42 protein-coding genes and 2 pseudogenes are annotated in these 48,638 nt (G+C 64.6%); 17 read left to right on the forward strand and 27 right to left on the reverse strand.

Annotated elements, in window-relative coordinates:
* Nucleotides 1-234 (forward strand): annotated as a pseudogene (locus ACTJKQ_RS23450) (cytidyltransferase); the annotation flags it as partial.
* A 79-nt stretch (nt 235-313) separates the two neighbouring features.
* On the opposite strand, the gene ACTJKQ_RS23455 reads toward ACTJKQ_RS23450, so the two are convergent.
* The 6 genes from ACTJKQ_RS23455 to ACTJKQ_RS23480 all read right to left on the reverse strand — a co-directional run bounded on the left by ACTJKQ_RS23455 (nt 314) and on the right by ACTJKQ_RS23480 (nt 7,652).
* Nucleotides 314-1,570: a Zn-dependent hydrolase gene (locus ACTJKQ_RS23455; protein ID WP_440598248.1), complete on the reverse strand. Its 1,257-nt coding sequence runs from the start codon at nt 1,568-1,570 to the stop codon at nt 314-316.
* Between the two features lie 26 nt (nt 1,571-1,596).
* Nucleotides 1,597-3,048, reverse strand: coding sequence for a dihydropyrimidinase (hydA, locus tag ACTJKQ_RS23460; RefSeq protein WP_440598249.1), 1,452 nt, complete (start codon nt 3,046-3,048; stop codon nt 1,597-1,599).
* A 79-nt stretch (nt 3,049-3,127) separates the two neighbouring features.
* Nucleotides 3,128-4,585 (reverse strand): NCS1 family nucleobase:cation symporter-1, encoded by a 1,458-nt coding sequence (locus tag ACTJKQ_RS23465; protein WP_015012633.1) that lies wholly within the window; start codon nt 4,583-4,585, stop codon nt 3,128-3,130.
* A 221-nt stretch (nt 4,586-4,806) separates the two neighbouring features.
* The gene (preA, locus tag ACTJKQ_RS23470; protein WP_099731138.1) at nt 4,807-6,120 is read right to left on the reverse strand and encodes an NAD-dependent dihydropyrimidine dehydrogenase subunit PreA; all 1,314 of its coding nucleotides are present in this window, start codon (nt 6,118-6,120) and stop codon (nt 4,807-4,809) included.
* Between the two features lie 33 nt (nt 6,121-6,153).
* On the reverse strand, nt 6,154-7,503 hold the full coding sequence (locus tag ACTJKQ_RS23475) for an NAD(P)-dependent oxidoreductase (protein WP_440598250.1): 1,350 nt from the start codon (nt 7,501-7,503) through the stop codon (nt 6,154-6,156).
* Nucleotides 7,503-7,652, reverse strand: coding sequence for a hypothetical protein (locus ACTJKQ_RS23480; RefSeq protein ID WP_156400955.1), 150 nt, complete (start codon nt 7,650-7,652; stop codon nt 7,503-7,505). The genes ACTJKQ_RS23475 and ACTJKQ_RS23480 overlap by 1 nt, the downstream gene beginning before the upstream one ends.
* 182 nt (nt 7,653-7,834) lie before the next feature.
* Here ACTJKQ_RS23480 and ACTJKQ_RS23485 point away from each other — a divergent pair, with 182 nt between their 5' ends.
* Nucleotides 7,835-8,536 carry a TetR/AcrR family transcriptional regulator gene (locus tag ACTJKQ_RS23485; RefSeq protein ID WP_440598251.1) on the forward strand — a complete coding sequence of 234 codons (702 nt, stop codon included), beginning with the start codon at nt 7,835-7,837 and terminating at the stop codon, nt 8,534-8,536.
* An 89-nt stretch (nt 8,537-8,625) separates the two neighbouring features.
* On the opposite strand, the gene ACTJKQ_RS23490 is transcribed toward ACTJKQ_RS23485, so the two are convergent.
* The gene (locus tag ACTJKQ_RS23490; RefSeq protein WP_440598252.1) at nt 8,626-10,005 is read right to left on the reverse strand and encodes a sigma-54 interaction domain-containing protein; all 1,380 of its coding nucleotides are present in this window, start codon (nt 10,003-10,005) and stop codon (nt 8,626-8,628) included.
* A 360-nt stretch (nt 10,006-10,365) separates the two neighbouring features.
* Between ACTJKQ_RS23490 and petA the strand changes: the two genes are divergently transcribed.
* Nucleotides 10,366-10,992, forward strand: a complete 627-nt coding sequence (gene petA, locus ACTJKQ_RS23495) for a ubiquinol-cytochrome c reductase iron-sulfur subunit (RefSeq protein ID WP_440598253.1) — start codon at nt 10,366-10,368, stop codon at nt 10,990-10,992.
* Between the two features lie 47 nt (nt 10,993-11,039).
* Here petA and ACTJKQ_RS23500 read toward each other — a convergent pair whose 3' ends face one another.
* Nucleotides 11,040-11,927, reverse strand: a complete 888-nt coding sequence (locus ACTJKQ_RS23500; protein WP_440598254.1) for a LysR family transcriptional regulator — start codon at nt 11,925-11,927, stop codon at nt 11,040-11,042.
* Between the two features lie 101 nt (nt 11,928-12,028).
* Here ACTJKQ_RS23500 and argC point away from each other — a divergent pair, with 101 nt between their 5' ends.
* Nucleotides 12,029-12,988 (forward strand): N-acetyl-gamma-glutamyl-phosphate reductase, encoded by a 960-nt coding sequence (gene argC, locus ACTJKQ_RS23505; RefSeq protein ID WP_440598255.1) that lies wholly within the window; start codon nt 12,029-12,031, stop codon nt 12,986-12,988.
* A gap of 214 nt (nt 12,989-13,202) precedes the next feature.
* On the opposite strand, the gene ACTJKQ_RS23510 is transcribed toward argC, so the two are convergent.
* From ACTJKQ_RS23510 to ACTJKQ_RS23520, 3 genes are all read right to left on the reverse strand, one after another.
* Complete coding sequence (locus tag ACTJKQ_RS23510; RefSeq protein WP_440598256.1) at nt 13,203-15,605, reverse strand: DNA polymerase II; 2,403 nt, start codon at nt 15,603-15,605, stop codon at nt 13,203-13,205.
* Between the two features lie 500 nt (nt 15,606-16,105).
* A complete protein-coding gene (locus ACTJKQ_RS23515) occupies nt 16,106-16,888 on the reverse strand; it encodes an SDR family oxidoreductase (RefSeq protein ID WP_440598257.1) in 783 nt (260 codons plus the stop codon).
* Entirely contained in the window at nt 16,885-17,211 is a 327-nt protein-coding gene (locus ACTJKQ_RS23520) for a nuclear transport factor 2 family protein (RefSeq protein ID WP_440598258.1), read from the reverse strand. Before ACTJKQ_RS23520 ends, ACTJKQ_RS23515 begins: the two co-directional genes overlap by 4 nt.
* A 100-nt stretch (nt 17,212-17,311) precedes the next feature.
* Between ACTJKQ_RS23520 and ACTJKQ_RS23525 the strand changes: the two genes are divergently transcribed.
* On the forward strand, nt 17,312-18,232 hold the full coding sequence (locus ACTJKQ_RS23525; protein WP_440598259.1) for a LysR family transcriptional regulator: 921 nt from the start codon (nt 17,312-17,314) through the stop codon (nt 18,230-18,232).
* Nucleotides 18,233-18,483: 251 nt separating this feature from the next.
* On the opposite strand, the gene ACTJKQ_RS23530 is transcribed toward ACTJKQ_RS23525, so the two are convergent.
* Together ACTJKQ_RS23530 and fusA are read right to left on the reverse strand one after the other, a co-directional pair.
* Nucleotides 18,484-19,104: a hypothetical protein gene (locus ACTJKQ_RS23530; protein ID WP_440598260.1), complete on the reverse strand. Its 621-nt coding sequence runs from the start codon at nt 19,102-19,104 to the stop codon at nt 18,484-18,486.
* 232 nt (nt 19,105-19,336) lie between these two features.
* Nucleotides 19,337-19,711: pseudogene (fusA, locus tag ACTJKQ_RS23535) on the reverse strand (elongation factor G); the annotation flags it as partial.
* A gap of 619 nt (nt 19,712-20,330) precedes the next feature.
* Between fusA and ACTJKQ_RS23540 the strand changes: the two are divergent.
* Together ACTJKQ_RS23540 and groL are read left to right on the forward strand one after the other, a co-directional pair.
* On the forward strand, nt 20,331-20,621 hold the full coding sequence (locus tag ACTJKQ_RS23540) for a co-chaperone GroES (RefSeq protein WP_056058492.1): 291 nt from the start codon (nt 20,331-20,333) through the stop codon (nt 20,619-20,621).
* A gap of 98 nt (nt 20,622-20,719) precedes the next feature.
* Nucleotides 20,720-22,372, forward strand: coding sequence for a chaperonin GroEL (groL, locus tag ACTJKQ_RS23545; RefSeq protein ID WP_108498884.1), 1,653 nt, complete (start codon nt 20,720-20,722; stop codon nt 22,370-22,372).
* Between the two features lie 129 nt (nt 22,373-22,501).
* On the opposite strand, the gene ACTJKQ_RS23550 is transcribed toward groL, so the two are convergent.
* From ACTJKQ_RS23550 to edd, 3 genes are all read right to left on the reverse strand, one after another.
* Entirely contained in the window at nt 22,502-22,801 is a 300-nt protein-coding gene (locus ACTJKQ_RS23550; RefSeq protein ID WP_015012623.1) for a DUF805 domain-containing protein, read from the reverse strand.
* Between the two features lie 229 nt (nt 22,802-23,030).
* Nucleotides 23,031-23,687: a bifunctional 4-hydroxy-2-oxoglutarate aldolase/2-dehydro-3-deoxy-phosphogluconate aldolase gene (gene eda / locus ACTJKQ_RS23555; RefSeq protein ID WP_056058486.1), complete on the reverse strand. Its 657-nt coding sequence runs from the start codon at nt 23,685-23,687 to the stop codon at nt 23,031-23,033.
* On the reverse strand, nt 23,678-25,447 hold the full coding sequence (edd, locus tag ACTJKQ_RS23560) for a phosphogluconate dehydratase (protein ID WP_440598261.1): 1,770 nt from the start codon (nt 25,445-25,447) through the stop codon (nt 23,678-23,680). The genes eda and edd overlap by 10 nt, the downstream gene beginning before the upstream one ends.
* Nucleotides 25,448-25,545: 98 nt before the next feature.
* On the opposite strand from edd, the gene ACTJKQ_RS23565 reads away from it, so the two are divergent.
* Nucleotides 25,546-26,475, forward strand: coding sequence for an SMP-30/gluconolactonase/LRE family protein (locus tag ACTJKQ_RS23565; RefSeq protein WP_440598262.1), 930 nt, complete (start codon nt 25,546-25,548; stop codon nt 26,473-26,475).
* A 48-nt stretch (nt 26,476-26,523) separates the two neighbouring features.
* On the opposite strand, the gene ACTJKQ_RS23570 is transcribed toward ACTJKQ_RS23565, so the two are convergent.
* The 3 genes from ACTJKQ_RS23570 to pgi form a co-directional block, all read right to left on the reverse strand.
* Nucleotides 26,524-27,015, reverse strand: a complete 492-nt coding sequence (locus ACTJKQ_RS23570) for an N-acetyltransferase family protein (RefSeq protein ID WP_440598263.1) — start codon at nt 27,013-27,015, stop codon at nt 26,524-26,526.
* A 70-nt stretch (nt 27,016-27,085) separates the two neighbouring features.
* Complete coding sequence (locus tag ACTJKQ_RS23575; protein WP_440598264.1) at nt 27,086-28,327, reverse strand: AGE family epimerase/isomerase; 1,242 nt, start codon at nt 28,325-28,327, stop codon at nt 27,086-27,088.
* Between the two features lie 113 nt (nt 28,328-28,440).
* A complete protein-coding gene (pgi, locus tag ACTJKQ_RS23580) occupies nt 28,441-30,009 on the reverse strand; it encodes a glucose-6-phosphate isomerase (protein ID WP_440598265.1) in 1,569 nt (522 codons plus the stop codon).
* A 176-nt stretch (nt 30,010-30,185) separates the two neighbouring features.
* Here pgi and zwf point away from each other — a divergent pair, with 176 nt between their 5' ends.
* The gene (zwf, locus tag ACTJKQ_RS23585; RefSeq protein ID WP_440598266.1) at nt 30,186-31,640 is read left to right on the forward strand and encodes a glucose-6-phosphate dehydrogenase; all 1,455 of its coding nucleotides are present in this window, start codon (nt 30,186-30,188) and stop codon (nt 31,638-31,640) included.
* Nucleotides 31,641-31,698: 58 nt separating this feature from the next.
* Here the strand turns inward: zwf and ACTJKQ_RS23590 are convergent, their stop codons facing one another.
* The gene (locus ACTJKQ_RS23590) at nt 31,699-32,583 is read right to left on the reverse strand and encodes a LysR substrate-binding domain-containing protein (protein WP_440598267.1); all 885 of its coding nucleotides are present in this window, start codon (nt 32,581-32,583) and stop codon (nt 31,699-31,701) included.
* A 177-nt stretch (nt 32,584-32,760) separates the two neighbouring features.
* On the opposite strand from ACTJKQ_RS23590, the gene ACTJKQ_RS23595 reads away from it, so the two are divergent.
* The 6 genes from ACTJKQ_RS23595 to ACTJKQ_RS23620 all read left to right on the forward strand — a co-directional run bounded on the left by ACTJKQ_RS23595 (nt 32,761) and on the right by ACTJKQ_RS23620 (nt 38,321).
* Entirely contained in the window at nt 32,761-33,510 is a 750-nt protein-coding gene (locus tag ACTJKQ_RS23595; protein WP_099731177.1) for an SDR family NAD(P)-dependent oxidoreductase, read from the forward strand.
* Between the two features lie 44 nt (nt 33,511-33,554).
* Nucleotides 33,555-34,541, forward strand: coding sequence for a TRAP transporter substrate-binding protein (locus ACTJKQ_RS23600; protein ID WP_099731178.1), 987 nt, complete (start codon nt 33,555-33,557; stop codon nt 34,539-34,541).
* An 83-nt stretch (nt 34,542-34,624) separates the two neighbouring features.
* Nucleotides 34,625-35,140 carry a TRAP transporter small permease gene (locus tag ACTJKQ_RS23605; RefSeq protein ID WP_440598268.1) on the forward strand — a complete coding sequence of 172 codons (516 nt, stop codon included), beginning with the start codon at nt 34,625-34,627 and terminating at the stop codon, nt 35,138-35,140.
* Nucleotides 35,141-35,169: 29 nt separating this feature from the next.
* The gene (locus tag ACTJKQ_RS23610; RefSeq protein ID WP_440598269.1) at nt 35,170-36,429 is read left to right on the forward strand and encodes a TRAP transporter large permease; all 1,260 of its coding nucleotides are present in this window, start codon (nt 35,170-35,172) and stop codon (nt 36,427-36,429) included.
* Nucleotides 36,430-36,465: 36 nt separating this feature from the next.
* On the forward strand, nt 36,466-37,320 hold the full coding sequence (locus tag ACTJKQ_RS23615; RefSeq protein WP_260666331.1) for a transketolase: 855 nt from the start codon (nt 36,466-36,468) through the stop codon (nt 37,318-37,320).
* Complete coding sequence (locus ACTJKQ_RS23620; protein ID WP_440598270.1) at nt 37,317-38,321, forward strand: transketolase family protein; 1,005 nt, start codon at nt 37,317-37,319, stop codon at nt 38,319-38,321. Before ACTJKQ_RS23615 ends, ACTJKQ_RS23620 begins: the two co-directional genes overlap by 4 nt.
* Nucleotides 38,322-38,407: 86 nt before the next feature.
* Here the strand turns inward: ACTJKQ_RS23620 and gloA2 are convergent, their stop codons facing one another.
* From gloA2 to ACTJKQ_RS23655, 7 genes are all read right to left on the reverse strand, one after another.
* Nucleotides 38,408-38,836, reverse strand: coding sequence for an SMU1112c/YaeR family gloxylase I-like metalloprotein (gloA2, locus tag ACTJKQ_RS23625; protein WP_440598271.1), 429 nt, complete (start codon nt 38,834-38,836; stop codon nt 38,408-38,410).
* The gene (gene glk, locus ACTJKQ_RS23630) at nt 38,833-39,810 is read right to left on the reverse strand and encodes a glucokinase (protein WP_056744054.1); all 978 of its coding nucleotides are present in this window, start codon (nt 39,808-39,810) and stop codon (nt 38,833-38,835) included. Before glk ends, gloA2 begins: the two co-directional genes overlap by 4 nt.
* A gap of 273 nt (nt 39,811-40,083) precedes the next feature.
* Complete coding sequence (locus ACTJKQ_RS23635) at nt 40,084-41,145, reverse strand: ABC transporter ATP-binding protein (protein WP_056744052.1); 1,062 nt, start codon at nt 41,143-41,145, stop codon at nt 40,084-40,086.
* A gap of 3 nt (nt 41,146-41,148) precedes the next feature.
* Nucleotides 41,149-42,018, reverse strand: coding sequence for a carbohydrate ABC transporter permease (locus ACTJKQ_RS23640; RefSeq protein ID WP_440598272.1), 870 nt, complete (start codon nt 42,016-42,018; stop codon nt 41,149-41,151).
* A complete protein-coding gene (locus ACTJKQ_RS23645; protein ID WP_015012611.1) occupies nt 42,008-42,886 on the reverse strand; it encodes a carbohydrate ABC transporter permease in 879 nt (292 codons plus the stop codon). The genes ACTJKQ_RS23640 and ACTJKQ_RS23645 overlap by 11 nt, the downstream gene beginning before the upstream one ends.
* 466 nt (nt 42,887-43,352) lie before the next feature.
* Nucleotides 43,353-44,471, reverse strand: a complete 1,119-nt coding sequence (locus ACTJKQ_RS23650; RefSeq protein WP_056058431.1) for a carbohydrate porin — start codon at nt 44,469-44,471, stop codon at nt 43,353-43,355.
* Nucleotides 44,472-44,594: 123 nt separating this feature from the next.
* Complete coding sequence (locus ACTJKQ_RS23655; RefSeq protein ID WP_440598273.1) at nt 44,595-45,845, reverse strand: ABC transporter substrate-binding protein; 1,251 nt, start codon at nt 45,843-45,845, stop codon at nt 44,595-44,597.
* A gap of 174 nt (nt 45,846-46,019) precedes the next feature.
* On the opposite strand from ACTJKQ_RS23655, the gene ACTJKQ_RS23660 reads away from it, so the two are divergent.
* The gene (locus ACTJKQ_RS23660) at nt 46,020-46,736 is read left to right on the forward strand and encodes a response regulator transcription factor (protein WP_440598274.1); all 717 of its coding nucleotides are present in this window, start codon (nt 46,020-46,022) and stop codon (nt 46,734-46,736) included.
* A gap of 156 nt (nt 46,737-46,892) precedes the next feature.
* Nucleotides 46,893-48,290, forward strand: coding sequence for a sensor histidine kinase (locus tag ACTJKQ_RS23665; RefSeq protein ID WP_056744047.1), 1,398 nt, complete (start codon nt 46,893-46,895; stop codon nt 48,288-48,290).
* Nucleotides 48,291-48,638 lie beyond the last annotated feature (348 nt).

Here is a 48,638-nt window from a genome sequence, read left to right on the forward strand (position 1 = left end):
CTGCAGTCAGTGGCCGTGTTCGACCACCCCGACCGCAGCCAGCGCGGTCGCACCATCACGCATGCACACTACTTTGACCTGGGCGATGCGCCCTTCCCGGTGGTGCAGGCCGATGACGATGCAGCGCTGGTGCAGTGGATCCCCATCGACCAGCTGGCAGGCCTGGAAGAGGAATTCTTCGAAGACCACTTCCACATGCTGGACCACTTTCTGGGGCTGACGAAGCTGGACTGATCCGTTCCACCCGCTTTTTGCATCCAAACGGGTGCAAGCGCTACGGAATCATGTATCTGCCGCTATATTTTGTATAGCATTAGGTACCAGCCCGCTCCAGCATGGCGTGCAGCAGCACGTTGCATCCCGCCTCGATGTGCTCGGGTTTCGCATCCTCGATCTCGTTGTGGCTGATGCCGTCCTTGCAGGGGATGAAGATCATGCCGCTGGGTGCGAGCTTGGCCATGTACACGGCATCGTGCCCCGCGCCGGAGACGGCAGGCATGTGGCTGTAGCCCAGCTTGGCGGCGGCGCGGCCCACGGCCTGCACGCATTCGGGCTGGAAGAGCTGTGCGGGGTAGCTGGACACCATTTCGATGTGGACTTGCACGCCATGCTCCTTGGCCACTTGGTCGGCAAAGGCCTTGACCTCGGCGGCCATGGCGTCCACCAGCGCGTCGGTGCTGTTGCGCAGGTCGATGCTGAATTTGACCCGGCCCGGAATCACGTTGCGGCTGTTGGGGAACACCTGCACCATGCCCACGGTGCCGCGCCCGTGCGGCGGGTGGCGGTGGGCGGCGGCGACTACGTCTTGCATGATGCGTGTGGCGGCCAGCATCGCGTCCTTGCGCAGGGCCATGGGGGTGGGGCCTGCGTGGGCTTCCATGCCGGTGACGGTGCAGTCAAACCAGCGGATGCCCAGCACGCCGCTGACCACGCCGATGGTCTTGTCGTTGTCTTCCAGCACCGGGCCTTGTTCGATGTGGGTTTCGAAGTAGGCGCCAATGGGGTGGTCTCCCGGTTCCTGGTCTCCGATGTAACCGATGCGCTCCAGCTCGCCTTTCACGGTCTTGCCTTCGGTGTCGGTAGCTGCGTAGGCGTGATCCAGCGTGAAGGCTTTGGCGAACACGCCGGAGCCCATCATCACGGGCACGAAACGCGATCCTTCTTCGTTGGTCCAGAAGGCCACTTCGATGGGGGCCTCGGTTTCGATGCCATGGTCGTTGAGCGTGCGCACCACCTCGATGCCGGCGAGCACGCCGTAGTTGCCGTCGAACTTGCCGCCGGTGGGCTGGGTGTCAATGTGGCTGCCGGTCATGATGGGTGGCAGGCTGTTGTTGCGGCCGGGGCGGCGCATGAAGCCGTTGCCGATCTTGTCGATGGTGACGGTCATGCCCGCTTCACGCGCCCAGCGGGTCACCAAGTCACGACCCTGTTTGTCCAGGTCGGTGAGGGTCAAGCGGCACACGCCGCCCTTGGGGGTGGCGCCGATCTGCGCCAGCTCCATCAACGATGCCCACAGGCGCTGGCCGTTGATGCGCAGGTTCTCGATGTCGGGTTTGACTTTCGTGTCCATGGGGTTCTCCAGATGCATTGCAGCGCTTAGCGCGCCACAGCCGAGGGGGCCAGGTCCTGCGCACGCTTTTGCACGGCCTGGAAGTTGGCGCCAAACGCGGGGCGCTTGATGTAGCGGCCCTTGCCCTGCTCGGCCCGCAGGTCGCCGTTGGCAAACACCACGCGGCCCTGGCTCACGGTGTGGCTGGGGATGCCGCGCACGGTGCGGCCTTCAAAGATGTTGAAGTCGCCCTTGCTGAACTGCGTCTTGGCCGAGAAGGTCTTGGTGCCTTGCGGGTCCCACAGCACCAAGTCGGCATCGGCACCTTCGCCAATGAAACCCTTGCGCGGATAGATGTTGAACAGCTTGGCCGCGTTGGCCGAGGTGATGGCCACAAACTCGCTGGGCGTGAGGCGCCCGGTGTTCACGCCGCCATCCCACAGCGCGGCCATGCGCTCTTCCACGCCACCCGTGCCGTTGGGGATCTTGGCAAAGTTCTCCTTGCCCATGGCCTTTTGCGCGGCGCAGAAGGTGCAGTGGTCCGTCGCCGTGGTGTGCAGCTGGCCCGACTGCAGGCCGCGCCACAGCGCCTCCTGGTGGCCCTTGGGGCGGAAGGGCGGGCTCATCACATAGGCGGCGGCCTTGGCGAAATCGGGGTCGCGGTAAACGCTGTCGTCCACCAGCAGGTGGCCCGCCAGCACCTCGCCGTACACGCGCTGACCGCGCGCACGGGCGCGGGCAATGGCGTCGGCCGACTCCATGCAGCTCACATGCACCACGTAGATGGGAACGCCCAGCACGTCGGCAATGGCGATGGCGCGGTTGGCGGCTTCGGCCTCCACCATCGGTGGGCGTGACAGCGGGTGGCCCTCAGGCCCAGTGATGCCCATCTTGGCGACCTCTTGCTGCAGCAGGTAGACCAGCTCGCCGTTTTCGGCGTGCACCGTGGGCATGGCCCCGAGTTCGAGCGCGCGCTTGAAGCTGTTCACCAGGGTTTCGTCGTCGCACATGATGGCGTTCTTATAGGCCATGAAGTGCTTGAAGCTGTTCACGCCCTCCTGCTGCACCAGCGTGCCCATGTCGGCGCGCACCTGCTCGCTCCACCAGGTGATAGCGACGTGGAAGGAATAGTCGGCCGCCGACTTCTCCGCCCAGCCGCGCCACTTGCGATAAGCATCCAGGATGGGTTCTTGCGGATCGGGGATCACGAAGTCGATGATGCTCGTGGTGCCGCCCGCCAGCGCAGCGGCCGTGCCGGTGAAGAAGTCGTCCATGGTGACGGTGCCCATGAACGGCAGCTGCATGTGGGTGTGCGGGTCAATGCCGCCGGGCAGCACGTACTGGCCGCTGGCGTCCAGCGTCTGCGCGCCTGCGGGGGCCTGCGCCGCAGCCCCGTCCCCCACGGCCACGATGCGGCCATCGACGCACAACACATCGGCGCGCTGTTCACGGTCGGCGTTGACCACGGTGCCACCGCGGATCACAAGGGCTTGGCTCATGGGGGTCTCCTTCAGGGATACGGATCAATTCAAAAAATGGACCCTGCACTGGCAACAGGCCCAGGCAGGGTCCGGGGCATCACTTCTTCTTGGCCGTCAGGTAGTAGTAGGTGCCGGCCACCGCCAGGCTGAAGAACCAGCCCGAGTCGAACAGCGACAGCCAGATGGCAGGCATGCCCGCCTTGTCCACCACACCCGACACCGCCAGGTAGCCCGGCAGGCAGGGCAGCACGCCCAGTGCAAAGGCAATCAGGGCCTGCAGGTTCCAGCCGTTGCTGTACTCGTATTCACCGCCACGGCGGTACAGGTCGTCCACCTTCAGCTCGCTCTTGCGCACCAGGTAGTAGTCCACCAGCAGGATGCCCGCGATGGCGCCCAGCAGCGTGCCGTAGCCGCCCAGCCAGGTGAACAGGTAGCCGCCCGAGGTGGCCAGCAGCTTCCAGGGCATGAACAGCAGACCGATGCCTGCAGCAATCAGGCCGCCCATGCGGAAGCTGATCTTGGACGGCGCGCACTGGCTGAAGTCATACGACGGCGAAACCAGGTTGGCGGCCACGTTGGTGGTGAGGTTGGCGAGCAAGATCACCAGCAGGCCCAGGCCTGCGGCCACGCTGCCCATCTGCGTGAGCAGACCATCAGGGAACAGCTGGGCCTTGCCGTACAGGATGGCCGAGGCCGAGAAGCCGATCACGCCCACCATGGAGAACAGCGCCATGGGAATGGGCAGGCCGATGGCCTGGCCCACCACCTGGTCCTTCTGCGATTTGGCAAAGCGGGTGAAGTCCGGAATGTTGAGTGCCAGCGTGGCCCAGAAGCCGACCAGGCCCGTGAGCGCCGCCCAGGTCTTGGGGCCGCCTTCGACCACCTTGGCGGGCAGGTTGAAGAGCTGGCCCGAGGGCACCTTCATCATTAGCACCACAACCAGTGCGATGGACGCAATGATCATCAGCGGCGCCGCAATCACCTCCAGCATGCGGATGGACTCCGGGCCCTTCCAGATGAACCAGATGTGCACCGCCCAGAACGCCAGAAAGCACATGAACTGCGAGGTGCTGATGGTCTGCCCATCGGCCGGTCCCGCGAGCCCCATGCCCAGGATGTTGAGGAACCCGTGCAGCGCCAGCGCGCCAAAGTAGCAGTTGATGGAGAACCAGCCACACGCCACCAGCCCGCGCAGCACGGCGGGCAGGTTGGCGCCTTTCACGCCAAACGATGCACGAGCCAGCACCGGGAACGGCACGCCGTACCGGGGCCCCACGCGCCCAATGAGCACCATGGGCACCAGCACGATGCAGTTGGCCAGGAACACCAGCCACACCGCCATCTGCCAGGTGAAGCCTTGGTCCAGCATGGAGCTGGCCATGGTGTAGGTGGGCACACACACGACCATGCCCACCCAGAGTGCGGCAAAGTCCTTCCACGTCCAGTGTCGCTGCGCGGCGGTGGTGGGGAGCAGATCTTCATTGGCGAGCGTGTTGGATGCGTCGCCGGGCATCAGCCCCGCCACATGGGCCGCGCTGCCGGTACTGTTGGTCATGCCTGTACTCCTGTCAAAGACGTCGTTGGGGTTGCACACAACCCGCTGTCTGTTCCAGCGCCCTCACGCTGGCAGATGGCGGGCAAAGGGAAGCGAGCGATGCTAGAGATCACGCAAGAACTGCACCAGATGCAGTGCAGCATGCGTTGCAAATCGGCACCACAAAGGGTGCTGTCACAACGCCTTGCACGGTCTGTGGCAAACGCACGCAGGGGCGCATATCAAGCGGCTGCAGACACGCGCTGCGGGTTGTTGGGGTGCGTGGTCCAGTTGGCGTATTCGCCCGTCACCGTCTTGCCCGTGCGCACATCGACTTCACCCGGCTCCAGCGCGCGCATCGTGATGCACTCGGGCACGGGGCAGATCGACACGCACAGGTTGCAGCCCACGCATTCGGCCTCGTTGATCTCGAACTTGCGCACGCCACCCTCCTTGGTGAAGGTGATGGCCTGGTGCGAGGTGTCTTCGCACACCACATGGCAGCGGCCGCACTGGATGCAGGCATCCTGGTTGATAACGGCTTTTTCGATGTGGTTGAGGTTGAGGTTCTTCCAGTCCTTGACCGTGGGCACGGCCTGGCCTTTGAAGTCGTCGAGCGTGGCGTAACCGTGCTCGTCCATGAAGTTGGACAGCCCGTCGCACATGTCCTGCACGATCTTGAAGCCGTAGACCATGGCGGCAGTGCACACCTGCACCGTGCCACAGCCGAGCGCAATGTATTCGGCCGCATCGCGCCAAGTGGTGATGCCGCCGATTCCGCTGATGGGCAGGCCTGCGGTCTGGGCGTCGCGTGCGATCTCGGCCACCATGTTCAGCGCAATGGGCTTGACAGCCGGGCCGCAGTAGCCGCCGTGCGAGCCCCAGCCGTCCGTGCTCGGGCTCATCACCATGCGGTCCAGGTCCACGCCCATGATGGAGTTGATGGTGTTGATGAGCGACACGGCATCGGCCCCGCCCGCCTTGGCCGCACGCGCGGGGTGGCGCACATCGGTGATGTTGGGCGTGAGCTTCACGATCACGGGCAGCTTGCTGTAGTGCTTGCACCAGGCCGTTACCATCTGGATGTATTCAGGCACCTGGCCCACGGCCGCGCCCATGCCGCGCTCGCTCATGCCGTGCGGGCAGCCGAAGTTGAGTTCGATGCCGTCGGCGCCGGTGTCTTCCACCAGCGGCAGGATGTTCTTCCAGCTCTCTTCCACGCAGGGCACCATGAGCGATACGATCATGGCCCGGTCCGGCCAGTTGCGTTTGACGCGTTTGATCTCTTCGAGGTTGGTCTGCAGAGGCCGGTCGGTGATCAGCTCGATGTTGTTCAGTCCGATCACGCGGCGGTCTTGCGACATCAGCGTGGAGTAGCGCGGGCCGTTGACGTTGACCACGGCCGGGTCTTCGCCCAGCGTCTTCCACACCACGCCGCCCCAGCCCGCCTCGAAGGCGCGGGTGACGTTGATCTCTTTGTCAGTGGGTGGTGCGGAGGCCAGCCAGAAGGGGTTGGGGCTTTGGATGCCCAGAAAATTGCTGCGAATGTCTGCCATGGGGTGCTCCCGTGAAAACTGGGGTGAAGGGGTTCAAGCCATCAGTGCGGCGTGGATGGACACAGCGGCGACCTTGCCGTGCTCCACCGCCTCCACCGTGAGGTCGCGGCCGCCCACACGGCAGTCGCCACCCGCCCACACGCGCGGCAGGCTGGTCTGGCCTTCGGCATCGGTGGCGATGCGCCCGCCCTCCAGTGCAATGCGGTTGCCCACGGGTTCGGCCACAAAGGTCTGACCAATGGCCTTGAGCACCATGTCGGCGTCCAGCGTGAAGGTTTCGCCCGTTTCCACCAGCTTGCCGCCGCTCACCGCCGTGGCGGCGAACCGCACGCCCTTAACGGCGCCGCCTTCGCTCAGCACCTCCTTCGGTGCCGCCCAGTGGCGGATCGTCACACCATTCGTCTGCGCCCACTGCTGCTCCACAGCGGACGCCGACATGGCCTCGGCGCCCCGGCGGTAGACGATGGTCACCTCTTCGGCGCCCAGCTTGCGCGACTGCACGGCGGCATCCACCGCGGTCATGCCGCCACCAATCACCACCACGCGGCGGCCCACGGGCAGGGTCGAGAGGTCGGTACTCTGGCGCAGCTCGGCAATGAAATCCACGGCATTGCGCAGGCCGGTGACCGTGGGCTCAGCCACGCCCAGCGCGTTCACGCCCTGCAGGCCCAGTCCCAGGAACACAGCGTCGTAAGCGCCCAGCAGGCTGTCGAGCATGATGTCACGGCCCAGTTGCTGGCCGGTGCGCACCTCAATGCCACCGATGGACAGCAGCCACTCCACTTCCTTCTGCGCGAAGTTGTTGGCGGTCTTGTAGCTGGCCAGGCCATATTCGTTGAGGCCACCGAGCTTGGGGCGCGCCTCGAACAGCACCACGTCATGCCCGCGCACAGCCAGGCCATGCGCGCAGGCCAGGCCCGCCGGCCCGGCGCCCACCACTGCCACGCGCTTGCCGGTGGCGGCTGCACGCTGGAACAGCGGTGCACCGGGCTGGGCAAAGAAGGCGTCGGTGGCGTAGCGCTGCAACGAGCCGATCTCCACCGGCTTGTCCTCGTTGGTGTTGCGCACGCAGGCCTGTTCGCACAGCACCTCGGTGGGGCACACGCGGGCGCACATGCCACCGAGCGGGTTGGCCTCCAGGATGGCGCGGGCAGCGCCCCGGTTGTTGTCCTGCGCAATGCGGTGGATGAACGAGGGGATGTCGATGCCCGTGGGACATGCCGTGGCGCAGGGCGCGTCGTGGCAGTAGTAGCAACGCTCGGCCTCGATCAGCGCCTGCGCCCGGGTGAGCGGCGGGTGCGCGTCGCTGAAGTTGACGGCGTAGTCGGCCAGGTTCAGGCGTGCGGCATGAATGCCGCAGGCACGGCTTGCGGGTGTGTCCATCAGGTTTCCTCCGAGAGGGTGAGGGTGGGGGTCTGGGCGCCCAGGGGGCGTGCAAGTGCACGCCGCGCAGCGGTGGAACGCCAGCCAGTGGCGCCAACCAATGCGGCACCAGCGTGAATGCTGGTGCCCGCAAACTTCGGAGGTTTCATCGTGGTCCTCGCTGTGGGGTGCAGGTGCCCGCTGCTTTGGTGCAGCGGTGCCCTGCGTTGTGGTTCAATTTACCAACCCGTAAAAATTTACCAATTGGTAAAATCCCTACAGCAAACCGCGTGCCAGCCTCCAGCCAGCCAATTGCCAGTTTTCAGGCCCCGGCTTGTTCCACAATGGTGCAATGACTGCAGCCCGCCCGTCCCCTGCCCCCCCGCGCCCCCGCAAGGCGGCCCTCCCGCCCGCCCACGACGAGTCCGCCCCCCGCGCCCCCACGGCCTCGCGGTTGCTCAAGGAGCAGGGCATCCTTGCCGAGGCAGAGAATCAGTTTGCGCAATTCGGCTTTGAGGGCGCATCGCTGGAGAGCATTGCCGCCGCCATCGGCATCAGCCGCCACAACCTGCTGTACTACTTCCCAAGCAAGGAGGCGCTGTACCAGCGGGTGCTGGACGATGTGCTCACCCAGTGGCTGGCCGGCATGGAAGACCTGTCGCACAGCGACGACCCGCAGCAAGCGCTGCGGCGTTACATCCGCGCCAAGCTGCACTATTCGCGCACCCGCCCCCAGGGCGCCAAGGTGTTCACCAAAGAGGTGATTGCGGGCGCACCACGGTATGGCACGGCCATCACCGAACGCGTGGCGCCGCTGCTCAAGACCGAGGTGCGCACCTTCGAGCGCTGGGCGCGCGAGGGCCGCATTGCCAAGGTCAACTTCACGCACCTGATGTTCATCATTTGGTCGGTCACGCAGGCGTATGCGGAGCAGGAAGCCCAGTTCGCCCTGTTGCTGGGCAAACCCGCCCTGACCGAGCGCGACTACGAAAAGGCCGAGGAACTGATCGTGCGCATGGTGCTGAGCGCGCTGGCGCCCGATGCGGTGGTCTAAGCCAGCAAGGTGCACCAAACGCTATATAAAATATAGCTGCCAGCACAATCAATACATGCGCTTGAGGCCAATTTCTTCACTTATTGGCGTCAAGCACCCAATGTTTTCAGCCGCCGGTACAGCGATCGCTCGCTAATGCCCAGACGCCGCGCCAGGGCTAAACGGCTGCCCTGGTGGGCAGCCACGGCCTGGCGCAGGGCCTCGTCGTCGGGCAAGTGGCGGCGGCGTGGCAGCCCCGCTAACGCAACCGATACAGGCAGCACCCCTGCGGCCTGAGCCACCGCACCCGCGAGCGGGGGCAGACCACAGGCAAGCGCTTGCTGCACATGCTCCGCGCCGATGCTGTCGCCATCGCACAGCAAGGCGGTGCGCTCCAGCAGGTTGCGCAGTTCCCGCACATTGCCGGGGTACGGCTGCGCCTCCAGCAAGGCCAGCGCAGCGCCAGACAACTGCAGCGCACGGGGCGGGGGCGCCACGCGCTCCAGCAGCGCGCGTGCCAGCAAAGCGGTGTCCCCCTGGCGTTCGCGCAGCGGTGGCAGGTGGATGGGGAAGGTGCTCAGGCGGTAATACAGGTCTTCGCGAAAGTGCCCTGCGGCCACCATGTGCTGCAGGTTGCGGTGCGTGGCTGACACCACGCGCAGGTCGGCATGCCGCAGCTCGGTGCTGCCCACGCGGCGGTAGGTGCCGGTCTCCAGCAGGCGCAGCAGCTTGACCTGCAGCGGCAGCGGGATGTCGCCCACTTCGTCCAGAAACAGCGTGCCACCGTTTGCCGCCTCTACCAGCCCCGGCCGGGCCTGGGCCGCACCGGTGAACGCCCCTTTCTCATGCCCGAACAGCTCGGACTCGAACAGCGCCTCGGGCATGCTGGAGCAGTCCACGGGCACCAGCGCACGCCGCGCGCGCAGGCTGCCCTGGTGCACGGCATGGGCCACCAGCTCCTTGCCCGTGCCCGACTCGCCCAGCAGCAACACCGCAGCCCGCGAAGGCGCCACCCGCGCCACCAGCCCTAGCATCTTCTGGAACGCGGGCGAACGCCCAATGAGCCCCTGCGCGGACGGCACCGGCTGCGCCGCCACCGGCAAAGGCACCATCTTTTCGACAAAGAACCCCGCGGTGCCGTCCGCACCCGCCACAGGCGCCAGCTCGATCTGCACATATTCCTCGCCCTGGGCGGTGTGGTGCACATGCAGCACCCGTTCGCGTTGCCCCGAGGCGCGCGCCTGCGCCAGCGGGCAGGACTCGCCCGCCTGGTCACAGGGCACGCTGGCATGGTGGGACACGGCATGGCAGGTGCGCCCCACCACGCTGCCCTCCGCACCGCCTTCCGTACCGCCCGATGCACCGAACTGGCGGCGATAAGCCCCATTGGCCGCCAGGATGCGATAGCGGTCGTCCAGCAGGATGTGCGGATCAGTCAGGCCCTCCAGAAAGGACACCAGTTCGGCGGGTGGCGCGGGGAGACGGGGCATGGCAACACCTCGGTGCAGGCAAAGGCCCTGACGGTGCACCGGTTTCGCCGACAGGCCTTTGATCTATGCCATGCGGACTGCAATGGATGGCAGTTGGCAGTTAATTTGACAGACGGAATGGCAGTCCATCCGGCTGGGGCCGGGCCTGCGACGCGCCCGCTCACCCGATATCGCGCGCGCAACCTGTTGAATTCACAGGCTTTTCATGCGGGACGCGTCATGGCAGGCCGGTCTTGCGGGTGATGGCACGTCGTTTGCGGTAGAGCATTGCCGCCCGCTACGTTGCGGGCGGTGGTTGTCACCCCGCCGAGCCCCCCTCTCGACGCCACGGCCAGTCCTACCTCTCTCTGAAAGCACCCCATGTCTCTCCACACCGCTACTCCCAATGGCTGCCTTCCAGGCACCGACGGCGATCCCTCCGCAGAGCGTCGGCAGCTGGTGCTGCTGACAGCGGCCACGGGCTGCGTGGCGGCGGCAGGGGTTGCCGTGCCCCTGGTGTCCAGCCTGGCCCCCAGCGAGCGCGCGCGGGCCATGGGCGCCGGCGTGGAGGTGGACATCAGCGACCTGCAGCCCGGCGGCGTGAAGACGGTGGAATGGCGCGGCAAGCCCGTGTGGATCATGCGGCGTACGCCCGAGATGCTGGCCGCCCTGCCCCAGCAAGACGCCGCACTGGCCGACCCCGCCTCGCGCAAGGACCAGCAACCCGAGTACGCCCGCAACCCGCAACGCTCCATCCGCCCGGAGGTGTTTGTCACCGTGGGCATCTGCACCCACCTTGGCTGCTCGCCCACCGCCGTGCCTGCAGGCACCAGCAACCCCAGCGTGGGCGACCAGTGGCAGGGCGGCTTCTTTTGTCCCTGCCACGGCTCCACCTTCGACCTGGCGGGCCGAGTCTTCAGGAACAAGCCCGCGCCCACCAACCTGGAGGTACCGCCGCACCGCTACGTGTCCGACACCCGGCTGCTCATCGGGGACGACGCTGCCTGAGCGACAGGCGGCGGCCTGGGGCGGCACATTCCCGGTTCAGCTTCGCGTCACACCTGCTTCTGTTGCCACAGCACATCCAGCACATGCTGGGTGGCGCGCTCCACCGGGCCCGCGCGGTGGGCGATGCCCAGGGGGCGCCACAGCCGGGGCTGCACCGGCAGCATGCGGATGCGCGGGTCCAGCGGCGTGGCGGTGGATGCCTCGTGCGGCAGCAGCGTGGCCCCGTAGCCGGCGGCCACCAGGCTCTTGATGGCATCGTTGTAGTTGAGCTGGATGCGCGCCTTGGGCAGCTCGCCCGCCAGGGCCAGCCAATCGTTCGTCAGGCGTGACAGGCTGGTGCCGTCATCGTTCAGGATCAACGGCTGACCCGCCAGCCACTGGGGCGTGACCCTGCGGGGCGCCGCCCAGGCCGAGGGGACGAACGCCATCACCGGGTCGCGCCGCCACGGCATCACCGTCACCCCGCGCACCGAGGCCATGGGCAAGGCCACCAGGCCCACATCCAATGCCCCCAGCGCCAGCCGCGACACAGTCTCCTGCGACGTGAGCACCAGCACCTGCACATCGATGCCGGGGTGGTACTGGCCCAGCACTTCCAGCGCCTGGGGCAGCAGGTGCGCGATGGCGCCGGTGGACGCGCCCAGCCGCACCCGCCCCTCCAGCCCTTGCACCTGGCGCCGCACCAGGTCCATGGCCTCGTCGGCATCGGCCAGCAGACGCCGCGCCCGCTCCACCAGCACCTCCCCCGCGCCGGACGGCCGCACCTCGCCCCGCTTGCGCACCAGCAACGGCGCACCGATCAACGCCTCCAGGTCGGCAATGTGCAGGCTGACCGTGGGCGGCGCCAGATGCAGCGTGCGGGCAGCTTCAGCGAAAGACCCGAGGTCAGCGATGGTGACCAGGGTACGCAGCCGGTCGAGATTGAGTTCGCGCATGACGTTCAGCAGAACTGATCTTGATGTTTGTGAAATTCAACTTTTCAAAGTTTAGACCGGCGCCGAAGATTCCACATCTCCCCATGCCAGGAATCCGCACCATGACCACCCAGCCCCTTGTTTTTATTGACGGCGACCAAGGCACCACCGGCCTGCAAATCCACCAGCGCCTGCACGGCCGCACAGATCTGCAGCTGCTGACACTGCCCGAAGCCGACCGCAAGAACCCCACCCGCCGCGCCGAAGCCATCAACAGCTGCGACATCGCCATCCTGTGCCTGCCCGACGCCGCCGCCCGCGAAGCCGTGGCAGCCATCCACAACCCCTCGGTGCGCGTGATCGACGCCAGCTCGGCCCACCGCACGGACGCGCAATGGGTTTATGGGTTCCCTGAGATGGATGCGGCGCAGGCCGCGCGCATCGCCAACGCGCAACGCGTCAGCAACCCCGGCTGCTACCCCACAGGCGCCATCGCCCTGCTGCGGCCCCTGGTGCAGGCCGGCTTGTTGCCTGCCGACCATGCGCTCACCATCCATGCGGTGTCGGGGTATTCCGGCGGCGGGCGTGCCCGGGTGCAAGCACACGAAGGCCCCGAAGCAGCCAGTGCGCCCGCCTTCCAGGTCTATGGGCTGCAGCTGGAGCACAAACACACGCCCGAGATCGCGCAGCACGCGGGGCTGTCGCAGCGCCCGTTTTTTCTGCCCTCGTACGGCGCCTTCCGCCAGGGCATCGTGCTGACCATCGGGCTGCATCTGCGGCAGCTCGCGCCCGGAGCGCAAGGCGAACACCTGCACGCCTGCCTGCAGCAGCACTATGCCGGCGCCACCTTTGTCGAGGTGATGCCCCCCGCCACCACCGAAGCGGCCGAGCATCTGGACCCGCAAGCCCTGAACGGCACCAACCGGCTGCAGCTGGGGGTGTTCAGCAACGCCCGCCACGGTCAGGTGTTGCTGACCGCCGTGTTTGACAACCTTGGCAAGGGCGCCTCGGGGGCGGCGGTGCAGAACCTGGATCTGATGCTGGGTGCTGCTGCGGAACGCCAGTTAACCTTAGAAACCTAGCAGGCGTAAGTCTTTGATTTACTTCAGTTTCCTCCAAACTGCGCCATTGGTGTTTAGAGGCCCGCGCCACTCTACATTCGTCGGTGCGGTTTTTGCGCCACTAGACTTTCGTGGGTGCGAAGCTCGCTATCGGACGCAAATAGACGGTCTCGTCTGCTCGCCCTCGTCAACAAGTCCGCATCAGGGGGCGCACCAGTTCGACCGCCGGTATCGCCTAGAACAACACCTTCTGCGCACTCGTCAATGCTGCAAAGCTGTCCCCCAGCGGCTGAAGAATCGCATCAGCAATGGGTTGCAGTTGTTTGACGAGGTAGTGCTCATAGTCAATGCGCGAATGCCGGGCCTCCAGAGGTTCGGGGCCGCTCTGTGTCATCACGTACTCGATCCAGCCGCCACGCTGGTACTGCTGGGGACGGTTCAACTTCGCGTTGTGAGCATCAGCGATGCGTGCCGCGCGCACCTGGGGCGGCACATTGACTTCATAAGCATCAAGCCGGTGACGCAGCCGTTTTCGGTAGACGAGCAGCGTATCCATCTGGCCTTCCAGCATCGACCGCGCATAGTCGGCCACGAACGCCCGGTAGGGCTCACCATGGAAGATGCGTGACAGCAAGCCTTCCTGGAACTGGCGTGCCAACAGGGTCCAGTCGCTGCGGGCCATCTCCAGCCCGCGATAGACCATCTCCTCCCGCCCCTCTTCATCTATGCTCAGGCCGGCGTAGCGCTTCTTGCTGCCGACATCCGATCCCCGGATGGTGGGCATGAAGAACTTGGCGTAGTGGGTGTCGAACTCGATTTCGAGGAAGTTCTCCAGCTGCTGCTCTTCATGCAGCTTGCGGGTCCACCACGCGTTAATTTCCTGCACCAAGCCCGCCGCAATGGCGTGCGCCTCCGTATTGGGATAGGTACGTTTTAGCCAGATGAAGATGGAGTCCGTATCTCCGTAGATGACCTGGTATCCGCGCTCCTCCACGAACGTCCGAGTGAGCTTCATCACCTCGTGGCCGCGCAAGGTCACAGCGGACACCAGCTTCGGATTGAAGAAGCGGCACTCGGACGCACCCAACACTCCAGCGAAGGAGTTCATGAGCAGCTTCAGGGCCTGCGACAGCGGCTGATTGCGCGCACGCTTGGCCTCGTCCCGGGCATTCGACAGGGCGGTCACGATGTCCGGCAGACAGTGCTTCTCGCGCGAGAACAGCGTGCCTTGCGGCCCCTGCACCAATCCGGTCTGGACGTTGGTGCTCTCTCCCTCGGCCAGACCCACGGGGTCCACCAGGAAGGTCCGGATGATGGAGGGGTACAGGCTTTTGTAGTCCAGGACCACGACGGAGTCGTAGAAGCCCGGCGTGGAGTCCATCACATAGCCGCCAGGAAAGGCCTTGGCCGCGATGTCACCCACGTTCGGCGCTACGTAGCCCAGGCGGTGCATGCGCGGCAGGTAATGGTGGCTGAACGCAGCGATGGAGCCACCAAAGTGATCTATCTGCAATCCCGTCGTCTGCGCTCGCTCGAGCACGAACGGCAGCAGCTCCAGTTTGTCGAAGATGCGCAGGACGAGCGCGCAGTCGCGGATGTTGTAGCTGGCCAGCGCGGGCTTGTCTTCCTGATAGCGCCGCTCGATCTCGGCCATCTTGTCGTAGGCATCGCCGATCTCCTTGCCCTCACCGAGCAGTTTCCGTGAGACCGCTTCGAGGCTGAAAGACGGGAAGCTCCACATGCCCGCCCGCAGTGCTTCGATGCCATCGACAACCACGCGTCCGGGCATGGGTGCGAAAAGGTAGCCCTGGCGCCCCGGGTGCGTGCGCCAAGCGATGGGGCGGCGCTCGCGTCCGAGCAGCAGTTGCACGGAGTTCGCGTCGGCGGTCTTTTGTAGCACCCGCAGGTCGAACTGGATCACGCTCCAGCCGACGATGACATCCGGGTCATGGTCCGCAAACCAGGCATTGAGCTGCTCGATCATCCCTCGGCGAGTTGAGCAATACACAAGCCTGAAGTCCATCGGTGGCACAGTTGGTTCCGACACCGAAGCTCGCGCTGGCGTCTCCCCCAGCATGAAGACCACTCGGTCGCCCGCACCATCCAGTGCGATCGAGTAAAGCTCCTCGGTCGCGCTCGTCTCGATATCCAGCGACACCACCTTCAACACCGGGCGCCAAACAGACGCGGGCTTCAACTTGCCGTCGAGGATGGTCGAACCTTCGCGCTGGCCGCCCTCGACCAGAACACCGGCTGTGATGAACCGCTCCATCAGGTAGCGGTCGTGCGGGCGAACATCGGCTTCGTAGAGCGGGATCCCCAGCGGCTGGAGCGCGCGTGCCAGCTTGCCGAGATCGCGGAACCTGCGGGCATAGACGCCGAGGACGGGCTTCTGGTCGAATGTCTTCAAACCCAGCTCTCTCACCTCCAGGCCCTGCAGGTTTGCCAAGTACGCCTGTGCCGCAGCCCGATGGAGGGCCGGCAGGAAGGCGACTGAGGTCTGCCGGGTCAGGAGCACCTTCTTCAGCCCCTCGTCGGTGGCCAGCCAGTATTCAATCTCGGTGCCGTCAGGGAGGTCGCGCCAGTGGCGGGTGAGGATGAAGCCCCGGAGTTCGGTGGGTGCGAGGGCTAAAGACATCAGGTGGAGCGGAAGACGGTGGCACGCTAATTCTGATGCCTCGGGCGAGAGGCCAGATGTTCAATAGGTGCGTTTGCACTCTTGTGCATAATACTGATGTTTTGTACAGTATTGCAAAAACCGATACCGCTAAGGCCATGCACAAACCAACCCGTTATGTATTCCGTCCCGCTCGACCGGCGCCCGCATTGCTGCGCCGGATCTGGGCATGGCTATAAGGCGACACCGCAGCCCTACACCTGACGATTTTCACCATCCAGCGTGATGCTCCGCTGCATCCAAGATCATGTGTTACCGGGCAGATCTCTGGATAGACAACGTCAAGAGCGCGAATTGTTTGTACCGGCAGCATAAGTTGACAGTGATACCTGGAGTTGGCGTGTCGCACATCCGCTGCCTTGTGCAACCCTACGCAAAGTTTCCGGAGCCCAACCTACAGAAATCAGATAATCGTCCAAGCTCATGACCTGTGGGAGTATCTGTAGAGCCTTGTGAAGGTTCTACACGGTTGGTACTGTCCCTCCATCGATCACGTGCTCCGAGCCCGACACCGATGCTGCGCGAGGAGACACCAGGAAGGTGATCAGGTCGGCAACTTCCTTTGGCGTGGCAGGCCGCCCGACCGGAATTCCGCCGAGCCAGTCCATGACCATCTTCTTCCCGCCCTCATAGTCCGTGCCTGCTTCGGCGCCCATTCGCTCGGCGAATACCACCGAAGCCTCTGTTTCAATCCAGCCGGGAGAGACGCGCAGAACGCGCACTCCTTTCGGTGTGACCTCCTTTGACAAGGATTTGCTGTAGGTCGAGAGGGCACCCTTGGCGGCGGCGTACGCGGTCGTTGACTCCGGAAGTGGAAGCACACGCTGTATTGACGTCACATGCAGGACAACCCCTGTACCCTTGGCCAACATGGAGGGCAACAGCGCGCGGTCAAGACGCACTGCTGACATCAGGTTCAGGTTCAGCTCACTGAGCCACACAGCGTCATCCAGTGCCGCAAAACCACCTGCCGGAGCGATCGAGCCTCCGACGGAGTTGATCAGGATATCGACACCGCCCCACTGCTCCTTCACCATGCGCGCCAGTTCGCTCACGCCTTCCGCCGTCGTGAGGTCAGTCTGGACGTAAGTCACACCTTCGAGCGGCCTGTCGGGTGCCGAGCGCGCAGTTGTCATGACCTGCACTCCGACTTCTTGGAGGCTCTTGACGACAGCAGCTCCCAAACCCTTGGTGCCGCCGGTAACCAGGGCACGCTGGCCTTTCAATTGAAGATCGAAGTTCATGCTGTGACCTCCAGCAATGAAATCAGGCCGCGTTCCAGGCGAAAGCGATAGGACAGATTGATAGGGCTGCCAGGGAAGTTGCCTGTGACCTTGGCGTGGACGATCTGGAGGCCCCCCTCACTTGCCAGCGCAAACGGCACCGTCGTTGCGCTGTACTTGGCGGATGCCTCGGCCATAAAGGCCGTGATGGCTTCGACGCCGGTGTAGGTGTGGCCATCGTCCTTCATGACCGCTTGCGGTGTGAAACAACACCCCAAGGCCTCAGGGTTGTGCTCAGCCGCGAAGTACGCGGCAATGGGTTCAGGAAGAGTCGAGGGGTGCATGCTGGTGCTCCGTGTGTTGAATGAAGCCTAAGGATGCGTGCCGTAGTGAAATAAGTGAATCATCTAGAATTCGAATGAGCTATGTAGCAAGGAATACATAATGCGCGGGTTCGAATTTGCTGAGCTAAAAGCTTTTGCTGCCGTGGTCGAACGCAAGAGCTTTGCCCGCGCGGCTGAACATCTGGGCCTTTCGCCGTCTGCGCTCAGCCAGACCATTCGACAGCTCGAAGCCCGGATCGGCACGCGCCTTCTGAATAGGACGACACGAAGCGTCGCGCCCTCTGCAAGTGGCGAACTGCTTTATGGGCGCATAGCCCCACTGTTTCGGGAAATGGATGCAGCAGTCGCTGAAGCCACCGAGGCTGCAGGACGTGCGACAGGCACGCTTCGCATCAACACGCTGGGGGTCGCAGCGAGAACCATCATTGCCCCAAGGCTTTCACGCTTCCATCGTGCCTACCCTGACGTGCTGCTCGACATCGTGGTCGACGACGCTCTGGCCGACATTGTTGTGGGCCGCTTCGACGCGGGCATCCGCGTGGGTGGACGGCTTGAGAAGGACATGATTGCCGTGCGCCTCAGCCCAGACCTGAACATGGTTGCAGTGGCCTCTCCAGGCTATCTGGCTGAGCGAGGGGTCCCTAAGACACCCGCAGATTTGCACAGCCATGCGTGCATTAACTGGCGGCTCCAGATGGACGGCAGACAGTACCGCTGGGAGTTCGAAAAGAAGGGCCAAAAAATGGAAGTCGCGGTGGATGGGCCTGTCGTCACCAATCACGCTGACATTGGCATTGCTGCTGCGCTGAACGGGCTCGGTATTGCCTATCACTTCGAACGAGATGGTGTGGCCGAGCACTTGGCCCATGGCAGGTTGGTCCAGGTCTTGGCGGACTGGTCGATCTCACGCCCTGGGCTGTTCCTCTACTACCCGAACAGGCAGCATCGACCAGCGCTCTTGGGTGCATTTATCGACTGTCTCTTGGACAGAGATTTGGACATAGGACGCAAAGCTGGGTAGTCCAAGTTGTAGCCCGAGGGGCCCATGCGCCTAACTGTGCAGTTGATTGCGCACTGAATTTGGTCGGCTACTTCGAGGTTGGTCGTTCAAGGTAGTGGATTGACTGAACGGACAAGCAACTCCGTTCAAATGTGCACGCGATCGCGCAGATCTATGCCTGGTTGATGCCATTGCTGAGCCTCGTTGGGGGGATATGGCGATGAGATGATGCACAAGGTAGAAGGTGCAATAGATAAAGCGGGGCCGTTCGGTCAACCGTTGTAGGAGTAGATGAGCAATCCCAACTCGGGAACAACCACCAGATCCTGCTCGTGGCCGGTAGTGAAGAACGCCCCTTCTTTGCCAACTGCGCGCTGAGCCTGCTCCAGCAATTCAGGCGGTTCACCTGCGCAGCTCTGCCCGCGGAACAGCTGGTCATGCGCATCGGTCAGCGTGGCTTGCCACGGCTGGTATTGGTGGTAGGGCTTGCCATCCCGCCCAAGCTGGGCCGCGTCGAAGTAAGCCAGGCCCTGGCGACGAATGCGCGCCAGGTTGTCTTCTGAAAGCCGGAAGATTGCGTATCCACACCCCTCTCGGAAACCAACGATCTCATCGTGGTGCAGAGCTTCCACCAGCTCGAATTGAGGAGGAATCGCCTGGCGATACAGCTCCACCTGCATATGGCTGCATCCTTTCATCGGCAGGAGTATCAGCACAAGCAGGGCGCAGGCCCAGGAGGTCAACCGCAGCGCGACAGTGGGCGGTTGATATCCGAGTAACTGGTGGAAGACATAGCCGTAACTTCTAGCCATGCCCCTTGCCAGAAAGAAGGTCGCCAACCCAAAGATGGCCAGGCACAGCAGGGCCATGCCCAGCGCGATTGCAATAAACATGGAACCCTTTCCAACCAAGAACCATTGAGCGTTGGGGCCAGTATTGGGTGCCTGCGTGAGGTCAACATGAAGTCTGTGAGGCGTATGTGATCTTCTGGCTGCATCCCCCGGCTGAGCCTTGATGACCGGAGCCGTCCCGCAGCAAACATCTCGCAAAGCCAAAAAAAGGGGGCAGACTCTCGTCCACGCCCCCTCAACGGCTGTACCGGGCAACTGGCCCGGCGCTCTCAGCTCAACCCACCAGCTCTGCGGCTTGGACCTCTGGCGCCACCCCGTAGTGGTCCAGCTGCATCGAATACTGTGCACGACCTGAGGACAGGGCCCGCAGGCTGCCGATGTAGCCGAACATCTCTTTCAGCGGTACCTCGGCCTCGACCGTGGCGGCGTTGCCACGCAGGCCTTGGGTACGCACCAGCCCGCGGCGGCGGTTCAGGTCGCCGATGGCATCGCCCAGGTAGTCGACCGGGGTGATGACCTCCACAGCCATCATGGGCTCCAGCACCTGGGGTGACGCTTTCGCAAACCCTTCGCGGAAGGCGGCCATCGCCGCCAATTCAAAGGCCAGCGTGGACGAGTCATGCTCGTGGAAGCTACCGTCCAGCAGGGTGCGAGTGACTGCTCATGGCCGATAGTACTCATTCGATGACGCATCCCGTATGTCTGCAACCAGCCTGAAGCAGCCCACCCAACTCCCCGTAGCTTTTGCCAGTCAGCGCTTCAACCGAGGCGCTTGAAAACATGTACATCGGTGCACGGCTGTTTAGGGATCACCCTAAGGTGAAGATAAAACATGCACTGACCCTGACACTCATCCGTCTGCGGCACCCCTATGACTGCAACCAGCCGGGAGCTGCCATGGAAGCAACTCGGTTTCGACCAATCACAAAATAGTGTGCACCCACTTCTACTTTCTCGCTGCTGTTCAAAACGTTCCAAAGAACGACAGGCTGACGGCATACGCGGCAACTCCGCGCTAGCGAGTCACCAAAATCTAAAGTTGAATGGCGAAAAAACGAAAGTAGAGTGGCGTTCCGCAAGAACAGGGAGACAAAGCCTTCGCCCCCATGTTCTGAGGGGGTGTCTTGAAATGGCCACAAATGCCCGTATCATTAGCACTCACCGCAGACGAGTGCTAACACCGCACTCCCTGCTGGCAGTTTGGTGGCCCCGGATGGCCGGGGCTGATTGAGTCCCTCAGCTTTTTTACTGAAAACAGGAGCATTGCAATGAACCTTCGCCCTCTGCACGATCGCGTGATCGTCAAGCGTATTGAAAGCGAAACCACGACAGCCTCCGGCATCGTGATCCCTGACAACGCCGCTGAAAAGCCCGATCAAGGTGAAGTGTTGGCCGTTGGCCCCGGCAAGCGCAACGACAAGGGCGAAGTGCTCGCCCTGAACGTGAAGGTCGGTGACCGCGTTCTGTTCGGCAAGTACTCGGGCCAGACCGTCAAGGTCAAGGGCGACGAGCTGCTGGTCATGAAGGAAGACGACCTGTTTGCAGTGGTTGAGAAGTAATTTCTCTCCCCTCTGAATCACTCATCTTTTCATAGCTGCTGGTGCTTTTTGAATAAGCACCAGCAGCCAATTTGAATCAAATTTTCAGGAGCTCCAAAATGGCAGCAAAAGACGTAGTTTTCGGCGGCGAAGCCCGCGCTCGCATGGTTGAAGGCGTGAACATCCTGGCCAACGCGGTCAAGGTCACGCTGGGCCCCAAGGGCCGCAATGTGGTGCTGGAGCGCTCGTTCGGCGCCCCTACCGTGACCAAGGACGGTGTGTCCGTGGCCAAGGAAATCGAACTCAAGGACAAGCTGCAGAACATGGGCGCCCAGCTCGTGAAGGAAGTGGCCTCCAAGACCAGCGACAACGCTGGTGACGGCACCACCACCGCTACGGTGCTGGCACAAGCCATCGTGCGCGAAGGCTTCAAGTACGTGGCCGCCGGCATCAACCCGATGGACCTGAAGCGCGGTATTGACAAGGCTGTGACGGCCCTGGTCGCCGAGCTGAAGAAGGCTTCCAAGCCCACCACCACCTCCAAGGAAATCGCCCAGGTGGGTTCGATCTCCGCCAACTCCGACGAAACCATCGGCAAGCTGATCGCTGACGCCATGGACAAGGTTGGCAAGGAAGGCGTGATCACCGTGGAAGACGGCAAGTCGCTGGACAGCGAACTGGACGTCGTGGAAGGCATGCAGTTTGACCGCGGCTACCTGTCGCCCTACTTCATCAACAACCCCGAAAAGCAATCTGCGATTCTGGACAACCCCTTCGTGCTGCTGTTCGACAAGAAGATCAGCAACATCCGCGACCTGCTGCCCACGCTGGAGCAAGTTGCCAAGGCTGGCCGTCCCCTGCTGATCATTGCTGAAGAAGTCGAAGGCGAAGCCCTGGCTACGCTGGTGGTCAACACGATCCGCGGCATCCTGAAGGTTGTGGCTGTGAAGGCTCCTGGCTTCGGCGACCGCCGCAAGGCCATGCTGGAAGACATCGCCATCCTGACGGGCGGCAAGGTCATCGCTGAAGAAGTCGGTCTGACCCTGGAAAAGGTTACTCTGGCCGACCTGGGCCAAGCCAAGCGCATCGAAGTGGGCAAGGAAAACACCATCATCATCGACGGCGCTGGCGCTGCCGCTGACATCGAAGCCCGCGTCAAGCAAGTGCGCGTGCAGATCGAAGAAGCCACGTCCGACTACGACCGCGAAAAGCTGCAAGAGCGCGTGGCCAAGCTGGCTGGCGGCGTGGCCGTGATCAAGGTGGGCGCTGCCACCGAAGTCGAAATGAAGGAAAAGAAGGCCCGCGTGGAAGACGCACTGCACGCTACCCGTGCAGCTGTGGAAGAAGGCGTTGTGGCTGGTGGCGGCGTGGCTCTGCTGCGTGCCAAGCAAGCTGTGGGCGACTCGATCAAGGGCGACAACGCTGACCAGGACGCCGGTATCAAGCTGGTGCTGAAGGCAGTGGAAGCTCCTCTGCGCGAAATCGTGAACAACGCCGGTGGCGAAGCCTCGGTGGTGGTGAACGCAGTGTTGGCTGGCAAGGGCAACTTTGGCTTCAACGCTGCCAACGACACCTACGGCGACATGCTCGAACTGGGCATTCTGGACCCCACGAAGGTCACCCGCACCGCTCTGCAAAACGCTGCCTCCGTGGCATCGCTGCTGCTGACGACCGAAGCCATGGTGGCTGAGGCCCCGAAGGATGACGCCCCAGCTGGTGGCGGCATGCCCGACATGGGCGGCATGGGTGGCATGGGCGGCATGGGCATGTAATTGCCTGCCCCCTGCGCAGCAGCCCCGTGCTGACTGCGCAGCCCACTACACAAAAGCCCGCAGGCCTTACGGTCTGCGGGCTTTTGTTTTTTCTATGGGGCCAACTCGGGACACTGGCCTGCCATGGGTTTACTCCCCGCTGGGTTGCACCCACCAGTAAATCAGCACCAGGGTGCCGATACCGGTGAGGGACAGCAGCTGCCACCAGCCGGAGCGGCCAATATCGTGCAAGCGGCGAGCCCCCACGGCCAGCGCGGGCAACAGCAGGGCCAGCGCGGCAATGCCATACAGCACCTGGCTGATCATGGTGGCAATCACCAGCACCCCGAGCTGGAACAGCGCAAACCACCAGAACTCGGAGCGTGGAGCACGGCCCGAAAACCCTGCGTACTGCGCGAAGCAGCTTTTGACAGCCGAAACAAAATCCATAGCGAATTCCCTCTCTTGAACAATCGTTGCTCGGTCACGGGGTATCCCCGCGTGGCCATGATAGAGGGGCGCTGCGACAAGTCCAGCCAACTCGGCGCGCGCAGCAGAGACACCGTAACGCTGGCGCCACGGTGTCAGTGCCTCCTTTGCTCTTATTTTGATAGCTGCTAGTGCATATTGCACTAGCGCACCAGGCGCTTTTGGCTGCAAACCCAGCGCCCAGAGCCCCTCAAGCCGCCTTGCGCAATGCCTGGGTGTCGCGCGCCAGCTGGGTGATGCGCGCCCAGTCTCCCGCGCGCACCGCATCGGTGGGCGTAAGCCATGAGCCGCCCACGCAGCGCACATTGGGCAGTGCCAGGTAGTTGGAGGCAGTGGCGTTGGTGATGCCACCCGTGGGGCAAAAGCTCACCTGGCCAAACGGGCTGGCCCAGGACTTGAGCAGCGGGATGCCGCCCACGGCCTCGGCCGGGAAGAGCTTGAGGAACGAGAACCCATCGGCCAGCGCCGCCATGATCTCGCTGGACGTGGCCACACCGGGCAGCAATGGCAGGTTCAGGCCCTTGCAGGCGCTGCCCACGGCCGAGGTGTAGCCGGGGCTCACGGCAAAACGCGCACCGGCTTCGCTCGCGCGGCGCGCGTCATCGGCGTTGAGCACCGTGCCCACACCCACCACAGCTTCGGGCAGATGGCGGGCGATGGTTTCGATGGCGGGCAGACCGGCAGCGGTGCGCAGCGTCACCTCCAGCACCTTCACGCCACCGGCCAGCAGGGCCTCGGCCAGGGGCAGCGCGTCTTCCACGCGGTCGATCACGATGACAGGGATGACCGGGCCATGGCTGGCGATGTCGAGGGGATTCATGGGGGCGGAAGCAGGGGTTACAGCCATGTACAGGCTCCTTGTTCGGCACCGCCTGCGTGGCGGCGAAAGTTGGTGAAGAGTTCGCGGCCGAAGCCGATGGGTGATGGGGCGCTGCAGGGCTCCGAGGCGCGTGCGGCCCACTCGGCGTCGTCCACCAGCACATCGAGCGTGCCAGCCACCGCATCCACCCGCACGATGTCGCCATCACGCACCTTGGCCAGCGGGCCACCGGCCAGGGCCTCAGGCGTGACGTGGATCGCGGCCGGTACGCGGCCGGAGGCGCCACTCATGCGGCCGTCGGTGACCAGCGCCACCTGGAAGCCCTGGTTCTGCAGCACTGCCAGCGGGGGCGTGAGCTTGTGCAGCTCGGGCATGCCGTTGGCCTGCGGGCCCTGAAAGCGCACCACGGCCACCATGTCCTGGTTCACCTCGCCCGCGCTGAAGGCGGCGAGCAGGGCTTCTTGCGAGTCAAAAACTCGCGCTGGGGCTTGGACGATGTGGCGGTCTTCGGGCACGGCCGACACCTTGATCACCGCGCGGCCCAGACGGCCTTGCAGCAGGCGCAGCCCGCCGGTGGGTGAGAAGGGTTCGCTCACAGGCCGCAGCACCGAGGTGTCGCCCGACACCGCCGGGGCACTCTTGCCGCCATCGGCAATGCCGCCCGCGTTCACGCTCATCACGTCAGGGTGCATCAAGCCACCCGCCAGCAGCTCGCGCAGGATCCAGGGCGGGCCGCCTGCCGCCTGGAACTGGTTCACATCGGCATCGCCATTGGGGTACACGCGGGCCAGCAGAGGCACCACCGACGAGAGTTCGTCAAAGTCCGTCCAGTCGATCAGGATGCCCGCGCTGCGCGCAATCGCCACCCAGTGGATCAGGTGGTTGGTGGAGCCGCCCGTGGCCAGCAGGGCCACCATGGCGTTGACGATGCAGCGCTCGTCCACCAGCTTGCCGATAGGGGTGAAGCGGTTGCCCCGCTTGCCGATGTCGAGCACCGTGCGCAGCGCCTGGCGCGTGAAGGCCTCGCGCGCCTCGCTGCCGGGCGACTCGAACGCTGCACCGGGCACATGCAGGCCCATGGCTTCGAGCAGCATCTGGTTGCTGTTGGCCGTGCCGTAGAACGTGCAGGTGCCAGGGCTGTGGTACGCGGCCGATTCGGCCTTGAGCAGTTCGTCACGGCCCACCAGGCCTTGTGCGTACTGCTCGCGCACCTTGGATTTCTCCTTGTTCGACAGGCCTGTGCCCATGGGGCCTGCGGGCACAAACACGCAGGGCAGATGCCCGTAGTGCAGCGCGCCGATCAGCAGGCCGGGCACGATCTTGTCGCACACGCCCAGCAGCAGCGCACCATCGAACACATCGTGGGACAGCGCTACCGCAGTGGCCATGGCAATGGCATCGCGGGAGAACAGCGACAGCTCCATGCCGGGCGTACCCTGCGTCACACCATCGCACATGGCGGGCACGCCACCGGCCACTTGCACCGTGGCACCGAGCTGGGCGGCCTCATCACGCAGGATAGCGGGGTAGCCCTGGTACGGCTGGTGCGCCGAGAGCATGTCGTTGTAGGCCGTGACGATGCCGATGTTGGGCGCCTTCTCGACCGTGACCTTGAACTTGTCCGATCCCGGCAATGCCGCGTAGGCGTGGGCCAGGTTCGCACAGCCCATGCGGTCTTGTGCGGGCTTGCGGGCGATCATGGCGTCAACGCCGGCTAGGTAGGCGCCGCGGGTGTCTGCGCTGCGCTGGACAATGCGCTCGGTCACGCGCGCTACAACTGGGTGCATGGAAGTCTCCATCGGTGGGTGGCAGGACCCCGTGCATTGCGCCAGGGTCGTTATCTGAGGCCCTAGAATGTAACTCGATAACCACCCCAATTCAACCCATGTCCCTGCAAACCTTGCCCTTGCCGCCTTCCGAACTGGGTGAATCCCCCTTCTGGCACCCCACGGAAAAATCCCTTTACTGGTGTGACATTCAGGGACAAGCGGTACACGCATGGCATCCTGACAGCGGCCACCACCGGCAGTGGCGCATGCCCAGCGAGCCCGGCTGCTGCACGCCTGCGACCGATGGGCGATTGGTAATTGGGTTACGAAACGGTTTCTATCTTCTGGATACGGCCAAGGACAGCGCAGACCCCACCGCCCTCAGCTGCCTGGCCCTGCTGCCGCCCGAGCAGCATGACACCGCGGTCCTGCGCTTGAACGACGGCCGCTGCGATACCGCAGGCCGTTTCTGGGCGGGCTCGGTCATCACGCCCCGCACCGCACCGAATGCGGCGCTGTGGTGCCTACAGGCCGACCCGGCCAGCGCCACCAGCTACCGTGTGCGTCACATGGCAGGCGACAACTTCACCGCCAACGGCCTGGCCTTCAGCCCCGACAACCGCACGATGTACTGGTCCAACACGCCGGAGCACCGCATCGACCAGTTCGACTTTGAGGTGGCCACGGGCGATATCACCAACCGCCGCCCCTGGGTGCAGTTCGACCGCAAGGTGGACGGCCAGCCGTACGGTGGGCGGCCCGATGGCGCGGCGGTGGATGTGGAAGGCAACTACTGGGTGGCGATGTACGAAGGCGCGTGTGTGTTGCAGCTTTCGCCAGCGGGTGAGGTGCTGCAGCGCATTGCCGTGCCGGTGCAGTGTCCGACCATGGTGTGTTTTGGAGGGGAGGATTTGCGGACGCTGTTCATTACGTCGGCGCGGGCGGGAAGGCCTCTTCAAGAACAGCAGGCAGCGGTTGCAGCGGGGTCGCTGTTCAGCATGCAGGTCGAAGTGGCTGGGCTGCCGGTGAATTTCTTCAAGGTGTGAAAAGCGCCGAGCAACTGGTCACAGTGGGGCACAAAGGCCAGCGCTCCATCACCAGCCCACCAACGCGCCGATCTCCTCGCGCACGATCCGATAGCTGAGGCGGTCACTGACCAACCTTGCACCCAGGCTCTCGTAAAACGCAATGCCCCGGGCGTTGGACGACTTGACCGACCAATCGATGCGGCCACAGCCGTTGTCCAGCGCGTATCGCGCCACCCATTGCATCAAAGCCAGGCCAATACCTTGGCTCCGATGGTGCGGAGAAACAAACAGCTCCTTAAGTACACACTGCCGTTGGTGGGCGGGCTCGGGCTCCACCAACGAATACACCAGGTAAATGGCGGCAAACCCCAACAACTCGCCGCCGAGTTCTGCCGTCACAAGTCGAATCTGAGAGTGGGGTCCGCACAGGTTGTCCAACAGGTGGTTGCGCACAAGGACCCGGTCGAGCGCACGGCCCGGGTGGTAGTGATCATGCAGCGCAAGCAGCAAGTCCACCATCTGCTCCTGTTGCGCCGGGGTCAGCAAACCGACTTCCATGTTTCCTCTCCTGCTGGACCGGATGGTTCCGATGGGGTGAGCTTACGTCGTCAGGGCGACTCGCTGCCGGTCAGCCCTTCTCAGCCCCCAGCCCCAGCGCTCCCAACACGTCATAACACGCCCCCATGTTGTGATAGTCCACCTTCCCCGCATTGCTCTTCTCGCGGGTGGTGTTGCGGTTGTTGCGGTGCAGGATGCGAAACCACGCGCCATGTTCGTGGTCCACAAAGTGGGCCCAGCAGTGGGTCCAGATGCGGTCGTACCACTGCCAGTAGCGCGCATCCCCCGTGCGCACAGCAAGCACCGCTGCAGCCGCCATGCTCTCGGCCTGCACCCAGTGGTATTTGCCGTCGTCGCAGATGCTGCCGTCGGGCGCCATGCCGTAGTACAGGCCGCCGTGTTCGGCATCCCAGCCCCGCTCCACAGCGGTATCGAACAGGCGCTGCGCACACGGCAGGTGCCATTCGGCGGGCAGCAAGGCGTCGAGTTGCAGCAGCAGCTTGGCCCATTCGGTCTGGTGGCCGATCTGGTAGCCCCAGGGGCGGAAGATGTTGCTGCGGTCATAGCGGTTGTAGTCCCAGTCCACGGACCAGTCGGCATGGAAGTGCTCCCACACCCAACCTTCGGCAGCGGGCGCAAGGGCGCGGGTGGACAACGCGGCCTGCCGCTGGCAGATACCTTGCGCGAGTTGTTCGGCACGCTCGATGTAACGACGCTCGCCCGTAGCGCGGAAGGCGGAGATCATGGCCTCGCAGGCGTGCATGTTGGCGTTCTGGCCTCGGTAGCTGGTCAGCCGCCAATCAGGGCTGGCCTCGTCGGCATACAGGCCTGCGGCAGGTTGCCAGAAGTGCTGTTCGGCAGTTTCAAAAGCCTCAGCCAGCCAATCGCGGGCCTCGGGCACTCCGGCCTCGTAAGCGCGGGCATACGCCAGCATCACAAAGGCCATGCCGTAGCAGTGGCGCGTGGCGTCTTGCACGGTGGTGCGGCCATCCTGCCAGTCGATCAGCCAGGCGTAGCCGCCCGTGGCGGGGTCGAGGAACGCGGTGCGCAGGAACGTGAGCGCGTGCCGCATGCCCGCCTGATAACGCGCCTCCCCCGTGGTGCGGTAGAGCATGGCGTGCGTGACAACAAAACGGGTGGCGCTGACGAGATGGCGGGTGTGCGTGTTGTAAACCGTGCCGTCGTCCAGAAAAAAGTGGAACTGCCCGCCGCTCAGATCGGTGGCCACGGGGTCGTAGAACGCCATGGTGTCACGCAGATGCTGGCGCAAAAAGGCTGCGGAGCGGAAGTCCGGATAGTGCGGAATCGCCATGGGGAGTGTCTCCTGATGCGTTAGCTGTCGACCAGAAACTGTGCCGGCTTCTGCCGGCAGGGCGCCCGGTCCTCCGCCAGAGCGACCCCGAGGACTTTGCTGTGCCGTGAAGGTCAGGCAGGGCTGCGTAGCAAGCCCAGCAGGCCAGCGGTGGAGCCATCGAGCCCCGCCACATCACCGCTCTCCAGCCGCGCCTCCAGGTCCTTGGCCAGCACCTTGCCCAGTTCTACGCCCCACTGGTCAAAGCTGTTGATGCCCCACAGGCTGCCGCTCACAAACACGCGGTGCTCCTGCAGTGCAATCAGCGCGCCCAGCGATGTGGGGGTGAGTGATTCGAGCAGCATGAGCGTGCTGGGGCGGTTGCCCGGAAAGTGCCGGTGGCCGTCGTCGCTGGCCTTGCCTGCCATCAGCGCCTGCGTCTGCGCCAGGGCGTTGGCCAGCAGCTTTTGCTGGTGGCCGGGCAGCGGGTGCGAGGCCTTGCGCACGGCCACGATCTCCAGCGGCAGCACATCGGCGCCCTGGTGCAGCATCTGGAAGAACGCATGCTGGCCGTTGGTGCCGGGCTCGCCCCACAGCACGGGCGATGTGACGCAGGCCAGCGTGCTGCCGTCTTGCGCCACGCGCTTGCCGTTGCTTTCCATCTCCAGCTGCTGCAGGTAGGCCGAATAGCGCCCCAGCGCGGCGTGATACGGCGCGATGCAGCGGCTGGTGAAGCAGTGGAAATTGCGGTACCAGACATCGAGCAGACCCAGGCGCACCGGCAGGTTCTGCGCCAGCGGTGCGGTGCGGAAATGCTCGTCCATGGCGTGCGCGCCCGCAAGGAAATCTCGGAAGCCTTGGGCACCGATCGCGATGGCAATCGGCAGGCCAATGGCCGACCACAGCGAGTAGCGGCCGCCCACCCAGTCCCAGAAGCCGAAGGTGGTGGTGATGCCGAGGGCCGCTGCAGCCTCGATGTTGGTGGTGAGCGCCGCAAAGTGGCGGGCCACATCGCGCCCGCCCTGGGCACCAAACCACGCCAGTGCCGAGCGCGCGTTGGTCATGGTCTCGGCCGTGGTGAAGGTCTTGGACGCGACCAGGAACAGCGTGCTCTCGGGCCGCAGGCCCTTGAGCACGTGGTGCAGCTCGTGCCCGTCCACGTTTGACACAAAGTGAAAGCGCTTGCTAGGGATGCGGAACTCTTCGAGCGCGCGCACGGCCATGTGCGGACCCAGGTCCGACCCGCCGATGCCAATGTTCACCACGTCGGTGATGGCGGCATCGCTGCGCACCTGCTCGGCGTACTGCAGCATCGCCTCAAGCGTGTGGTGCACGTCGGCCAGGCGCTGTGCGGTCTCGGGCACGTCACCGGGCAGGTCCACGCCTGCAGGGCGGCGCAACAGCGTGTGCAGCACGGCGCGGTTTTCGGTGGTGTTGATGGCCTTGCCTGCAAACATCGCATCGCGGTGTTGCACCAGGCCGCAGTCGCGGGCCAGATCCAGCAGCAGGGCTTCGGTATCGCGGTCCCACAGGTTCTTGGACAGGTCAGCAAACACATGCGGAGCCAACTGGCTGAAGGCTGCAAACCGCTGGGCATCCTGCGCAAACGCCTGGCGCATGTCCAGGTGCTGGCCGTGGGAGGCGTAGTGGGCGGCCAACTGGGGCCACAGCGCAGACTGGTCGCAACGGAGAGGCATGGTCATCAAACGGGTAAGGTGAAAAAAGCGCCGAGATAGTAACTTGATTACACGACAAAGTGACCTATTAACAGGTTCTTTTGGGTTACAAGCAGTAGATACAAGGCACTCCTCTTTAGAAAATCATGTAACGTGATTACAATCCCACGCAACAAAACGAACCACCCCATCACGGAGACACCATGAGTTTTGACCTCGTCCTGTTCGGCGGCACCGGCGACCTCGCCTGGCGCAAGCTCATGCCCGCATTGTTTCAGGCCTTTCGGCATGGCACGCTGCCTGAGGGGGGGCGCATCATCGCGGTGGCACGTGATGACCTGAGCGACGAACAATACCGCAGCCTGATCCAGTCGCGGTTCGACAGCGTGGAGCTGGCCAAGCGCCCCAGCCCGGACGAGTTTGCACGCTTCGCCGCGCTGCTGCACTACCTGCGCATGGACTTGTCCAAAACCCAGGACTACGAGTGCCTGGCCGAGACGCTGAAGGCGCGCGGAGCCGACTCGGTGGTGATGTATGTGGCCACAGCCCCCAGCCTGTTCACCAATGTGTGTGAGCAGATCGCCGCCGTGGGCCTGAACGGCCCCACCACCCGCGTGGTGCTGGAAAAGCCCCTGGGCCACGACCTGCAGTCCAACCGCGCGATCAACGACACGCTGCGCCGCGTGCTCAAGGAAGAGCAGGTCTTCCGCATCGACCACTACCTGGGCAAGCCGTCCGTCCAGAACCTGTTTGCGCTGCGTTTTGGCAACGCGCTGTTCGAGCCCCTGTGGCGCCGCGAAACCATTGCCAACATCCAGATCACGATTGCCGAGGAGCTGGGTGTGGAGTCGCGCGGCGCGTTCTACGACCAGACCGGCGCACTGCGCGACATGGTGCAGAACCACGCGCTGCAGCTGCTGTGCGCGATCGGCATGGAGCCCCCCATCAACTCCAGCGCCAACGCGATCCGCGACGAAAAGCTCAAGGTGCTGCAGTCGCTCAAGCCCTGGACGCTGGAGACTATCGGCCAGCACGTGATCCGTGGGCAGTACGCGGCCGGCAACCACCAGGGCCAGCCCGTGCCCGGCTACGCGCAAGAGAAAGGCGTGGCCGCCAGCAGCACCACCGAAACCTTTGTGGCGCTGCGCACCGAGATCAGCAACTGGCGCTGGGCGGGCGTGCCGTTCTACATCCGCACCGGCAAGCGGCTGGCGGGGCGCGATGCGCACATCGTCATCAACTTCCGCCCCGTTCCCCACCCCATCTTCAAGACGCCCGCAGGCGCCGCCAACCGGCTGGTGATCAATTTGCAGCCCAAGGACGGACTGGAGCTGCACCTGATGGCGCAGGGCGCCGCCCAGCACCAGACCGAGCCCGCGCTGTCGCAGGTGCACCTGAACCTGGACTTTGACCAGCGCTTTGGCACCGAACGCGTGGGCGCCTACGAGCGCCTGCTGCTCGACGTGATCGCCGGCCGCCTGAACCTGTTTGTGCGCAGCGACGAGCAGGAAGAAGCCTGGCGCTGGGTGGAACCCATCCTGCAATACTGGAAGAACGACCCGGCAGGCCCCCGCCCCTACCCTGCCGGTAGCTGGGGCCCGCGTGCAGCCAGCGCGATGATTGCGCGCGACGGGTATTGCTGGAGCGAGGAGATGTGAGAGCCTCGCGTCCAGCGGCTGCAGACCTTCGCAGCCTCGGTCGCGTGGCCTTGTTTTCTTAGGTCTGTGCAGCCTCGCTGTGCAGCCACGACAAAAAAGCCTCCACCGCCGGGCGCTTGGCGTGCCGCTCGGGGTACACCGCAAAATGCGCCTTCACCCGCACGGCCTGGTCCATGCCGAACGGGGCCGTCAGCCTGCCATCGGCCAGGTGACCACCCGCGTTGACGGCGCTCTCTAGCGCCACGCCCAGGCCCTGCGTGGCGGCGTCCAGGGACATCTGGGCGCGGTCAAACCGCAGGGAGAAACGGTCGGGCGCCCGCACCTTGGCGAACCGGCCAAACCAGTCTGACCACTGCACGATGCTCACGTTGCTCTGGATCAGCGGCAGCTCCAGCAGCTGCTCCGCGCGCTTGAGCTTGTGCGCCTTGATGAAGGCCGGGCTGGCCAGCGGCACGATCGCCTCCTCAAACAACGGCTCCACCACCAGATCGCCCCACTGCGGAATGCCGTAGCGGATGTCGATGTCGGCCTGGCCGAGCGCGAAATCGCTGGGTGTGTGAGCGGCCGAGAGGTTGAGCGATATCTCCGGGTAGGCCTGCGCAAAGTGGTGCAGGCGCGGCATGAGCCACAGACTAGCAATGCTGGGCGCCGAATGCACATACAGGCTGTTGCGGATGCCGTGCCGCAAATCGTCCGTGGCCGTGGCAATGGCGTTGAGCGCGGCACCCACGTGCATCAGGTAATGCTCGCCCGCAGGGCTCAGGCGCACCCCATGGGCGCTGCGCTCGAACAGGCGGATGTCCAGCTGTGCCTCCAGTCGCGAAACCTGGTGACTGATGGCCGAGGCCGTGAGGTTCAACTCCGCCGCTGCCAGTGCAAAGCTGCGGCGGCGTGCCACGGCCTCGAAGGCCTGCAGATTGGCAATGGGCGGCAAGGTGGGCATGGGGTGAACCCTGACGTTAGATGACGGAATGTCATCTTACGCTGATGATTCATCGCTTGTCATCATCTTGAGCGGCTTTGAGAATCGGCTCCCAGAACAGGAGACACCGCTTCGACAGCCGCCCTCACCGGCAGCGTGCAAGTCTCCTGCACCTTCACACCACAGGAGACAAAACACATGCTGCTCAAGAACCAAGTTGCCATCATTACCGGAGGGGCGGGACTCAACGGCCTCGGGTTTGCCACCGCCCGCCTGATGGCCGAGCAAGGCGCCAAAGTCGCCATCCTCGACCTCGAAGCCGCCGACCCCGCAGGCGCCGCCGCGCGGCTGGGCGAGGGCCACCTGGGCCTGGTGGCCGATGTGACCGACAAAGCATCGTGCGATGCCGCCGCCGCCCAGGTGTATGCCCATTTCGGCCGCATCGACACGCTGGTCAACAACGCGGGCATCACCCAGCCCGTCAAGACGCTGGAGATCACGGGCGCCGACTACGACCGCATTCTCAACGTCAGCCTGCGTGGCACGCTGTACATGTCCCAGGCTGTGCTGCCCACGCTGCGTGCACAGCAAAGCGGCTCCATCATCTGCATCTCGTCGGTGTCGGCCCAGCGCGGCGGCGGCATTCTGGGCGGGCCCCACTACTCGGCCGCCAAAGCAGGTGTGCTGGGCCTGGCCCGCGCCATGGCCCGCGAGTTTGGTCCCGAGAACATCCGCGTCAACTGCATCACCCCCGGCCTGATCGGCACGGACATCATCAAGGGCAAGCTGACCGAAGAGAAAAAGGCCGAGATCGCGGAAACCATTCCACTCGCCCGCCTGGGCCGGGCCGATGACATTGCCGGAGCCTGCGTGTTTCTCGCCAGCCCGCTTTCGACTTATTGCACCGGCATCACGCTCGATGTGAACGGCGGCATGCTGATCCACTGACCGCCCTCACGACCTCTCAACAAACATAAACCAGGAGACAAACCATGCAACGCAAAACCTTCACCCGCACCCTGCTGACAGCCGCTGCTTTGGCGGTGGCACTGCCCGGGCTCGCGCAGGCGCAGACCATGAAGCTCACGCTGGGCCATGGCGCTGCCCCCGGCAATCCGCGCCACGAGGCCGCTGTCAAATTCGCTGAAACCCTCAAGGCCAAGACCGCAGGCCGCATCGAGGTGCAGGTGGCGCCCTCCGCCCAGCTGGGCGACGACGCTGCCATGGTCACGGCCGTGCGCACCGGCGCGCTGGACATGACGGCGAACTCGCAAGGCGCCGTGTCGGTGGCCGTGCCCGAGTACGCCGCCTACGGCATGCCGTTCATGTTCTCCACCCCCGCGCAGGCGTTCAAGCTGCTTGACGGCCCACTGGGCCAAGAGCTGGCACAGAAGTCGGCCGACAAGGGCATGGTGGTGCTGGGCTATTGGGACAACGGCATCCGCCACATGACCAACAGCAAACGCCCCATCACCAAGGTCGAAGACATGAAGGGCTTGAAGATGCGCACCCCGCCTGACGCAGTGCTGGTGGACATCATGCAAGCGCTGGGTGCCGAGGCACAGCAGATCAAGTTTGCCGAGCTGTACGTGGCGCTGCAGCAGGGCGTGGTCGATGGGCAGGAGAACCCGCTGGTCAACATCCACGCCAGCAAGCTGTACGAAGTGCAAAAGCACCTGGCACTGACGAGCCACATGTTCCAGATGACGCCGTTCCTGATGAGCAAGCGCACCTGGGACCGCCTGTCCGACGCCGACCGTAAGGCCGTGACCGAAGCGGCTGCCGAGGCCACGACACTGCAGCGCAAGATGTCGCAAGAGGCCGACGACAAGCTGCTGGACGACCTCAAGGCCAAGGGCGTGCAGGTGACCACGGTGGACAAGGCCGCGTTTGCCAAGGCCACGGCTGCGGTGGACGCCAAGTGGCTGACCACGCCCATCGGCCCGTACCTCAAGAAAGTCATCGCCGCCGCGCGCTGACCGTTCGGGGCGCTGCGGCGCCTGTCCTCATTTCCCCGAAGCCGCTGCACGGGCCCCGGCCCTGCAGCCCAAGGAGTCTCCCGATGAACCTCATCGAATGGGCCGTTGTCGGCGTATGCCGAGTGCTGCTGTGGATCAGCACGTCCGTCATCTTCATCGTCCTGGTGGCCAACACCGTGTTGCGCTACGCCACCGGCACCAGCCTGCAATGGGCCAATGAGGTGCCGGAGCTGCTGTTTCCGTGGCTGGTCATGTCTGGCGTAGTGCTGGCGGCAGCGCACGGTGCCCACATCACCACCAGCTTTCTGATGGACGCCATGCCCCCCGCGCTGCGCCGCTGGGCGGCCATCGGCAGCTGGCTGGTGGTGGCAGCGCTGTACGGCACGCTCGCCCGGGCCACCTTTCAGATGCTGGAGATCGTGCACGACGAGAAGTCGCCCATCCTGCAGGTGCCCGGGTCGCTCACCTATGGCTGCGTGATGGGTGGACTGGTGATGCTGGCGTTGCTGGCGCTCAAGTCGGCCTGGAACGCCTGGGCCACCCCGCCGGTGCCCAGCGCCCCCGATGCCGAGACCGCCGTGCCCGAGGCGCACTGGTAAGCCCCGCCACCCCTGCCAAGGAACTCACCATGAGCGCCCTCATTCTTTTTGTCTTTCTCGGTGCGGCCGTGCTGGCCATGCCCATTGCCCATGCGCTGCTGGTCGCGGCCATGGCTGCCGCCGCCACCTCCGACCGTGTGCCGCTGGATCTGCTGGTGCAGCAGATGGTGGCGCAGGTGCAGAGCTTTCCGCTGATCGCGATTCCGTTCTTCATGCTCACCGGCTCGCTCATGATGGGCGGCCGCCTGGGGGCTGCGCTGGTGGGCGTGCTCAGCACGCTGATCGGCCGCTTTCACGGCGGGCCCGCGCAAGTGGGCGTGCTGTCGTCCACGCTGTTCGGTGGCGTGTCGGGTTCGGCCGTGGCCGATGCCTCGGCCATCGGCTCGCTGCTGATTCCCTGGCACAAGCGCCTGGGCTATCCGCCCGCTTTTTCTGCAGCCACGCTGGCTGCAGCGGCCACCATCGACATCCTGATCCCGCCCTCGATCCCGATGATTCTGTTCGCCCTGACGGCCAATGCCTCCATTGCGGCACTGTTTGTCGCGGGCATCCTGCCCGGCATCCTGATGTGCGTGGGCTTTATGTTGATGTGCTGGTGGGTCGGCAAGCGCCGCAACTTCCCACGCGACACCACCCCCATCAACTGGAGTGAATTCCGCGTGCACCTGCTGTACTCGTCGCCCGCGCTGCTGCTGCCGGTGCTGATCGTGTTGTTCCTGCGCTTTGGCATTGCCACACCCACCGAGGTGGCCGTGTTGTCCACGCTGTACGCCGCTGCGGTGTCGGTGGTGGTGTACCGCGACCTGTCGCTCAAGCGCCTGAACGATGCCGTGGTGCATGCGGGCCTGGCGACCGGCGTGGTGCTGCTGGTGATCATGGCCTCTGCCGCCATCGGCTGGCTGCTGACCTACGACCAGATGCCCACGGGCGTGGCCCACTGGATCCAGCAGAACGTGAGCCAGGGCTGGATCGTGATCCTGATCATGAACCTGCTGATGCTGTTCATCGGCATGTTCATCGACCTGCCCGCCGCCGTGTTGCTGCTGACCCCAGTGTTCCTGCCCCTGGCCGAAAGCATTGGCATGGACCCGGTGCAGCTGGGAATCATGATGGTGGTGAACCTGGCTGTGGGCCTGTACACCCCGCCCGTGGGCACCACGCTGTTCATCACCAGCGCGCTGGCCAAGGTCAAGGTGGGCCAGACGGTGCGCGAGCTGGGGCCGTTCTACTTCGTTGCCTTCCTGGTGCTGGCGCTGGTGTCTTACGTGCCGGCCTCGATCCTTCGCTGACCGCTTTTCTTCCCCGCTTTCACACAGGAGAACTCCATGACTTCCGCCGCAGACAAACTGCAGGCGCTGGCCCGGTGCGCCCATCGCATCCGCCGCTACGCCGTTCGCATGGGTGAGGTTCAGGGCCAGGGCTACATCGGCCAGGCCTTGGGCTGGGCCGATGTGCTGGCCGTGGCCTACGGCCACGCGCTGAACCTGCAGCCCCAAGACCCCACCTGGGAGGGGCGGGACCGCTTCCTGCTGTCGCACGGCCATTACGCCATCGCCCACTACGCGGCGCTGATCGAAGCAGGCGTGATCCCGCAGGACGAACTCGAAACCTACGGCAGCGACGACAGCCGCCTGCCCATGAGCGGCATGGCCACATACACACCGGGCATGGAAATCTCGGGCGGCTCGCTGGGCCAGGGCCTGGTGATCGGTGTGGGCATGGCGCTGGGCCTGAAGCAGAAAAAGAATCCCGCGTTCGTCTACAACTCCATGAGCGACGGCGAGCTGGACGAAGGCTCTACCTGGGAGGCCGCCATGTCGGCGGCCCACCACCAGCTCGACAACCTGATCTGTCTGGTGGATATCAACAACCAGCAAGCTGACGGCCCCAGCAGCAAAGTGCTTGGCTTCGAGCCGCTGGCCGAGAAGTGGCTGGCCTTTGGCTGGCATGTGCAGCGTGTCGATGGCAACGACCTGGCTGCCGTACTGGCGGCCTTTGACACCGCGCGAAATCTGACAGGGCCCAAGCCGCGTGTGATCCTGTTCAACACGCTGATGGGCAAGGGCGTGCCCTTCCTGGAGACGCGTGACAAGAACCACTTCATCCGTGTCGATCCGCCCGAGTGGCAGCAGGCCCTCGCCATCCTCGACCAGAACGCCCCCGAAGGAGCCGCCGCATGAACACCGTTGCCGAGAAAAAACCGCGCCTGACCACCTCCGCCATGATCGCCTCCATCGCGGGCGAGGGGCAGCGCGTCAAGGCCGCACCGTTTGGCAAGGCCTTGGTCGAACTGGCCGCCACCCGCCCCGAGATCGTGGGAATGACCGCCGACCTGGCCAAGTACACCGACCTGCACCTGTTTGCGCAGGCCTACCCGGAGCGCTTCTACCAGATGGGGATGGCCGAGCAGCTGCTGATGGGCGCTGCGGGCGGCATGGCCAAAGAAGGGTTGATTCCCTTCGCCACCACCTACGCCGTGTTTGGCACGCGCCGCGCGTACGACTTCATCCACCAGGTGATTGCCGAAGAAAATCTGAACGTGAAGATGTGCTGCGCGCTGCCCGGCCTGACCACCGGCTATGGCCCCAGCCACCAAGCCACTGAAGACATCGCCATGATGCGTGGCATCCCGGGCCTGACCATCATCGACCCCTGCGATGCCCTCGACATCGAGCAGGCCGTGCCGCAAATGGCGGCGCACAACGGCCCCGTCTACATGCGCCTGCTGCGCGGCAATGTGCCGCTGGTACTGGACGAATACGACTACCAGTTCGAACTGGGCAAAGCAAAGCGCCTGATGGATGGCGACGAGGTGCTCATCATTTCCAGCGGCTTCCTGACCATGCGCGCGCTAGAGGTGGCCAAGGCGCTCCAGGCCGACAACATCGGCGTGGGCGTGCTGCACTGCCCCACCATCAAGCCCCTGGACACCGCAACCATCCTGGCCGAGGTGCAGCGCAAGCCGCGCCTGGTGGTGGTGGCCGAGAACCATTCGATGGTTGGCGGCCTGGGCGAGGCTGTGGCCAGCGCGCTGCTGCAGAAAGGCGTACAGCCCGCGCGGTTCCGTCTGGCGGGGCTGCCCGATGCCTACCTGGATGCGGGGGCCCTGCCCACGCTGCACGACCGCTACGGCATTAGCACCGAGGCGTTGTCGGCGCGCGTCAAGGCGTGGTTGACATAGGGCCGTATCCAGGGGGGCAGGTCCGCACTCTCTGCGCCAGCGCAATGGCCACTCCGTGTTGCTGTGGCGTTGCAGCGATGTGCAGGTTACCGCGCCCTGCCCTCTTCCACCAGCTCGATCGGCAACCCGTCCGGGTCGGCAAAAAAGGTGAACAGCGCCCCGGTGAACGGGTCCGGGCGCACCGGCTCCACGGCCACGCCATGTGCCGCCAGGGTAGCGACACTGGCCGCCATGTCGGCCACGCGCAGGGCCAGGTGGCGCAGGCCACAGGCCTCGGGGTAGGACGGGCGCGCAGGCGGTTCAGGAAAGGAAAACAGCTCCACCTGCGTGCCATCGGGCAGTTGCAGGTCCAGCTTGAACGACTGCCGCTCGGCGCGGTAGTGCTCGTGCACCACCTGCAGGCCCAGCACCTCGGTGTAGAAGCGGCGGGAGCGGGTGTAGTCGCTGGCGATGATGGCCACATGGTGCACGCCGGTGGGGCGGAGCATGGGCGGCGGTGCGCTGTTGCTGCTCATGCGTCCGAGCCCGCAATGTCCAGCGCGCGCGATGCGCCAAACAGCGCGGGCGTGGCGCTGGGGTCGATGACCCAGCAGGGAATGGTCGCCAGATAGGACTGGAAGCGCCCTTTGGATTCAAACCGTGCGCGGAACGGGGACTGGTCAAACCACGTGCCCAGTCGCGGCACCATGCCGCCGCCCAGGTACACGCCACCGCGCGCACCCAGCGTGAGCGCCAGGTTGCCCGCCACACTGCCCAGAAAGCCGCAGAACAGCTCCAGCGCCTCCAGCGCCAGCGGGTCGTTGGCCTGCAGCGCCAGCTCGGTCACCTGCGCGGCGGAGCTGACTTCCTTGCCACCGCGCTGGGCCAGCCGGCGCAGCGCGTGGTACAGGTCCACCAGCCCGGCGCCACACACGGCGCGTTCGGCCGACACGTGGCCGTAGCGCTCTTGCAGAATGCCCAGCACATCGAACTCGCGCTGGGTCTGCGCGGCCAGCGTGACATGGCCGCCCTCGCCGGACAGCGGCACCCCCAGGCTCGAGCCGGGCGGAAACACCAGGCCCGACACGCCCAGGCCCGTGCCCGGGCCCAGCAGCGCAATCGCAGCGCCCGGCACGGCCACACCGCCGCCCACGGGGCGCAGCTGCTCGGGAGTGAGCAGGGGCAGCGCCAGCGCGAGTGCGGTGAAGTCGTTGATAACCACCAGCCGCTCAAAACCAAAGGCCTCGCGCACGGCGCGCTGCGAGAAGCTCCAGCTGTGGTTGGTCATGCGGATGGCGTCTCCCGTGACCGGGTTGGCAATGCCAAACGCCGCCTCGCGCGGGGTGGCGATGTTCACTTCGGCCAGGTAGGCCGCTAGTGCGGCGTCCACCGTGGGGAACTGTGCGCAGGGCAGCACACGGGTGTCGTGCAGGGGGCCATCGGGCTGGTCTTGCCAGGCCAGGCGAATGTTGGTGCCGCCAATGTCGGCCAGCAGGCGCAGGGGTGTCATGCGGTGTTTTTAAGCAAAAACAGCTGCCAGCGCTAGTAGAACATGCGCTAGCAGCTATTGTTTCAATAGCAACCAGTGTGCTGTCCCGCAAATAGCTGCACGAAATGAAATCGATGACATCGCGCCCAGAGCAAGGCGCAAACCGCAGTGATAGCCGTCGCTATCGCGAGGATTTGCAACGCAGCCCTGGGGGTGAGGACGCGATTTCATGTGCAGCTATTTGCGGGACAGCACACTACATGCAACGATCCGGCAGCGCTTGCGCCGCGCGGCTCACGCCAGCCGATTCTCGCTGCTGGCGTCAAACCAGTGGGCGTTGGCGGGCTCTACCGCCAGGCCGACGGCGTCGCCGGGCTGCACGCGGGTCTGGGCGTCGGTGCGCAGCGTGACGCTGCCTGCGGCCGTGTCCACCATCACATAGGTGTCGGGGCCCGTGGGCTCCACCACGCTGACGCGGCCGCGCCACGGGGCCGTCTCCTGCATCACCAGGTGCTCGGGGCGCACGCCCAGCAGCACCTCGTTGGCACTGGCGGGGGCTGCCAGGTTCAACGCTGCGCCCTGGATGCCAAACTGCCCCCCCGTGGCCGCACCGCGCAGCAGGTTCATGGTGGGCGAGCCGATGAAGGTGGCCACATAGGTGTTGGCCGGGCGGTTGTAGATGTCGTCCGGCGTGCCCAGCTGCTGCACCACACCGCCCTTCATCACCGCAATGCGCGAGCCCAGCGTCATGGCCTCGACCTGGTCGTGTGTGACGTACACGCTGGTGATGCCGCTGGCCTGGTGCAGGCGCTTGATTTCGGCGCGCATCTCCACGCGCAGCTTGGCGTCCAGGTTGGACAGCGGCTCGTCGAACAGGAACAGTTGCGGCTGGCGCGCCAGCGCCCGCCCCATGGCCACACGCTGGCGCTGACCGCCCGAGAGCTGGCTGGGCCGGCGGTCCAGCAGGTGGCTGATCTGCAGCATGGCGGCCACTTCGTCGATGCGCTTTTGGCGCTCGGCCTTGGGCATCTTGCGCATCTCCAGCGCAAAGCCGATGTTGTCGGCCACGCTCAGTGTGGGGTACAGCGCATAGCTCTGGAACACCATGGCGATGTCGCGGTCGCGCGGGGGCATGCCCACCACGTTCTTGCCGCCAATGCGGATCTCGCCCTCAGTGGGTTCATCGAGCCCCGCAATGATGTTGAGCAGCGTGGACTTGCCGCAGCCCGAAGGGCCGACCAGGATGAGGAACTCGCCGGGCGCGACGTGGATGTCCACCTTGCGCAGCACCTCCACGCTTTTGTCGCCCTTGCCAAAGCGCTTGTTGATGCCTGCGATATCCAATGAAGAAGCCATGATTTATCCCTTCACTGCGCCAGCCGTTAAGCCACGCACAAAAAACTTGCCTGCGAGAACGTAGATCACCATGGTTGGCAGGCCCGCGATGATGGCGGCCGCCATGTCCACGTTGTAGGCCTTCACGCTGCTGCTGGTGTTGGCCAGGTTGTTCAGACCCACGGTGATGGGCTTGGACTCGGTGCCCGAGAACACCACGCCGAACAGAAAGTCGTTCCAGATATTGGTGAACTGCCAGATCAGCGTGACCATCACGATGGGCGTGGACAGCGGCAGCACGATGCGCCAGAAGATCTGCCAGAAGCTCGCGCCGTCCATGCGTGCGGCGTTCACCAGCTCCCTGGGGATGGCCGCGTAGTAGTTGCGAAAGAACAGCGTGGTGCCTGCCAGCCCCGCCAGGCAGTGCACCAGCACCAGCCCAGTGATGGAGCTGGACAGCCCCAGCCAGCCCAGCACCTGGCTCATGGGCAGCAGGACCACCTGGAAGGGCATGAACACGCCAAACAGCAGCAGGCCAAACAGCGTGTCGCTGCCGCGAAACTTCCACAGGCTCAGCACATAGCCGTTGAGCGCGCCCCACACGGTGGAGATCAGCACGGCCGGCACGGCCATGGCCACCGAGTTCCAGAAAAACGGGCGCAGGCCGTTGCAGTCCACGCCCGTGCAGGCGCTCTGCCAGGCCGTGCCCCAGGCCGACCAATTCAGCGCCGCGGGCAGTGCCAGCAGCGAGGTGCTGCGGATCTCCTCGGCGTCCTTGAACGAGGTGACCAGCATGGCGTACAGCGGCAGCAGAAAGAACGCGGTGGCCAGGGCCAGCACGCCATAGACCAGCACGCGACCCACGGACGGAAACACAGAGGGCTTAGCGGTCATGGGGTTTGCTCCGCAGTTCGCTGTAAAGGTAAGGAATCACCAGGGCCGCGACGGTGGCCAGCATCATGGTGGCGCTGGCCGCGCCCAGACCAATTTGCCCGCGCGAGAACGACATGGTGTACATGAAGGTGGCGGGCACATCGGTGGCAAAACCGGGGCCGCCCGCCGTCAGCGCCATCACCAAATCAAAGCTCTTGATGGCCAGGTGCGACAGCACCATGAGCGTGGAGAAGAACACCGGCCGCAGCGCGGGCAGCACGATGCGCCAGTAGATGCGCGGCAGCGAGGCACCATCGACCTGCGCGGCCTTGATGATGCTGTCGTCAATGCCGCGCAGCCCGGCCAGGAACAGCGCCATGGCAAACCCGGCGCTTTGCCAGATGCCTGCGATGACCACGCAGTAGATCGCCATCTCGGTGTCCACCAGCCAGCCAAACTCAAAGTTCGTGAAGCCCCAGTCGCGCACCATCTTTTCGATGCCCAGACCGGGGTTCAGCAGCCACTTCCAGGCCGTGCCGGTCACCACGAACGACAGCGCCATGGGGTACAGATAGATGGTGCGCAGCGCGCCCTCGGCGCGGATCTTCTGGTCCAGCAGCACGGCCAGCACCACACCAATCACCAGCGATCCGCCCACATAGCCCACGCCAAAAATGCCCAGGTTCTTCAGGGCGACCCACCAGCGGTCCATCTCCCACAGGCGCTCGTACTGCGCCAGGCCCGCCCATTCGTAGTTGGGCAGCATGCGCGATGCGGTGAGGCTGAGCACGCCGTTCCACACCATGAGGCCATAGATGAAGGCAAAACCCAGCACAAACGCCGGGGTCACCACCAGCCTGGGCAACCAGGTTTCAAAGGAATTCTTCATTGCTTGCGAATCTCTCTTGCGTACGCACTGCACGCGCTGCGCGCGCGGTACGCGGTGTCTCGATCAGTCACTGAATCACCGTTTCACTCATTCACACATTCACTTTGTGTCACATGAAAAAAGGGGGGTGCGCACAGAGCACCCCCCAATGAACAAAGTGTCTACCTCAAACTAACTCGCTACTCACTCTCTCACTTAGAACCTGTTCAAAATCTGTTCGGGGATCGCATTGGAGTGCAATCGGGATGAGTGGATGCCTTGGATGCGCCGCATGGGCTCGTGCCCGTGCAAGCAGCCGGGGCGTCCAATCGCCCGATTTCACTCCAACCCTTCGGGCAAGTGCCTTGCCGGGCGGTCTGCGGCGTTGCGGCGCTTGTGGATAGCCGGGCTATCCACTGCGCCCCGCGCCTTGCACCCCATCCCGGCAAGGTACTTGTGCGACCCCGAAAAGATCTTGAGCAGGTTCTTACCACCACACCTCGTACTGCACGCCCACCAGCGTGCGCGAGGTCTTGCCATTGGCGCCAAAGGTGCCTGCGTTGGCCACAGCCGCCGCCTGGTTCCAGTTGGCCTTCGTCACGTACAGACGCAGCTCAGGACGCGACCAGAAGTCTTCATTCAGTGCCAGGGCACCCGCCAGCGTGACCTTGGACAGGCGCTGGTCCGGACCACTGCCCTTGCGGGTGGTGGTGGACAGCTCCACCAGGCCCTTGAAGTTCTTGGTGAACGCGTACGAGCCACGGCCGCCCAGCGAGAAGTCCTTGGTCTCCACGCCGGTCAGGTCAGCCTTGTTGGTCTGGTAGCCAATGAGGGCCTGGCCGCCAAACGGGCCGCTTTGCCAGTTGATGGAGTCGGCAATGCGGGTGGCGCGCTTGCCTGCGCTGGTGCCCTCGATGGCCTCGAACTCCCCATCAATACGGGCATGGCCGCGCGATGTCTGCAAATACAGCGTATTGCTGATGCTGGGCAGCAGGAACTCCTTTTGCGTGTGCATCAACGAGATGCCGGAGCCGGAGCCGCCGCCCACCTGGTTCTTGCCGCCCACGGCGGTCAGCAGCACCCGCAGCTTGCCGCCGGGGTTGGTGTTGATCTCGGACAGGTCGGCGTTGATGCGGTGCGCCTTCACGTTGTTGGGCAGGCCGCCGTCAAACTTGTCGCCAGAGAACACGCCCACGCCCAGCTTCATGCCACCCACAGGCACGTCGGTCACACCGGCGCCGATGTTGTCGCCGTAGTTCAGCAGGAAGTAGTCGACGATGTGCACGTCCTGGATCCGCAGGCGGCGCTGGCCCACCCAGAACTTGGCTTCGGGCGAGAACGAGAAGCCGCTCATTTCCACAAACGCCTGTTCGGTGCTGATGTCGCCACTGCCCCACTTGGCGGGCATGTAGTTCACCTTCCAGTTGATGCCGCCGGCCTCGAAGCCCTTGGCAAAGTTGACTTCGATGCCGTTGTCGCCTTCGTTGCCCAGGCGGTATTTCTGCAGCTCGCCGCCCAGCGTCAGGTTGCCCTTGACGCCGTCGGAGTGGTTGAACACCGGGCCACCGCGGGAGTAGCCGTTGAACTCAAAGCCTGCTACGTCCATAGCAAAGGCGCCATTCGCGCATGCGGCGGCCAAAGCCACCGCCGTGAGGCGGTTTCTTGTCTTCATGATGGGATCCCTCTGGGGTTGGTTTTAGTGCGTGCGGGTGCGTGTGTTGGACACGGCTTACTTGGTCTTCGCGGCGGCCGCGATCTTCTTCATGGCGTCGGCGACGCTCACCTTGTCGTCGTTCCAGAACTGGCTGACGACATCCTTGATCGCCCCTTCGGTGGCAGGCGCAATCGCCATGCCATGGGCCACGCTGGGCACCAGGCCACCGCTCTTGGCAGTGTCGGCAAAGTCTTTGCTGGACAGCTTGGCGCAGTCGTCAAACTTGTCCATCTTCTGTCCGGTGCGCACAGGGATCGAGCCCTTGTTGAGGTTGAACACCTCCTGGAACTCAGGGCTCATGATGGAGCTGGCCAGGTCGCTCTGCGCCTTCTGTGCTGCTGCGTCCTTGAGCTTGAACAGGATGAACGAGTCCACGTTGAAGGTGAACGCGTTGGCCGTGCCCGGTGCCGCTGCACACTGGAAGTCCTTGCCCGGCGCCTTGTTGGCCGCGATGAACTCACCCTTGGCCCAGTCGCCCATCAACTGGAAGCCCGCCTTGCCCTGGATGAGCATGGCCGTGGCCAGGTTCCAGTCGCGGCCGGGAGCGCCCGGGTCGGTGTAGGTCTTGATGCGGCGGAAGGTCTCCAGCGACTTCTTCATGGTATCGCTGTTGATGGCCTTGTCGTCCAGTTTGACCAGGGCGTCCTGGTAGAACTTGGCACCGCCCACGCCCAGCACCACGGATTCAAAGGTCGTGAAGTCCTGCCAGTTCTGGCCGCCATGGGCCACGGGGACCAGGCCTGCGGCCTTGAACTTGTCGGCAGCGGCAAAGAACTCGTCCCAGGTCTTGGGCATGCTGGCCACGCCAGCCTTCTTGAGCGCATCGGAGCTGGCCCACAGCCAGTTCACGCGGTGCACGTTGACCGGGGCAGCCACGTAGCTGCCCTTGTACTTCATCACGTCGGCGACCACCTTGGGCAGCACGTCGTCCCACTTCTCGGTCTTGGCCAGCGCATCGACATTGGCCAGCACGCCTTCGGACGCCCATTCCTGGATGGCCGGGCCCTTGACCTGGGCGGCCGAGGGCGGGTTGCCCGAGATCACGCGGCTCTTGAGCACCGTCATGGCGCTGTCGCCACCGCCGCCCGCCACGGCAAAGTCGCGCCAGGTGTGGCCTTTGGACTGCATGATCTTCTTGAGCTCGGCGGCCGACTTGGCCTCGCCGCCCGATGTCCAGTAGTGCAGGACCTCGACCTCCCCCGCGCTGGCAGACATCGCGGCCGCCAGGCCCACCGCCAGTGCGGCGATCTTTGTCATCTTCCACATACCCTTGTCTCCTCGACGTTGTTTTCAGAACCCGTTGCTGCGCCGTGATACCGGTGCCGTTCAGCGCAGTCGGTACTTTAATTACAATAATTAATTTAATTCTCAGGGCTTTCCCTGAGAGTCGCAGCGGCCCCACAGAGGGCCCGTTGCAGGGGCCTTTGTTATGCTCAATCCATGGCCACGATACTGATTGTCGAAGACGACGCCCTCCTGCTCGACGCTCTCACCGGCCAGCTCAAGCAACTCGATTACAGCGTCTGCACCGCCAGCAGCGTGGCGCAGGCCATGGCGCTTTTGCAGACGCAGGCGGTGGACGGCATCATCCTGGACCTGGGCCTGCCCGGCGCCGACGGCATGGAGCTGCTGACCTGGGCCCGCGCGCACATTGCCGGCCTGCCCGTGCTGATCCTCACCGCCCGCGATGGCGTCGACGACCGCGTGCTGGGCCTGAACGCCGGGGCCGACGACTACATCACCAAGCCCTTCAACATGCAGGAGCTGCAGGCCCGCCTGCAGGCCATGCTGCGCCGCGCGCGCCAGCCCGCCTTCACCCAGGCCAGCAGCGCTGCGGGCGCCGTCAGCACCACCATCGGCCCCCTGGTGCTGGACCACGCCAGCCATGCCGCGGCCCTGAATGGCGACCTGCTGGAGCTGACCCAGCGCGAGTGGGAGCTGCTGGAGCTGCTGGTCCACCGCTGTGGCGAAGTCGTCACGCGCGACGACGTGCTGGCCGCCTGGCGCGCCAGCCCGCCCGAGCCGGGCCAAACCGCCGCCCCGCTGAACTCCAATGCACTGGAGGTGTATGTGCACCGACTGCGCAAGAAGCTCGACCAGTCCAACCTGGTGATCCGCAATATCCGGGGGCTGGGGTACATGCTGAATAAACCGTGAGCATCCCCCTGAGCGGCTGCGCCGCTTCCCCCTTCTCTCGCGCTGTGCGCGGGAAGGGGGACGCCGCCAGCGCGGCGGGGCGGCCCTTGCGCGGCGGCCCTCGCGTGGGCCGTGCCGGTTTTCAACGCAGCGCCGCCTATCTTTGACTGTTGAAACATGCGCCACGTACCTGGGGTCTCTCTTCAACGCAAGCTGCTGCTGTGGCTGCTGCTGCCGCAGCTGGTGCTGTGGCTGTCGGGTGGGTTTCTGGCGTGGCGCATTGCGCTGCAGAACGGCGAGAAGGGCATTGACCAGACGCTGACCCAGTCGGTGCGGGCGCTGGCGCGGCAGATCAAGCCGATTGGCGATGGGCTGCTGGTGGACTTTCCGAAGGCCGCGCAGGACATCCTGGAGCAGGACCCGGCCGACCGCATCACCTACATGGTGTCGTCCCCGCCCGGCCGCTTTTTGCTGGGCAACGCGCAGCTGCCGCCACCGCCCGCCCAGGTTGATGTGGCAGTGGGCGAGGCGTTTTTGTACCAGGCGCGGGTGGATGACAAACCGGTGCGCGTGGCCTTGCTGGATGTGGACTACGGCACCGCCTCCACCCGCCAGCGCCTGCGCGTGCAGGTGGCCCAGAGCCTCACGGTGCGCGAGCGCATTGCGCAGGAACTGCTGGAGCGCATGGTGTTCCCCATGGGCCTGATGGGCCTGGCCCTGAGCGCCGTGGTGTACGCCGGCGTGCTGCGCGGCCTGCAGCCCTTGAAGCGCCTGGAGGCGCAAATTGAGCGCGCAGGCGCGCAGCCCCACACGGGCACCACACCGCTGCCGCCCATCGAGCTGACCTCCGCACCGCAGGAAGTGCATTCGCTGGCCAGCACCATCAACCGCCTGCTGGAGACTGTGGCGCGTGGCCAGCAAAAGGAAAAGCGGTTTCTGAACGACGCTGCCCACCAGCTGCGCACGCCGCTCGCAGGCCTGATCGGCCAGACCGAGTTGGCCCTGCACGAAAGCCACGAACCCGCAGTGCAGGCCCGCCTGCAAAAGGTGCTGTCGGCCGCGCAACGCAGCGCGCACCTGGTGCACCAGCTGCTGCAGCTGGCGCGCTCGGAGTCGAACGTGGAGATGCAGTCCATCGACCTCGCCGCCCTGGCCCGCGAGGTGGCCCGCGAATGGGCCGCCCGCGCCCTGGCCCAGGGCATGGACCTGGGCTACGAGGGCGTGGACCACCTGCCCGCGCAGGGCCACCCGCTGCTGCTGCGCGAGGCGTTGAACAACCTCATCGACAACGCGTTGCACTACGCGGGGCCCGGTGCCACGGTGACGGTGCGCGTGGGCCATGAAGAGCCCGGGCATTGGGCGCTGCTGGTGGTGGAGGACGATGGACCGGGCGTGCCGGCGGAGCATCTGGGCGATCTGTTTGCGCGGTTCTGGCGTGGGTCGGACAAGGCGGGAGGCTGTGGGCTGGGGCTGTCGATCGTGGAAGAGATCGCGCTGCGGCACGGGGGGCGGACGGTAGCGGAAGGGGTGGTGCCGAAGGGGTTGCGGGTGGGGATGCGGCTGCCTGCGGGGTGAGTTTTTGGTGTTTTTGGCTGAGTGCGCTAGTGCTTCATGCCTTGGCAGCTATGATTTTTATAGTGAACTCCAGCACTTCCGGGTGGGAGATTTCCGGTCGACGTTGACGGTCTAACGGACTGTTGTTGGGCGCAGCGAGTCTGTGGAGGCTTGTGTGCTTATCGGGTTGCTTGCCTGGGCTCAGGGCGGAGGCCGGGAGTCGCCCGGCAGGCGAGGTACTTTTCTTTGCTTCGCCAAAGAAAAGTACCCAAAAGAAAGGCGACCCCACTGTCTGCGTCCCCAGCGCTTCGCTACGGGGCAACCTGCGGTGCTCGGGTTTGGCGGGGTCTCGCTCAACTCGCGCCGCTG

Origin of the sequence: Acidovorax sp. 22279 (genome assembly GCF_052045435.1) — a bacterium.
Taxonomy (GTDB): domain Bacteria; phylum Pseudomonadota; class Gammaproteobacteria; order Burkholderiales; family Burkholderiaceae_C; genus Acidovorax; species Acidovorax delafieldii.

Bases quoted from the DNA above. Each gene is read 5' to 3' on its own strand.
- ACTJKQ_RS23455 (WP_440598248.1), bottom strand. From the start codon at position 1,570: ATGGACACGAAAGTCAAACCCGACATCGAGAACCTGCGCATCAACGGC.
- hydA (WP_440598249.1), bottom strand. From the start codon at position 3,048: ATGAGCCAAGCCCTTGTGATCCGCGGTGGCACCGTGGTCAACGCCGAC.
- ACTJKQ_RS23465 (WP_015012633.1), bottom strand. From the start codon at position 4,585: ATGACCAACAGTACCGGCAGCGCGGCCCATGTGGCGGGGCTGATGCCC.
- preA (WP_099731138.1), bottom strand. From the start codon at position 6,120: ATGGCAGACATTCGCAGCAATTTTCTGGGCATCCAAAGCCCCAACCCC.
- ACTJKQ_RS23475 (WP_440598250.1), bottom strand. From the start codon at position 7,503: ATGGACACACCCGCAAGCCGTGCCTGCGGCATTCATGCCGCACGCCTG.
- ACTJKQ_RS23480 (WP_156400955.1), bottom strand. From the start codon at position 7,652: ATGAAACCTCCGAAGTTTGCGGGCACCAGCATTCACGCTGGTGCCGCA.
- ACTJKQ_RS23485 (WP_440598251.1), top strand. From the start codon at position 7,835: ATGACTGCAGCCCGCCCGTCCCCTGCCCCCCCGCGCCCCCGCAAGGCG.
- ACTJKQ_RS23490 (WP_440598252.1), bottom strand. From the start codon at position 10,005: ATGCCCCGTCTCCCCGCGCCACCCGCCGAACTGGTGTCCTTTCTGGAG.
- petA (WP_440598253.1), top strand. From the start codon at position 10,366: ATGTCTCTCCACACCGCTACTCCCAATGGCTGCCTTCCAGGCACCGAC.
- ACTJKQ_RS23500 (WP_440598254.1), bottom strand. From the start codon at position 11,927: ATGCGCGAACTCAATCTCGACCGGCTGCGTACCCTGGTCACCATCGCT.
- argC (WP_440598255.1), top strand. From the start codon at position 12,029: ATGACCACCCAGCCCCTTGTTTTTATTGACGGCGACCAAGGCACCACC.
- ACTJKQ_RS23510 (WP_440598256.1), bottom strand. From the start codon at position 15,605: ATGTCTTTAGCCCTCGCACCCACCGAACTCCGGGGCTTCATCCTCACC.
- ACTJKQ_RS23515 (WP_440598257.1), bottom strand. From the start codon at position 16,888: ATGAACTTCGATCTTCAATTGAAAGGCCAGCGTGCCCTGGTTACCGGC.
- ACTJKQ_RS23520 (WP_440598258.1), bottom strand. From the start codon at position 17,211: ATGCACCCCTCGACTCTTCCTGAACCCATTGCCGCGTACTTCGCGGCT.
- ACTJKQ_RS23525 (WP_440598259.1), top strand. From the start codon at position 17,312: ATGCGCGGGTTCGAATTTGCTGAGCTAAAAGCTTTTGCTGCCGTGGTC.
- ACTJKQ_RS23530 (WP_440598260.1), bottom strand. From the start codon at position 19,104: ATGTTTATTGCAATCGCGCTGGGCATGGCCCTGCTGTGCCTGGCCATC.
- ACTJKQ_RS23540 (WP_056058492.1), top strand. From the start codon at position 20,331: ATGAACCTTCGCCCTCTGCACGATCGCGTGATCGTCAAGCGTATTGAA.
- groL (WP_108498884.1), top strand. From the start codon at position 20,720: ATGGCAGCAAAAGACGTAGTTTTCGGCGGCGAAGCCCGCGCTCGCATG.
- ACTJKQ_RS23550 (WP_015012623.1), bottom strand. From the start codon at position 22,801: ATGGATTTTGTTTCGGCTGTCAAAAGCTGCTTCGCGCAGTACGCAGGG.
- eda (WP_056058486.1), bottom strand. From the start codon at position 23,687: ATGGCTGTAACCCCTGCTTCCGCCCCCATGAATCCCCTCGACATCGCC.
- edd (WP_440598261.1), bottom strand. From the start codon at position 25,447: ATGCACCCAGTTGTAGCGCGCGTGACCGAGCGCATTGTCCAGCGCAGC.
- ACTJKQ_RS23565 (WP_440598262.1), top strand. From the start codon at position 25,546: ATGTCCCTGCAAACCTTGCCCTTGCCGCCTTCCGAACTGGGTGAATCC.
- ACTJKQ_RS23570 (WP_440598263.1), bottom strand. From the start codon at position 27,015: ATGGAAGTCGGTTTGCTGACCCCGGCGCAACAGGAGCAGATGGTGGAC.
- ACTJKQ_RS23575 (WP_440598264.1), bottom strand. From the start codon at position 28,327: ATGGCGATTCCGCACTATCCGGACTTCCGCTCCGCAGCCTTTTTGCGC.
- pgi (WP_440598265.1), bottom strand. From the start codon at position 30,009: ATGACCATGCCTCTCCGTTGCGACCAGTCTGCGCTGTGGCCCCAGTTG.
- zwf (WP_440598266.1), top strand. From the start codon at position 30,186: ATGAGTTTTGACCTCGTCCTGTTCGGCGGCACCGGCGACCTCGCCTGG.
- ACTJKQ_RS23590 (WP_440598267.1), bottom strand. From the start codon at position 32,583: ATGCCCACCTTGCCGCCCATTGCCAATCTGCAGGCCTTCGAGGCCGTG.
- ACTJKQ_RS23595 (WP_099731177.1), top strand. From the start codon at position 32,761: ATGCTGCTCAAGAACCAAGTTGCCATCATTACCGGAGGGGCGGGACTC.
- ACTJKQ_RS23600 (WP_099731178.1), top strand. From the start codon at position 33,555: ATGCAACGCAAAACCTTCACCCGCACCCTGCTGACAGCCGCTGCTTTG.
- ACTJKQ_RS23605 (WP_440598268.1), top strand. From the start codon at position 34,625: ATGAACCTCATCGAATGGGCCGTTGTCGGCGTATGCCGAGTGCTGCTG.
- ACTJKQ_RS23610 (WP_440598269.1), top strand. From the start codon at position 35,170: ATGAGCGCCCTCATTCTTTTTGTCTTTCTCGGTGCGGCCGTGCTGGCC.
- ACTJKQ_RS23615 (WP_260666331.1), top strand. From the start codon at position 36,466: ATGACTTCCGCCGCAGACAAACTGCAGGCGCTGGCCCGGTGCGCCCAT.
- ACTJKQ_RS23620 (WP_440598270.1), top strand. From the start codon at position 37,317: ATGAACACCGTTGCCGAGAAAAAACCGCGCCTGACCACCTCCGCCATG.
- gloA2 (WP_440598271.1), bottom strand. From the start codon at position 38,836: ATGAGCAGCAACAGCGCACCGCCGCCCATGCTCCGCCCCACCGGCGTG.
- glk (WP_056744054.1), bottom strand. From the start codon at position 39,810: ATGACACCCCTGCGCCTGCTGGCCGACATTGGCGGCACCAACATTCGC.
- ACTJKQ_RS23635 (WP_056744052.1), bottom strand. From the start codon at position 41,145: ATGGCTTCTTCATTGGATATCGCAGGCATCAACAAGCGCTTTGGCAAG.
- ACTJKQ_RS23640 (WP_440598272.1), bottom strand. From the start codon at position 42,018: ATGACCGCTAAGCCCTCTGTGTTTCCGTCCGTGGGTCGCGTGCTGGTC.
- ACTJKQ_RS23645 (WP_015012611.1), bottom strand. From the start codon at position 42,886: ATGAAGAATTCCTTTGAAACCTGGTTGCCCAGGCTGGTGGTGACCCCG.
- ACTJKQ_RS23650 (WP_056058431.1), bottom strand. From the start codon at position 44,471: ATGGACGTAGCAGGCTTTGAGTTCAACGGCTACTCCCGCGGTGGCCCG.
- ACTJKQ_RS23655 (WP_440598273.1), bottom strand. From the start codon at position 45,845: ATGTGGAAGATGACAAAGATCGCCGCACTGGCGGTGGGCCTGGCGGCC.
- ACTJKQ_RS23660 (WP_440598274.1), top strand. From the start codon at position 46,020: ATGGCCACGATACTGATTGTCGAAGACGACGCCCTCCTGCTCGACGCT.
- ACTJKQ_RS23665 (WP_056744047.1), top strand. From the start codon at position 46,893: ATGCGCCACGTACCTGGGGTCTCTCTTCAACGCAAGCTGCTGCTGTGG.